Here is a 55801-nt window from a genome sequence, read left to right on the forward strand (position 1 = left end):
ATCCGGCCATGCGGCGGACGCGGATGACAGGGTCGTGGCAAGGCCGAGCGCTGCCGCGGCCAGGATGGCGGTTCTGCGATGCATGTTGTCTCCTGCTGCTTTGTGTTTTATGTGTGTTGTCTCCCCTCCCCCGCAAAGCGGGAAAGCGGAGCCTGTCAGTGGCCGACGCCGTCGCCGTCGCGGCCGGCTTCCATCAAACCCTTCGCTGCCGCCCTGCCCAGTGCTGGTCGCGCAGCCGGCGCTTTGCCAGCTTGCCCGTTTCGTCGCGCGGCAACTGCGCGACGATTTCGATCGTGCGCGGCACCTTGAAGCCGGACAGCCGGCCTCGCATCCAGTCGATCACGGCCACCGGATCGAGCGTTGTGCCGGCCATGGGCTGAATCACGCCGTGGAGCCGCTCGCCATACTCGTCGTCCGGCACGCCAAACACCACGCAATCGGCCACTCCGGGATAGCGCACGAGTTCATGCTCGATCTCGGCCGGATAGATGTTCACGCCACCCGAGATGACCATGTCCGACGCGCGGTCGCAGATGAACAGGTAGCCATCCGCATCGAGGTACCCCATGTCGCCAAGCGTGACGCGACCGTCCACGTCGATCGTCCGTCGTGCGGCATCGTTGTTCAGGTAGGTGAAATCGGGATAGGCGGGCTGGCGGACGTACACGAGCCCGACTTCGCCTGGCGCGCAGGGTCGTCCGGATTCGTCGATGATGCGCACGCTGGCCGCATCAACCGGACGCCCCGCCGTGCCCGGACGCTCGGCCGCATCCTCGGGTGTGGCCACGGTGACCATGCCCGCCTCGCTCGACGCATAGGTTTCGTGGATCACCGGGCCGAACCAGTCGAGCATGGCGCGCTTGACCTCCGGGGCGCACGGCGAGCCCGTGGACGCGACAAAGCGGATCGACGACAGGTCGTAGCGCGCGCGCACCTCGGGCGGCAGCTTGAGCAGGCGCACGTACATGATCGGCACCAGGTAGAGCACGTCGATGCGATGCTTCTCGACCAGCGCCAGCACCTGCTCGGCGTCGAAGCGCGGCGTCAGTACCAGGCGCTCGGCCATCTGCAGCGCGTTCTGGATAAAGACACCGGGCGCGCTGTGATAGAGCGGCGCGGACATCAGCGCACGGCACCCCGGCACGATCCCGATTGCCTTGGCCACCACCGATCGCATGCGCGCGGTCTGGTCCTCGAGTTCACCCAGCGGCACCGCGCTGCGCAGCACGCCCTTGGGACGGCCGGTGGTGCCCGACGTATAGGCCAGATGTCCACGTGGCGCAACGCGTGGGCCGTCGTACGGCGATTGCGTGGCGAGCCAGGGTTCGTAGGCGATGGTGATGGTGGCATCGGCGTCGCTGCCGTTCACGGTCAGCACGGTCATGCCTGCGGGAATCACTTCGCGCATCGACGGGAACAGATCGGCCTCGATGATCAGCACGCGGGCGCTGCTGTCCTCCAGCAGGAAGCGGGCTTCCTCCGGCGTGAAATGCCAGTTGATCGGGCAGTAGTAGACGCCGGCCGTCCGGCACGCGAAGACGACGTCGGCAAACACCGGGTCATTGCGCAGCATCACGGCCACCACCGCGCCCTCCTCAAGCCCCAGCCGCCGCAGGCCACCCGCCAGCCGATTACCGCGGTCGAGCACTTCGGTGCCGGTGCGGTGCAACGATTCGAACCAGAGGTCTGCGGCCATGCGGGGTCTCCTGTCTGCGCATTTTGTTGACCGAACACTGTAGCGGTGCCTACTGGCATCGACAATGCCTCCGACTGGAATCACAATGTTGCGTCAAACTTGACAATGCTCACTCAGGCGCTTTATGGATCTCCATCTCGTCCAGGCTTTCGTCGACATCGTGGAAGCCGGCAATCTGGCCGAAGCCGGCCGGCGGCGCGGTGTCACGCGCTCGCAGATCAGCCGCCAGCTTGGCCAATTGGAAGAACAGGCCGGCGCGATGCTGCTGCGGCGGACCACGCGCCGGCTAGAGATGACCGACGCGGGACAATCGCTCTACGAGCACGGCTTGCGTATCCTGCAGGAAGTGGCGGCCGCGCAGGCCGAGATCGACAGCCTGGGCAAGACGCTGCGCGGTCATGTGCGCGTGAGCGTGCCCACCGGCCTGGGCGATGCGTTCATCGCCCCGCTGCTGCTGCAGTTCGCCGAGAAGCACCCGGGCATCTCGCTGCGCGTGTTCTTTGCCAACCGTGTGACCGACCTGATCGCGGCGGAAATCGACGTGGCGCTCAAGGTAACGTCCGAGCCGCCGCTCGATACGGTGGCGCGCGACGTGTGCCCGATCCATTGGCAACTCTGTGCCTCGCCCGCCTATCTGGCCGGCATTGCGCCAATCCGGGAGCCCGCCGATCTGGCCGCCTGCCGCTTCCTCTGCCCGCCCTACACGTCCAGGCGCTTCCTGCTGACCCTGGGCCGCGATACCTGCGACGGCCCGGAACGCGAGGATGTCGACATCACGCCGTACCTGCAGTCCGAACACTTTCCCTTCCTGATGAATGCCGTGCGCCAGGGGCACGGCATCAGCCTGCTGCCGCTCTACATGACCTGGGAAGATGTGCGGCGCGGCACGCTGGTACCCGTGCTGCCCGACTGGAAGCCCAAGGGACTGGGCAACCGGCTCTACATCTTCACCACTGCGAATCCGCATCTGTCGATGGCCACGCGGGCGCTGATCAGCTTCCTGCGCGAGACGGTGGCGGAGCTGGACGTGTTCAAGGAGCGCTGAAAACTCCACATCGCACGGCATCGTCGATTTGCACTCGCCCTGCAAACTTTCAATTCGCAAGCTATGATCCATGTCATAACTTGCAACCTGAAAGTAAAAGAGCGAGGAGACACATGATACCGACCGATTTTTCCACCATGCCTTGCCCGATCGCGCGGTCGATGGCGATGCTGGGCGAGCGGTGGGCGATTCTGCTGATGCGCGAGGCCTACTACGGCAGTTTGCGTTTCGATGAGTTCGAGAAGAACCTGGGCATCGCCCCGAACATACTTAGCGCCCGGCTCAAGACGATGGTCGAGCACGGGCTGCTCGACAAAGTGCCGGCCCCTGGCGGCGGCGCGCGCCACGTCTACGTGCTCACCGAGATGGGCCGCGACTTCTTTCCCGTATTCGTTACGCTGAAGGACTGGGCGGACCGGTGGCTGGCCGATCCGAAGGGTCCGCTCACCGTGCTCGAGGACAAGCGCGAGGGCAAGGAAATCATCGCCGGCAAGCTGACGCGCGACGATGGCAGCGCGATCACCGTGGACGACCTGCGCGTAAAACCCGGCCCAGGCGCCGGTCGATATCTGCGCGCGCGTTTTGGCGAACCATCCTCGGAGGCGGCCGATCATGCAAAAGTCTGATGCGCTTGCGCTCGATGGTTCGGCGGCCCTTGCCGAGCCGGTGCCCGCCACCGAGATCGCGCGCGGCATTGCCGTGCTGGCCGCGCCGACCAGTCTGGTGGCGTTCCTGCAGGCCGGCGCGCAACTGATCGAAACCTGGCTGGCCGCGCGGCAAGGTACGGCATCGCTGGCCGGATGGGCCGTGGTGCTGCCATTCGCGCTGCTGCTGCAACAGATGTCGACGGGGGCGATGGGCGGGGGCGTGGTATCGGCCATCGCGCGCGCGCTCGGCGGTGGCAAGCGCGAGGAGGCATCGTCGCTGGTGCTCCACGCGCTGATCATCGCGGTGACGGCCGGGCTGATTTTCGCAATCGTGCTGGCAGGCTTTCCGCGCAGTGTGTTCGGTGCGGTGGCCGGCGCGACGGCGGCCGAAGCCGCGGCGAGCTACGCGATCTGGCTGTTCGGCGCCGGTGCGGTGCCCGCGTGGCTGGCCAATACGCTGGCATCGGTGCTACGCGGTGGCGGACGCCACGCGCTGGCAGCACGTGTGCTGGGCGGCATGTGGGTGGTGTTTCCGGTGCTGTCCTGGTGGTTGGCGGAGCGCGTCGGCATGGGCCTGGCAGGCATCGGCGCGGCCCTGGCGGCCGTGTCATGGGGGGCGGCGTTGGTGATGGCCTATGTGGTGTTCCGTGGCGGCGCGGGCTTCGTGCCGTCGCTGCGCATCCGCCCGTCGAAGGCGCTGTTCTACCGGATTCTCTCCATCGGCCTGGTGGCCTGCGCTCTCGCATCGGTCGCCAACCTGACCACGATTCTCGTCACGGCCCAGTTGCGGCATTACGGCACCACGACCGTGGCTGCCTATGGCATCTCCGCGCGGCTCGAATTCCTGATGATCCCGCTCGCGTTCGGCGTGGGCTCCGCGTTGACAGCCCTGGTGGGCCGCGCGGTGGGCGCCGGTGACTGGCATACCGCGCGCCGCACCGCCTGGGTCGGCGCGTTGCTCGCCTTGCTGATTGCCGGGACGGTAGGGGCGGCGGTCGGGCTGGCGCCAAACCAGTTTGCCGGACTGTTCACCCAGGACCCCAACGTCGGCGCGATTGCCGCGCGCGCGCTGTCGTGGGTCGGCCCGGCGTTCGGCGGCTTCGGGCTGGGGATGGCGCTCTACTTCGCGTCGATGGGTGCGGGCCGTATGCGTTGGCCGATCGCCGCGGGCCTGTGTCGTATCGCCCTGGCGGCGGGCGGTGGCTGGCTGCTGGCCAACGTCGCCGGGATGGGGCTTGACGGACACTTCCTCGGCGTGGCGCTCGGCATCACGTCATACGGACTCGTCACGGCCATCGGCGTGCGCAAGGGGGAATGGTCGCCGCGCCACTAACGGCTGGTGGTCAGCCGCTAATGGCGATTGGTTGATGGCGGCCTCCTTACCTGCGGAATCCCCCGCGGAAGTGGCCGCCACCACCACCGAGGCGTCCACCTCCGCCCTGGAATCCGCCGCCACCGAAACGGCCTTGCCATTGCTGCGCCGCTGAACTGTTGAAGCGCTGCTGGCCGGCCTCGCGCGCCTGGCGCTGCTGCTCGAGCTGGCCCTGCACGTTGTTGTTCGGCTGCACCGGTTGCCAGCCGTTGGGCGTGTGCTGCTGCCAGCCGTTGTCGGTGTGCTGGTAGACGTTGCCGTCGTGCCCGGCGTAGACATTGCCGTTGTTCCAGGCCACGGCATTGCCCTTGTCCGGGTTGGCGACGAATCCGCGGCTGCCCGCCGTGTGCTGCCCGGTCTGGGTATTGCCCGCGACGCCCGCTTCCGCAGCGCCGACGCGTCCAGTCTGCGCGTTGTAGCCCGCAGCCTGTCGCCCTGCCGCATAGTTGCCGTTGTACTCATTGCCGACCACGCCGCCACGCGCGGCGCCTTCGCGGCCGGTGGAAGGATTGGCGAACGAGCCCTGACGCCCCGCCGCATAGTTGCCCGAGTACGGATTGAACGCGGCGCCCCGGCTGCCCTGGTAGCGCGCCCCGGTAGCGGCGTTATAGCCGTAGCCGGCCGTGCCGCGCCATTGCGTGCCCGTCCAGGCATTCCAGCCCTCGGCGTGCGTGACCGTGCCCTGCCCCCAACGGCCATAGAAGTTGGCTTGGTTCACGTTCACGTAGTTCCAGTTGTACGGGCCGCCCCACCAGTACGGCCCCCAGTACGGAGCCGCCGCGCCCCAGATCGCGCCAGCCGCGAATCCGAAAGCGAAGCCTTCGGCCACGCCGATGCCAAACCCGGCGCCATAGCCATAGGTCACCGGGTATCCGTAGTAGTAGGTGCCGACATACGGCGGATAGACGTAGCCGGTGCCGTAGACCACGGTGCCGTCCGGGCTGACCACGACGCCCATGTAGCCGGGCGTGTAACCCACCACTACCGTTTCCGGCGTCACCGAATAGATGCGCACATAGGTCACGTAGTACACCGGCGAGCTCGGCGGAATCGTGTAGATCGCGGAAGGCACCTCGGTCGCGACCACCCACGGGCCATCCGGCGCACTGGAGGTGAACCAAATGCCGTTCGACACCGCGTAGTAGCGGCCGCTATCGACCTCGATCACGGGCGTGCCGGTGTTCACCGCGTAGCGCAGCGACGTACCGGTGATCGGCTCGAACTTCGGCGCGCCATCATAGGTCGCGGTCATCGTGGCCTTGGTGCGCGACACCGAGGCCGTCTGCGGAATCGTCGCCGCGATCTCGGCTTCCCGGGCCTGTGGCGTGCCGGGGACGGACACCAGCACGTTCGACTTCGGGTCCTGCGGCGAGATCTTGGCGAAATTGGCGGGCAGCTTGTCGCCGGGGACGAACTCCCACGGCCCGCTCAGTACCGGCGCCCGGAACCAGCGGCCCGAGATCAGCACGTAGTACTGGTTGGTCGATGGGTCCAGCAGCACGGCGTGATCGGCGTTGCCCACCGTCAGCAGCTCGACGCCGCCGACCGGCTTCATCTGCGGCTCGCCGTCGGTGACCACCAGTTCCGCAGGGCCGGTTGCCAGCAATATGGTGGGCGGCCGCGCGGGCTTCTTGCCATCGGCAGGCATCATCGGATCGGGCCTGGTCTGGTCCTTGGCCGCCTGCAGCTTGCTGGCGGCGCCCAGCACGGCCGCGGGCGGGTTGGCCACGCTATCCCAATGACCACCGGCCGATTCCGACCGATACCAGTAACCCGCCGCCTGCAGCCACAATTCGCCGCCCTGCTCGCGCAGCATCAGCGCGCGGCTGTTGATCGCGCGCTCGATCTGCGTGCCTGCCACTGCGCGCCAGACCGGCTCGCCATCGACATGCACAAGCAGCGTGGGCGTGGTCGCGAAGAAAATTTGCGGCACGTCGTTCTTGACCGGCACCCTGGTTGCGCGAGCCAGTTCCTGCGACACCGCGTAGCTGGCCTGCAGTTCATCGAGCGGGACGGTCAGCCCCTTGGGCGGCAGCCGGCCGATCAGCGCCGTGCGCACCTTGTCGGCCGCATCGGGGCGTGTGGGCACGTCAACGCTATCGATCTGGATCTGCGTGAGCTGAACCAGCCCGGATGGCTTGTCGATATCGGCCTGCGCCGAGAACCGGGCCACGCCGTAGGTGGGCGTGCCGTCCTTGTCGCCAACGGCCACCGCGGCCCGACCCGACAGCCGGTTGCCTTCCCATTTCTCGATCTCGGGCTGATAGAGCTCGATGTGCTCCCCCGCGGCGTCGAAGTTGCGCGGCCAGTTCAGCGACGGCAGCTTCTGGGCCGCGCTGGCCGAGGTTCCGGGATTGGCCGCCAGGACGGCAGGCGTGACCGCCGTCAGCAGGGCGGCTGCCATCAGTGCCTGGCTCAGGAACGTGCGCTGCGGGAATGACATGAGATCTCCGGCATGAGTGAGCAGTATGCGACACCGCTCGTATCGTCGGTCGAATCTAAAGTAGTGCGAAGACTGGAACAATCCGCCTCGAAAACATTCAGGATGACCACGGAAATCTGACAGATCACCTTCTCTGGGCCGGCCAGGAATTTCGGGATGGTGGCGTGCATCTTTATGCTCTCCGATTCATGTTACGCCTCTCGAAACCCCTTGAAGCGCCCCGGCTGCGCCCTCACTTTCTAACGATCTCATCTTCGCGCCCCCGCCATGAGTGCCATACGTTCCCGACGTTCGCTACTGATCCCCGTGCTGATCGTGGCGCTACTCCATGTCTATATCGGCGTGCGGCTGCTGCCCGGTCTGCCGGTGCCAATGATCGTCCACAGCCTTGCCGTGCTGTGGCTCATCGCCTCGACCCTGCTGATGCCAGCCGCGTTGATGGCGCGCCGACTATCGACGCCGTGGGCCGACCAGCTTTCGTGGGTCGGCATGATGGCGATGGGGTTCTTCTCTTCGCTGCTGGTGCTGACCATTGCGCGCGACCTCTTCCTGTTGGTGACGCTAGCCATTGGCTGGCGTCCGCCCGGCCTGACGGGCTATAGCGCCCTGGGCGCGATTGCGCTGGCCCTCGCCGTGACGGTGATCGGCTTCTTCCAGGCGCGCGGGCTGGCGAAGGTCAAGGAAGTGGACGTGCCGATCGCCAACCTGCCCGACGCGCTGCACGGCTTCACGATCGCGCAGATCAGCGATATCCACGTGGGCCCCACCATCAAACGCCCGTATATCGATCGCATCGTCGATCGCGTGAACAGCCTGGCGCCCGATGCGATCGCTATCACCGGTGACCTGGTCGATGGCTCGGTGCGCGAGCTTTCCGCGCACACGGCGCCATTCGCGCGGCTATCGGCGCGGCACGGCGCGTACGTGGTCACAGGCAACCACGAGTACTACTCTGGCGCGGAAGCCTGGATCGTGGAGTTGCGCCGCCTGGGGCTGCGCGTGCTGATGAACGAACACGTGGTGGTCGAGCGGGGCGACGCCTCGCTGGTGCTCGGCGGCGTGACCGACTTCACGGCCGGGGGCTTCATCGAGAGCCATCGCAGCGATCCGGTGCAGGCCCTGGACGGCGCGCCCCGGGACGCGGCAGCACGCGTGCTGCTGGCGCACCAGCCACGCACTGCGCCGGCTGCTGCGGCGGCGGGCTTCGATCTGCAACTGTCGGGGCATACCCACGGCGGACAGTTCTGGCCCTGGAACCTGTTCGTGCCGATGCAGCAGCCCTACGTGCATGGGCTGAACCGGCATGACAACCTGTGGGTGTATGTGAGCCGTGGAACCGGCTACTGGGGGCCGCCGAAGCGGTTCGGGGCGCCTTCGGAGATTACGCTCGTGAGGCTGGTGAGGGGGTAAGGCTGGTGAGGGCGTAGGGCTGGATGGTTTTCTCCCCTCTCCCACAAGTGGGAGAGGGGAGCCAATCAAAACTGCTTTACCTATCAGCGCGTGATCGGCTTATACCGAATGCGCTTCGGCTTCGCGGCCTCTTCGCCGAGACGCTTCTTCTTGTCGGCTTCGTATTCCTGATAGTTGCCAGGGAAGAACTCCACGTGCGAGTCGCCTTCGAAGGCGAGGATGTGCGTTGCGATACGGTCCAGGAACCAGCGATCGTGCGAGATCACCATCACGCAGCCGGCAAACTCGAGAAGCGCGTCTTCCAGCGCGCGCAGCGTTTCCACGTCCAGGTCGTTCGACGGTTCATCCAGCAGCAGCACGTTGCCGCCGGCAATCAGCGTCTTGGCCATGTGCAGACGGCCACGTTCACCGCCTGACAGCGTGCCCACCTGCTTCTGCTGATCGCCACCCTTGAAGTTGAAGCGGCCGATGTACGCACGCGACGGCGTTTCGTACCTGCCCACGGTCAGGATGTCCGACCCGCCCGAGATCTCCTCGAACACGGTCTTGTTGCCGTCCAGCGCATCGCGGCTCTGGTCGACGAACGCCATCTTCACCGTCGGCCCGATCTTGATCTCACCGCTGTCCGGCTGTTCCTTGCCAGTCAGCATCTTGAAGAAGGTGGACTTACCGGCGCCGTTCGGGCCGATGATGCCGACGATCGCGCCCGGCGGCACCTTGAAGCTCAGGTTCTCGATCAGCATGCGATCGCCGAACCCCTTGCTGACGTTGTCGAACTCGATGACCTCGTTACCCAGGCGCTCACCCACGGGGATGAAGATCTCCTGGGTTTCGTTGCGCTTCTGGTATTCCTGGCTATTCAGTTCGTCGAAACGGGCCAGACGCGCCTTCGACTTGGCCTGACGACCCTTCGGGTTCTGGCGCACCCACTCCAGTTCCTTGTTCAGCGCCTTCTGACGGGCCGATTCGCTGGCCTCTTCCTGCTTCAGGCGGTTTTCCTTCTGCTCCAGCCACGAGCTGTAGTTGCCCTTCCAGGGAATGCCGTGCCCGCGGTCCAGTTCCAGAATCCACTCGGCGGCGTTGTCCAGGAAGTAGCGGTCGTGGGTGACGGCCACCACGGTGCCCGGGAAGCGCGTCAGGAACTGTTCAAGCCAGTCGACCGATTCGGCGTCGAGGTGGTTGGTCGGCTCGTCGAGCAGCAGCATGTCGGGGCGCGACAGCAGCAGGCGGCACAGCGCCACGCGACGCTTTTCACCACCGGACAGATTGCCAATCTTGGCGTCCCACGGCGGCAGGCGCAGCGCGTCGGCGGCGATTTCGAGCTGCAGCTCGGCGTTATTGCCGTCGCTGGCGGACAGGATCGCCTCGTACTTGGCCTGCTCGGCAGCCAACGCGTCGAAGTCGGCGTCCGGCTCGGCGTAGGCGGCGTAGATCTCGTCGAGCTTCTTGCGGGCTTCGAACACCCCGCCGAGCGCCTCTTCGACCGATTCACGCACGGTCTGCTCGGGATCGAGCTGCGGCTCCTGCGACAAATAGCCGATGTTCAGGTTCGGCATCGGCGTGGCTTCGCCTTCAATCTCCTTGTCGAGACCGGCCATGATCTTCAGCAGCGTGGACTTGCCGGAGCCGTTCAGGCCCAGCACGCCGATCTTGGCGCCGGGGAAGAAGGACAGCGAGATGTCCTTGAGGATGTGACGCTTGGGCGGAACGATCTTGCCCACGCGGTTCATGGTGAAAACGTACTGTGCCATTGGGGTGCGCGTTCGGATGGATGTCGGGGAATGGCGGGAGTGTAGCAAACGGGCGGGCGCTGCCCCGGCCACACCGGATGAAATCGGGCGCGGCAAGTACAATATCTGGTTTCCCAATCGAACCCGATTGCAGTCGATTCCATGAGCAAAGCCGCCCTGACCCTCCGTTTCAAGTGCAAGAAGTGCACAAAACCCGTCACCCTGTACCTGCAGAAGACGTCCGCGTGCTCGCACATCCTCCCGTACCAGGGCTTCTGCAAGTGCGGCGAAATGATGCGCCATGCCATCGGTGACAAGGACGCCGTCGAGTCGTTCGTGAATTCGATGGACAACAGCTGGATGCATCACCACCACCATCACTGAGCATCGTGAATGAAGCGTGGCGCCCGGGCGCGAAAGACCCGATGCGTTTTCTTGGCGGCTATCCGCCCGATGTGCTCGCGCAGGTGCGCGCACTGATCGATGCCGACCGTCTGGGCGAGCACATCGCCCGGCGCTACCCGGACCGCCACACGATCCAGACCGACCGCGCGCTCTACGACTACACCTCCGAGATCAAGCAGGAATACCTGCGCAGCGCGCCACCGCTGCACAAGGTGCGTTATGACGCGCGGCTGGACACCGCCCAGCACGCGCTGGGGCTGCATACCGCGATTTCTCGCGTGCAGGGTGGCAAGCTGAAAGCCAAGAAGGAAATCCGGGTGGCGTCGCTGTTCAAGGAAGCACCACCGGAATTCCTGCGCATGATCGTCGTGCACGAGCTCGCTCATTTGAAAGAGACCGACCACGACAAGGCGTTCTACCGGCTCTGCGAATATATGGAGCCGCGCTACCACCAACTGGAATTCGACACGCGATTATTCCTGGCGTGGCGAGAGATGGAAAAGCGCGGCGGCGCCTGAGAATCTCCCAGAATCAGTCGCAGCTATACCGATACTTGTCGTTCAGCGCCAGCGGCAGCACCAGCGTCCGGATACTCAGCGCGGCAGCGTTGGCGCATAACGCCGGCCGCTTTGTCGCATCCTTCCACTTCGTCGCATATTCCACGTTGAACACCGGCTTGCCTTGCGCCGTGAAGGCCGAGTATCCGCCGCACTCGTTGTACTGGAAGCATTGCTCGTTAATCGCGAAATCAAATGACGATGCCAGATCGGTGAGCTGGCCGACGTCGTTCTTCAATCCGATCGCCAAACCGCGCGCATGTGCCGCGTTAGCCAGAAAGCGGTTGTAGTCGAGCTGGGTGTCCGCCGTGAGCGGCAGGCCGGTGTTATTGGTATATCCATCGACATTGTCGGGATCAACGCCGTCGCACCCCTTCGAGACCGCCAAATCCATACGCGCGGCCATGATGCCGCGCACATTGCTGGATCGCGTATCCAGCCAGCGCTCGCCCGCCCAGCCGCTGAGTACGTTGCCCATATCCGAGGGCTGGAAACTCTGGAAATCGGGGCGCCAGTCCTCGCTGCTTCCCGCGGAGAAATAGCAGACGACTCGCCTGCCCTGCTCCTTGAGCGATGCAATGGTCGACGGTGGCGTGTCGAACAGGTCGAGCACGTAGACCGCGACGTTGTAACTCGTATCGAGTTTTCCCTGGAGTTGAAGCTGCCACGTGTCGGTTACCGATGGCATCCAGCGGACTGGATTGGCGACCATACTGTTGTTCACCTGCTTCGTCGAAAGCGTGGCGGCTTCCGTCACCCGAATCACCGTGCCGCCCGAATTGTCGTCCCCGCCACCACCACAGGCCGCTACTGCGATAACGGCCGTTACCGCAGCAAGGCACACCCTCACCGAGCTTGCCAGTTTTCCATCCATTTCAATTGCCCTTCCAGTTGAACCCCAACAAAACCTTCAATTGGCCGCTATATTCTTCCGCCCGCGCAGTCGGCCAACACACGGGAAGTGTCTTTCGTGGAAAAGGCATATGTGACGCACGGCGCATTATCACGGAGCCGGGTCTGGTGGTAATGACAACTTGCGTCGATGGGTGGAAATGCGACACCGGTGCCACGAACACATCTCACCGATCATCAAGAAGCTTGCCTCCGTAACCGATATCGGATTCGATTGTGAGTTCGCAAAAATGTCACTTTCAGTTTCGCTCGTGGACGGACAACGAATGTCCGTTTCGCAATTTTGAGGTCCCAATCGCTATAGGTCCGATTTTCAAGTCTTATGTGTGCAACATCCGGGCGACCAGAGAAGCCCGAGGCAGCAACTCCGCAATATTCTGTCAGTCAGCGCTTCCTAAGAGTCTCCGCCGGTGCCTGCCTTGCCGTACTGATGCTGTTGGCCTGGCTGGTCTCTCATCAGTGGCAAGCATTCTCGCGCAGCGACCAGGCACTCTCGGATTTCGAGATCTTCCGTGCGGCGCTGCTGGCGATGGAAAAGGTATCAGCAGAACGCGGCCCCATGAATGCCGTGCTTGGCGAGGATGTACCGATGCCGGCGCAGCGCATCGCGGCACTACGCAAGGCCCGCGAGGAAAGCGATGCCAGTCTGCGTGACCTCGACGCAGCGATCGAGGCTAGCCACTGCGAGGAGTGCGCCGCGCTTTACGTGACAGCCACCCACGCGATCACCATGCTGGCGGAGGCGCGCAAACATGCCGACGACGTACTGCTGGTGCCGCGCCAGACCCGATCCCCAGAGCTGCTGGACAACGCCGTTAACCACATGGCGAACGTCATCCCGATCATTGCAGGCATCGCCGATGGCACCATCGGGGACATCGTCAGCGGCGACGCTGCAGTCCTGGACGTCCTGCAGATGGCCCGGCTCGCGGCCGCGCTGCGCGAACACGCCGGGCTGCTCGGTTCGCGCTTTACGGGCGCGCTCGCATCGGACCGGCAACTGACCGAACAGGAGCAGCAACGCATCTTCAACAGCGAGGGCCGCGTGGAGCAGCTTCGCACGCTCCTGGCATCGCACGCCGGCCATCACCCTACCCTCGCGCCGGAAGCGGTAAGACGTGTCGGCATGGTGTATGGCGAAGCCGGACTGGCTTATGTCACCAAGGTCTACCGCCGCGCGAAACGTCCGATGGGCGCCGGCATCACCACCGGTGATTTCGCCGCGCAGTATGTGCCGACGATGCTGCCGATCGTCCAGTTGCGCGACGAGATTCTCGACCACGCCCGCGCGCGCTTGCACCGCAACCGCGACGTCACCCTGACGCTGCTGCTCGGCGCATTCGCCATCGCCTTCGCGCTGCTGGGAACGATGATCTGGCTGCATTCGCTGTTTCGCCGGCAGATCCTGAAACCATTCTTCGCGGCCACACGGTCCATCCTGGCCATTGCGAACGGCAATCTCTCCGTACGCGTGCCATCGCCCAACAACTACCGTGGCGAAATCCGAGCGCTGCTCGAGGCCGTTCACACACTCAAGCGCTACAGCCTGGACAAGCAGCAACTGGAACAAGACCGCCAGCGACTGATCGCCCAGCTGACCACCATGGCGGAAACGGACGCGCTCACGCAGTTGCTGAACCGTCGCGCACTCGAAGCACGGGCTTGCGACCTGTGCGCAAGCCCTGCAGCCGACAAACCCTACGTCGCGCTGGTGATGTTCGATATCGACCATTTCAAGCGGATCAACGACACATATGGGCATATCGCGGGGGACCGGGCGCTTGAGATCGTTGGCGCCGTGTGCCGGGAAGTGCTGGGTACCGGAGACCTGGCCGCGCGCTTTGGCGGGGAAGAATTCGCGGTGGTTTCGCTGGTGAGCACACCCGGCGAAGCGTTGAGGCTCGCCGAGCAGCTAAAGGAAAAGCTGCGCGAGATCCGGGTGACGCTGGAGAGCGCCAGACCGTTCGGCATGACGGTCAGCCTCGGCGTCGCCATCGGACGCCGGGAGGATGTGGGCCAGGACCTCTCGGCGCTGATCAGGCAGGCGGATCTGATGCTTTATCGGGCGAAGCGCGGGGGGAGGAATCGGATTGAGGGGGATTGGGAACTGATGGTTGGTTGAGTGGCGGACGCCAAGCAACTGTTATCACGTCGCCACTGGCCGCCAGATACTCTTTAGATGCTACAGTCGACATCCCCATCCGACATAACATCGCCCCATTACGTCGACCATCGACATAAGGTACTCAAAAAGCAAAAAGGCCACGCTCTCGCGTGGCCTTTTCACATAATTCTTGGTGCCGGCTGCAGGACTCGAACCCGCCACCTGATGATTACAAATCAACTGCTCTACCTGATGAGCTAAGCCGGCATTTTTGGTGCAGTCCGCGATTCTACTTCAAGCGGACCGCTTTGACGATGGCTTATTTGACCACCTTCAGTGAAGGCTTCTTCCCGCCGATGCGTGGCACGGACGGCGGCGTCGGGTCGTCGTCAGGAGAGACGCCCTCTTCCGCCGTTACCGGCGCCGGCGTATCGCTGTCGACCGAGGCGAGCTTCGGCGGCGGGTTGTTCTCCCGCTCCGTCGCAGCCTGGGTTTCGGGGATACTACGTTCCACCGGGAACGCCATGCCTTGGCCGTTCTCACGCGCGTAGATCGCCAGCACGTTATCCACGGGCACTTCGATCTTGCGCGACACGCCACCGAAGCGCGCGCTGAACGTAATCCACTCGTTCCCCATATCGAGACCGCTGGTCGCGTCGAAGCTCACGTTCAGCACGATTTCGTTGTTCTTCACGAATTCGCGCGGCACGCTGGTATTGCCGTCGACGAAGACTGCGATGTACGGCGTGAAGCCGTTATCCGTACACCATTCGTAAATGGCCCGGATCAGATAGGGCTTGGTGGATGTTTCAGACATTACGCTTTGCGGTGGCGACGTCGGATGTGTCTTAGCGACGCATCACCTTTTCAGACGGGGTCAGAGCTTCGATGTAGGCCGGGCGGCTGAAGATACGCTCGGCGTACTTCAGCAGCGGCGCGGCGTTCTTCGACAGCTCAATGCCATAGTGATCCAGACGCCACAGCAGCGGGGCGATGGCGACGTCGAGCATCGAGAACTCTTCGCCGAGCATGTACTTGTTCTTGACGAAAATCGGGGCCAGTTGCGTCAGGCGGTCACGAATCGCGGCGCGGGCGCGCTCGTGATTCTTTTCAGCGGCCTTGCCCTTTTCGTTTTCCAGCACGTAGACGTGCGTGAACAGTTCCTTCTCGAAGTTGAACAGGAACAGACGGGCACGGGCGCGCTGCACCGGGTCGGCCGGCATCAGCTGCGGGTGCGGGAAGCGCTCGTCGATATACTCGTTGATGATGTTCGATTCGTACAGGATCAGGTCACGTTCGACGAGGATCGGTACCTGGCCGTACGGGTTCATCACCGAGATATCTTCCGGCTTGTTGAACAGGTCAACGTCGCGGATCTCGAAGTCCATGCCCTTTTCGAACAGGACAAGGCGGCAACGTTGGGAAAACGGGCAAGTGGTACCCGAATACAACACCATCATGGTTGAATTCCTTGGGTGTGGAGTGCGCCAGATCGATATAACTTCAGCGAACTTGGCAGAGCTAGGTCGGACAGGGCAAACATTCTGTCAGAACGCCCTATCGAAAAGCAAATAAGTTACAAATACAAGGTGTGCCCCCAAGCCGACTTGACCGAACGGCAGCCCGGTGTCGCGTAAAACAAAAGGGCCGACGCGGTGCTGCACTGCTGCAACCTCCGCGCCGGCCCTTCGGCGGGCACCGCCAGGCTGTTACAACCAGCCTGACAAGCCACACAGGCTTACCTCACATCTTTCCAGTAAGCGGCATTCAGGCGCCAGGCAAACACGGTGAACATGCCCAGGAACAGGAGCACCCACACGCCCAGACGCTTGCGATGGCTTTGTTCCGGCTCGGCCATCCAGTTCAGGTAGTTCACCAGATCGGCTGCGGCCTGGTCATATTCCTGCGAGCTCAGCTTGCCCGGGGTGATCTGCTCGAAACCTGTGAACTTGTGCACCTTCTCGCCGTGTTCCTCGGCTTCCGCGAACTTGGCGGCGCGCTGGCCCTGCAGTTCCCACAGCACGTGCGGCATGCCGACGCTCGGGAAGACCAGGTTGTTCCAGCCCGTGGCGCGGGTGTCATCACGGTAGAACGTGCGCAGGTACGTGTAGAGCCAGTCGTTGCCGCGAGCGCGGGCGATGACCGACAGGTCCGGGGGAATCGCGCCGAAGAATGCCTTGGCGTCCTTCGGGTGCATCGCGATTGTCATCGTTTCGCCCACCTTGCCCGCCGAGAACAGCAGGTTCTGCTGGATCTGTTCGTCGGTAAGGTCCAGGCCCTTGAGCCGGTTGTAGCGCATCATCGACGCGCCGTGGCAATTCAGGCAGTAGTTGACGAACAGCTTGGCACCGCGCTGCAGCGATGACACATCGCTCGTGTCCAGCGGCGCCGGCTCCAGCGGGAAGCCCCCTTCTGAAGCCATCGCGGGCATTGCCGCGAAACAAGCGCCGACCAGTGCGAAGATCGAAAGCAACTTTTTCATCTTGTGTCCTTGTCCTCTTGTAGGGTCGCGCAGCGTCTTAGTGCGGATGGAACGTGACGCGCTCCGGCACCGGCTTGAACGTGCCGGCACGGCTCCACAGCGGCATGGTCAGGAAGAAGGCGAAGTACAGCAGCGTACCGAGCTGCGACACCTTCTCACCCACCGGCGACGGCGGTTGCACGCCGAGGTAGCCGAGGATCAGGAACACCACCACGAAGACAACCAGGATCGTCTTGTGGAATGCGGGACGGTAGCGGATGGACTTGACCGGCGAGCAATCGAGCCACGGCATGAAGAACAGCACGATCACCGATCCGCCCATCACCAGCACGCCCCAGAACTTGGCGTCGATGAAATAGAAGCCCACGGCCAGGATCACCAGGATCGCCACCGAACCCATCTTGATGCGTGCATCCTTGGTGCGCAGGAACACCATGCCCAGCACGATGGCGAAGAACGCCCACAGGATCGGCAGGAAGTTCGCCGTGGTTGCGCGCAGCATCGAGTAGAACGGCGTGAAGTACCACACCGGCGCGATGTGCGGCGGTGTCTTCAACGGATCCGCCGGGAAGAAGTTGTTGGCTTCCAGGAAATAGCCGCCCACCTCCGGGAAGAAGAAGATCACGGCCGAGAAGATGATCAGGAAGCCGGCCACGCCCAGCAGGTCATGCACCGAGTAGTACGGGTGGAACGGGATGCCATCGAGCGGAATGCCGTTTTCATCCTTCTTCGCCTTGATTTCCACGCCGTCCGGGTTGTTCGAGCCCACTTCGTGCAGCGCGATGATGTGCGCCACCACCAGGCCCAGCAGCACCAGCGGCACCGCGATCACGTGGAAGGAGAAGAATCGGTTCAGCGTGGCATCGCTCACCACGTAGTCACCGCGGATGAACAGCGACAGGTCCTGGCCGATCACCGGAATCGCCGAGAACAGGTTCACGATCACCTGCGCGCCCCAATAGGACATCTGGCCCCAGGGCAGCAGGTAGCCCATGAACGCTTCGGCCATCAGGCACAGGAAGATCAGGCAGCCGAAGATCCAGACCAGTTCGCGCGGCTTTCGGTACGAACCGTACAGCAGCCCCCGGAACATGTGCAGGTACACCACGACGAAGAACGCCGAAGCGCCGGTGGAGTGCATGTAGCGGATCAGCCAGCCCCATGGCACTTCGCGCATGATGAATTCCACGCTGGCGAATGCCACTGGAATGCCAGCCGCGTTCAGCGTGCCGTCCGGCTTGTAGTTCATCACCAGGAAGATGCCGGTGACGATCTGGATCACCAGCACCAGCAGTGCGAGCGAACCAAAGAAGTACCAGAAGTTGAAGTTCTTCGGCGCGTAGTACTTGGAGAGGTGGTCTTCCCAAAGTTGGGTGGCTGGGAAGCGGGCGTCGATCCAACCCAGCAGCCCGGTAGTCTTGACTTCTTTTTCGGCCGCCATGATCAGGCTTCTCCTTTCTCGTCCTTGCCGATCACGAGCTTGGTGTCGGTCAGGAACTGGTACGGGGGTACGTCAAGGTTCTGCGGGGCCGGTTTGTTCTTGAACACGCGGCCAGCCAGGTCGAAGGTCGAGCCATGGCACGGGCAGAGGAAGCCGGGATCAGCGCCGAGCTGAGGGTTGGCGCCTGCGGGAAATGGGCCGGATGGCGAGCAGCCGAGGTGGGAACAGATTCCAACCACGACCAGCAGGTCCTTGTGGTCGGCACGGGAACGGCTTTCGTTCTTGCAGTACTCCGGCGTCGGCATCGTGAAGGGGACGTCGGAATTAGGGTCTGCGACTTCGGCGTCGGTCTTCTTCAGGGAAGCCATCATCTCCGGCGTGCGCCGCAGAATCCAGACTGGCTTGCCACGCCACTCCACCGTCATCATCTCACCGGGCTTCAGGGCGCCAATGTCCGCCTCGACCGGTGCGCCCGCAGCCTTCGCCTTCTCGGAAGGTGCAAAGGTACTCACGAACGGTACTGCTACTGCTACGCCTCCTACGCCGCCTGCGACAGAAGTCGCGATCAACCAATTGCGGCGACCTTTGTCCACGCTCTTCACGTCTTGCTGGTCACTCATTCCAAACCCCAGGGGATGTCATCAATTGAATCTTGCGTCAACAAAAAATTATACCTGAGGCACATCTGGCGACGATAGGCGAACTACGGATAGCCGACCGCGCTTTTATCGGTCATGGAGACGCAATTTCCGCATCCAGACTTGCACTCGAGGGTGCGATGATGCAGTCTCTGTCAAACTCAGACGTTAATCTGGAACAACAAAACGGAGAATAGCGCTATGGGAATGATGAGCGAGTTCAAGACCTTCGCCATGCGTGGCAATGTCATCGACCTGGCGGTCGGTGTCATCATCGGGGCGGCATTTGGCAAGATCGTCGATTCGGTCGTTAATGACCTGATCATGCCTGTCATCGGCAGAATCGTGGGAAAACTCGACTTTTCCAACATGTTTGTCATGCTGGCGGATCCCCCCCCAGGCACCCCGCAAACGCTGGATGCGCTGAAAAAAGCGGGCGTGCCGGTATTTGCTTACGGAAATTTCCTGACCATCGTGGTGAATTTCGTGATTCTCGCATTCATCATTTTCATGATGGTGCGTGCCTTCAACAAGATGCGCGAAAAGGAGGCAGAGCCTGCCGCGCCGGCCGTCACGCCGGAAGATATTGTTCTGCTCCGCGAAATTCGCGACAGCCTGAAAGCCCCGCGCAGCTGATGATTGCGGCCCGGCTCAGACCGGGTTCGGAATGTCGATGAAAGTGTGACGCAGCCCGAAGCGCTGCGCCAGATGTTCGCCCACTGCACGGATGCCGTAGCGTTCCGTCGCATGATGACCGGCAGCCAGATAGGCCACGCCGCTCTCCCGCGCCAGGTGCGTGGTGGGCTCGGACACCTCCCCACTCATATAAAGATCCACGCCCGCGTCCACCGCGGCCGCGAAGTACCCCTGCGCGCCGCCGGTACACCAGCCCACAGTGCGGATCATCTGGTCGGCGTCGCCGATGACCAGCGGCTCCCGCTCCAGCACGCCACCCACATGGGCCGCAAAGGCGCTGAGCGGCATGGGCTGCGGCAGCGTGCCGGTCCAGCCCAACTGATCATCGCTGAAGCGGCCCGTCGGGGTGATCCCGAGCTGCAGACCCAGTTGGGCGTTGTTGCCAAGCTCAGGATGGCTGTCTAGCGGCAGATGGTACGCCAGCAGATTGATATCGGCGCCCAGCAGGCGCTTCAGGCGGGCGTGTTTCTGGCCAACGATACAGGCGTCCTCATTTTTCCAGAAATAGCCGTGGTGCACGAGGATGGCGTCCGCGCCGGCTTCGATCGCCGCATCGATCAGCGCCAAGCTCGCCGTCACACCGGTGACAATATGGGCAACCTCCGGCCGACCCTGCACCTGGAGTCCATTCGGGCAATAGTCCTTGAAACGGGAAACCTGCAGCAGGTCGTTCAAGTACAATTCAAGCTCTTTTGTTTTCATTTTCTGCTCAAAAATCCAATATGTTGCGCCGCTTCTGGCTGTTCTTCGCTCAGGCTGTCACGGTTGTTCTGGCCGTGTGGTTCGTCGTGGCCACACTCAAACCCGAGTGGCTGCAGCGCGGGCGGGTGGCCGTGCAATCGGGTTCGCCCATTGTGGCGCTAAAAGAGGTCGTCCCCAGTGTGGAAGGTTCGGCCGCTCCGGGGTCCTATAGCGAGGCGGCCCGCCTTGCCATGCCCGCAGTCGTCAATATTTTCACCAGCAAGAACGGATCGAAGCGATCGCCCAATAATCCGCAGGCCGAAGATCCGTGGTTCCGGTTCTTCTTTGGCGACCGCTTGCCGGAGCGCCAAGAGCCGGTGTCGAGCTTGGGCTCGGGCGTGATCGTCAGTGCCGAAGGTTACATTCTAACCAACCACCACGTTGTGGATGGCGCCGACGAAATCGAGGTGGCGCTGACCGACGGACGCAAGGCAAATGCCAAGGTGGTGGGCTCCGATCCCGAAACCGACCTTGCCGTGCTGAAGGTCACGCTCAAGGACTTGCCTGCGATCACGCTGGGGCGGATCGAGAACGTGAAGGTGGGCGATGTGGTGCTGGCTATCGGCAACCCGTTTGGTGTCGGCCAGACCGTGACAATGGGTATTGTCTCGGCGCTCGGCCGCAGCCATCTCGGCATCAACACATTCGAGAACTTCATTCAGACCGATGCAGCGATCAACCCCGGTAACTCTGGTGGTGCACTGGTCGACGCACAGGGCAATCTGCTTGGCATCAACACGGCGATCTATTCGCGCTCCGGCGGCTCGCTCGGTATTGGCTTTGCGATTCCTGTGTCGACCGCCAAGCAAGTCATGGAATCGATCATCTCCACGGGTAGCGTGACACGTGGCTGGATCGGCGTGGAGCCGCAGGATCTGACCCCAGAGATTGCCGAGTCTTTCGGGCTCGAAGCCAAGGAAGGCGCGCTGATTGCAGCGGTGGTCCAGGGTGGGCCAGCTGACAAGGCCGGCGTCAAACCTGGGGATGTGCTGGTCTCGGTCGACAATCAATCGATCTCGGACACCACCGCCCTGCTCAACGCGATTGCACAGTTGAAACCGGGCGCCGAGGTGAAGATGAAGGTGATTCGACGCGGCAAACCGGCGGAACTCACTGTCACGATCGGCAAGCGCCCGCCTCCTCCGCGCAGGCCGATGCCGCTGGATGAGGAAGAGTAGGCAAGCTCGCTGCTCGCTAGTAAGTCATCCGGCATAGATATCAATACAAAAACCCCCGTCAGCAGTGACGGGGGTTTTTGTTTGTGCTGGCTGGGAGAGATATTCGTTTGGGTACATCGGCCCCCCCCGGAAGCACACGGCGCTCTTCGGCACACATGGATTCCGAAGGTATTGCTGCGGTGGATGAGAAGCCTAGCGCCCTACGATCACAGACTCGCTGCCTTCGCCAACCCCGTCCGGGCCGGCAGCATAAGGGCGACTCACCTTCCGTGTCCGCGTGCCCGGCATCGCTTTGGTCATCGGTCAGCAAGCCGGTGGCCATCCAGTATCGGACCGGATGAAGCCTCCGATTCGGGCCCGAAACCTATCGCTGGCATGCCCACACAATCAAAGCCCCGGACAAAACAAAACGCCGGCATCCGAAAGGATGCCGGCGTTCTGAAGCCAATCTGAAGCGGGCTTACACCCGCGTCAAATTAGAACTTGTGGCGCAGGCCAACCATGGCGCCGAACTGGTTGTACGAACCCAGAGTCGTGCCGAAGCCGGAGCCACCGAGGCTGCCCGGGCTAGCCGACGACGTGCCCAGAGTCGAGCCGTCCTTGTTCTTCGTGTAGGCCACGTTGAAGTAGGCGTCCGTACGCTTCGAGAAAGCGTAGTCCGTCGACACAACGAAGCTCCACGGATCAGCACCGGTGTTGCGGAAGTCTTGGTAGTACGCGGCGCCGGTCAGCGACAGAGCCGGGGTCAGCTGGTAACCCATGCCCAGCCAGTACAGGTTCGAGACGTTCGCAATCTTCGCAGCGCCGTCAACGGTGTTCACACCACCCGGCAGAACTGCGCCGCCTTGAGCGTGAGCGTAACGGTAGCCAGCGAACACCTTGGCCGGGCCGAAGGCGTACGTACCAGCGATCGACGTGCGGCGGATCTTGGCGCCGTCAGCAGCAGCGATACCAACGTTGGTTTCGTCATAGATGGCGCCAACGGAGAACGGGCCACCGTTGTACATCACGCTTGCGCTCATCTCGCGGCCCAGGTGGTAGTTACCCGGAACTTCGCCGCTGATACCTTGGTAGACGCTAGCCGTGCCAGCCGTGTTCGAGCCGGTGCTGTACAGCAGCGAGCCGGTCAGGCCACCGAACGTACCGATGTACTTGATCGAGTTGTCAGCACGTTGCTGGAATTCCGGAGCTTGAGCCGTGATCGAGTAGTTCGGCGAGATGGCCATCGGGTCGAAGGCCAGACCGAAGTCATAGAACGGCGTCTGGTGGCGACCCAGGGTCAGCGTGCCGAACTGGCTTTGCATACCGACGAAGGCTTGACGACCGAACAGACGGTTGTTTTGGCCCGACGTACCGGTGTCAACGTTGAAACCGCTTTCCAGCACGAAAACGCCCTTCAGGCCACCGCCCAGGTCTTCAACGCCACGCAGGCCCCAACGGCTGCCCGACATGCCGCCCGAGTTCAGGCGCACGACGTCGTGGCTACCGGACACGCCCGGCTGGTGGTTAGCGTACTCGACGCCAGCGTCAACCACACCGTACAGGGTCACGCTCGACTGGGCATAGGCGCCACCAGCGGCCAGAGCGGCGACGGCAGCAGCAAACAGTTTCATCTTCATATCGACACTTTCCTTGTCAACTGATTGGGAAATCTTGGTTGCCCAAGTGTTTGGGCGACGCATTCACCTTCACGTCTGCGTCGTATTATGTGTCACCCCCCTTGCTCGCCAGAAGTCTTTTTCGCCGTAAACGCGGTTTACCGACGCTTCTTGTTGTGATGAAGCAACAGCAATTGGGAGGACTTTCACCAAATTGGTGCAATGCGCAGCATTCAGTCTCAGGGGTTGCCAGCCGTTAACTGATGTCCTGGGACTCAATCTGCCTGGGTTTCACCCTCGGCAGGTGCACCAAGCGGCTGTTTCGAGACGAATCGCGCCATCAGCAGCCCGAGTTCGTACAACGCGATCAGGGGTACGGCCAGCAGGAGCTGTGACATGACATCCGGCGGCGTGACGACTGCGGCGATAATAAATGCGCCGACGATCACATAAGGCCGGATTTGCTTGAGCTTCTCGAGCTCGACCACGCCGAATTTCACCAGCACGATCACCACTACCGGCACTTCGAACGTAATGCCGAAGGCCAGGAATGTCGTCATGGCGAAACTCAAGTATTTGTCGATGTCCGTCGACATGTCCGCGCCAAGCGGCGCGTTGTAGTGCGCCATGAAGTGGAACACGGTCGGGAACACCAGGAAGTATGCGAATGCGACGCCGCACAGGAACAGCACATAGGTACTGGACACCAGCGGCACGACCAGCTTCTTTTCATGCTGATAAAGTCCCGGCGCCACGAACTGCCAGATCTGGTACAGCACCCATGGCAAGGCGATGAGGAATGCGACCAGCATGGTCACCTTCATCGGAACGAAGAACGAGCCGGTGACATCGGTGACGATCATGCGTCCGCCCTTGGGCAGCGAATGCAGTAGCGGGGCCGCGAACAGATTGAAGATCTGTGGCGCCCAGTAGACCATGGCCAGGAAAACAATAATCACCCCCGCCACCGCCTTGACCAATCGCTCGCGCAATTCGATCAGGTGGGAGATGAAGGTTTCCTGCTGGGATTCGTCGTTGGGGTCTGCGGAGCCCGCCATGCTTATTCGAAGAAGGAACGGTTGCGGCCACTGGCGGGCCGGTGGCGCTTCACGCGTGCGGCGCCGGACTGCACCCACATGCGCGTGTTTTGCTGACGCTTGAACCAGATCGGACGCGCGCCCTGCTTGACGCGCCAACTCTTGCGGCCATTGTGCGACTTGTGCGCGCTGTCCCAGCTGGGCACATAGCCCGAACCCGTGTCGCTGGACGATGACGACGAGGCCGAGCCATCAAACGCTTCGTTAAGCGCCTGGGTGTGCTCGCTGACTTCCTTGTGGATGGTCTGCTCGACGTCGCGCGCGGCGTTCTCGAATTCCGTGCGCATCTTGCGCAGTTCCTCGAGTTCCACCTCGCGACTGACTTCGGCCTTGACGTCATTGATATAGCGCTGGGCGCGACCGACCAGCGCGCCGACGGTCCGCGCGACCTTCGGCAAACGCTCGGGGCCGATCACGATCAGCGCGACGGCGCCGATCAGTGCCAGCTTGGAAATGCCGAGATCGATCATGCAGACATCAGAACAGGGACACGGGAATGGCGGGCCGTCGCAACGTACGTGGCGGCGGCCGCCGCAAGGGTGACTGGCAAGGAGAAAATTCCGTCAGACAATTATTGCTGACGCGACTTTTCCTTGGCTTCGACGTCGATGGTGGTGGAATCGCGCAGTTCCTTGGCCGGAGTCGGAGTGGCCGGCTCGTCGGTATTGCCTTCCTTCATGCCGTCCTTGAAGCCCTTTACCGCACCACCCAGATCCTGGCCAATATTGCGCAGCTTCTTGGTACCGAAAACGAGCATGACGATCACCAGCACGATCAGCCAATGCCAAATGCTAAACGAACCCATTTCTTGCTCCTGATAAAGCCGCGGGCGTCGGAAGATATGCCGCCCGGCCCCGTAGTTCCGTCCCTCAAAGGCCGCGCCGGGCGACGGTTGCCGGCGCGACACCGGACCGCGACATCCGTCCCGGTCCACTCATACCTTGGTTGCCCCGAACAGTCAGGGCGCCGGCGCCTTCCACTGGCTGCGCGGTCCGCCCATCACGTGGATGTGGAGGTGGAACACTTCCTGTCCTCCGTCGGTGCCGGTGTTGATCACCGTCCGGAATCCATTGTTGCAGCCGGCCTGGCGTGCCAGTTCGGGCACCTTAAGCATCATTCTAGCAAGCACATCCGATTCGCCGGGACCGCAATCGGCCAACGAATCGACATGCGATTTAGGAATCAGCAGAAAGTGTACCGGCGCTTTGGGGTGGATATCGTGAAACGCCAGCAAGTCTTCGTCCTCATACACCTTGTTCGAAGGAATCTGGCCGGCCACGATCTTGCAGAAAATGCAATTGTCCTGGGTTTTCATGGAGATCTTGTTGCAGCTTGTCCGAATAATGCCTAGTCACTTCCGGACTTGCCGCCATCGTCTTGGGACGCCTCAGAACTGCTCGTCCGGATACATCGGCTTGCGATCATTCAGATACAGCCAGCCTTTGACGATACGATACAGCATCCACAATGACAGAACACTCCACAGGCCGATCGCCACCGGAAACAGCAATACCGTGACGAACATGCAGCCGCCCACCACGAACCACACAATAGACCACCAGAACGTGCGGATCTGCCAGGCGAAGTGCGAAGCGTAGAGCGTGCCCCGAGTGTCGTCGCGCTTCACGTAATTGACGATGATCGCGATCAACGCCGTGATGCCACCGGTGAACCAGTGGACTGCATAGAGCGCATAAAGAATGTGCGTGAGCTTGCGCAGGCCATCGAGCCTGTCAGCATCCGCGGTCGTCGTGACTTGCGAGGTATAGTCCGTCGCCATCATGCCCTCCAGGATCAAGCCGCGCCCGAACCGGTTCGGGCCGCGTGACTCGTATCCTACTCCTTGCGGCTGGCCTTCTCGACCAGTCCGGACAATCCTTCGCGGCGCGCCAGTTCATTGACGACGTCTTCCGGGGTCCGACCGATGCGAGCCAGCAGCACCATGGTGTGGAACCACAGGTCGGCCACCTCGTAGACCACCTTGCTAACGGCCTCGTCGGCCAAGTCTGCAGCCCGTGCATCCTTGGCGGCCATGACCGTTTCGGTGGCTTCCTCGCCGATCTTCTTGAGAATCGCGTCGTCACCCTTCTTGAACAGCTTGGCGACATAGGATTTCTCCGGGTCACCACCGTTTTCGGGCTTGCGCGATTCCAGCGTGGCCGCCACGCGGGCCAGGATATCGGCCTGAGACAGGTTATCGCTCATGGCTTGGCCGCGTAGATCGAGGACGGGTCCTTGAGCACCGGCTCGACGGTCTGCCAGTCCCCGGACTCGACATCGCCCTCGAACTTCTGGAAGAAGCATGAGTGACGGCCGGTGTGGCAGGCGATGCTGTCGATCTGCGTCACCTTGAGCAACACCACGTCTTCGTCACAATCCAGACGAATCTCATGCACTTTCTGGACGTGGCCTGATTCTTCGCCCTTGTGCCACAGGCGCTTGCGCGAGCGCGACCAGAACACGGCCTCGCCCAGTTCCACCGTGCGTTGCAGCGCGTCGCGATTCATGAACGCGAACATCAGGACGTCGTTGGAACCGACTTCCTGGACGATCACCGGCACCAGACCGTTGTCGTCCCACTTCACCTTGTTCAACCACTTCTTCGCCATGATCACATCCGGACGGGAATGCCCTCGCGGGCCATGAAAGCCTTTGCCTCACCAACGGTGTGCTCGCCATAGTGGAAGATGCTGGCGGCCAGTACGGCGTCGGCGTGTCCCAGGCGGATGCCATCGGCCAGATCCTGCAGGCCACCGACCCCGCCAGATGCAATAACGGGCACGGGCACCGCGTCGCTGACAGCACGCGTGAGTTCGAGGTCGAACCCGCTCTTCGTGCCATCGCGATCCATGCTGGTCAGCAGAATCTCGCCCGCGCCGCGCCGTGCCATCTCGCGGGCCCACTCCACCGCATCGAGTCCGGTGGCCTTGCGGCCGCCGTGAGTGAACACTTCCCAGCGCGGCGGTTCGCCGGGCGCGGAGCTGCGCTTGGCGTCGATGGCCACAACGATGCACTGCGAGCCGTACTTGCCCGTTGCGTCGGACACGAGCTGCGGATTGGCGATGGCCGACGAGTTCACGCTGATCTTGTCTGCGCCTGCATTCAGCAGTCGCCGCACATCTTCCACAGTGCGCACGCCACCCCCGACGGTCAGCGGTATGAACACCTGCGACGCCACCGCCTCGATGATGTGCAGGATCAGGTCGCGGCCGTCGCTGGTTGCCGTGATGTCGAGAAATGTGATTTCATCAGCACCCTGCTCGTCGTAGCGCCGCGCGATCTCGACGGGATCGCCCGCGTCGCGCAGCTCGACGAAATTGACACCCTTGACCACCCGCCCATTGGTCACGTCCAGGCAGGGGATGATACGTTTGGCTAACATGAGTTTCCTTGCCCGCCGTCGCCCGCATCGGCGACGGCTGGTTGTGGCGCGCGAGCTTGGATTACTCCGCGCCCAGCTTGTCCGCGTGGGCCTGGGCCGCCGCGAAATTCAGGTCGCCCGAGTAGATCGCGCGGCCGCAGATCACGCCTTCCACGCCTTCGCCTTCCACGGCGCAAAGCTGGTCGATGTCGGCCATGTTCGACAGGCCACCGCTGGCGATCACCGGGATCGACATCGACCGGGCCAGCTTGACCGTGGCGTCGATATTGATGCCCTGCAGCATGCCGTCGCGACCGATGTCGGTGTAGATGATCGACTCGACACCGTAGTCTTCGTACTTGCGTGCCAGGTCCGCCACCTCGTGACCGGTCAGCTTGCTCCAGCCATCGGTGGCCACCTTGCCGTCCTTGGCATCGAGGCCGACGATGATGTGGCCGCCGAATGCGGCGCAAGCGTCCTTGAGGAAGCCGGGGTTCTTCACCGCTGCCGTGCCGATGATCACGTACGACAGGCCGTCATCGAGCCAGCGCTCGATGGTATTCAGATCGCGGATGCCGCCGCCAAGCTGGACGGGGATCTCGTCGCCAACCTCGGCAATGATGGCCTTGATGGCGGCTTCGTTGCGTGGCTTGCCAACGAATGCGCCATTCAAGTCGACCAGATGCAGGCGACGCGCGCCCTGGTTGACCCAGTGACGTGCCATGGCGGCGGGATCTTCGGAAAAGACGGTGGCCTGGTCCATGTCGCCTTGTTTGAGGCGTACACACTGACCGTCCTTCAGGTCGATGGCCGGAATGAGCAACATATGCGTGACGAGCGTGGTGGTTGTGTAAAGGGAAAAAGGTAGCGATTCCGACGCCGGGCGTCGGCGCTCAGGTCATGTCAGTTTGGCAAAAGATGCGCAGTCTGGTTGGTGGCTCTGAACGAAAAGGTGATCGCTGTACGGTATTACTGGCGCTTCAGGTAACAGGTGCTTCTGACGCTTTACGGATTCCAGTGCACGAAATTCCGGTATAGCTGCAAACCCATCGCGGCGCTCTTCTCCGGGTGAAACTGCGTGGCGAAAATATTATCGCGTGCCACCGCACTGGTAAACACGACGCCATATTCAGTCTCGCCGGCGATGTGGGCCGGATCCTGCGCGTGCACATAGTAGCTGTGCACGAAGTAAAACCAGCTGTTGTCCGGAATGCCATTCCACAGCGGATGCGGCTTCGACTGGCGTACCCGGTTCCATCCCATCTGCGGCACCTTGTAGCGCGAGCCGTCGGGCTGCGTCATGCCTTCCAGTTCAAAACGGATCACCTCGCCGGGCATCAGCCCCAGCGCCGGCGTGCTGCGTTCGCCCGCACGAGCTTCGCTGCTACGTTCGAACAGCATCTGTTCGCCAACGCACACGCCCAGCATCGGCTTGGTCGCGGCGGCTTCCAGTACCGCCTCCTGCAGGCCGGAATTGCCAAGCGCGCCCATGCAGTCAGGCATCGCGCCCTGCCCCGGCAGGACCACGCGGTCTGCCGCGCGGATCGCTTCCGGGCGATCCACAACCTGGACATCCGCCTCCGGCGCCGCCGTGCGCAGGGCCTGCGCTACCGAGCGCAGGTTGCCCATGCCGTAATCCACAATTGCTATGGTAGTCATGATTTCAAAACAGGCAACAATGTCTTCAGCCCGTCCACAATGAATTCAACGGCCAGCGCCGAGAGTATTAGACCCATCAGGCGCGTGCCAATATTGATCCCGGTCTGTCCGATCACCCGCGCGATGGGGTCAGCCGCGCGGAACGTCACATACACCACAGCGCCAAGCAACACGCCAATGCCAACCAGGATCAGCAACTGGTACCAGTGCTGCGTCTTGCCCGCATAGACGATCACGGTACTGATCGACCCCGGCCCGGTCAGCAGCGGCAGCGCCAGCGGCACCACCGCGATACTGGCCTTGGCTTCGGCCTCATTCTCTTCCTCCGGCGTGGCCTTGGTACGACTGGTCTGCGCGTTCAGCATGTTCATGGCCATCATGACCATTAGCAAGCCGCCACCCACTTCCAGCGAGGCCACCGAGATATTGAAGAACTCGATGATCTGCTGGCCGAGCAACGCCGAGACCCCCACCACGATCGCCACCGATACCGATGCCGTCTTGATGGTCCGCAGCTTTTCCGCCTCGGTCTGCTGGCTGGTCAGGCTGATGAAGAACGGGATCGCCCCGATCGGATTGATCAGCGCCAGCAGCGAGATGAAGGACTTGAGCGTATCCATCGGGTGCGGGTGTCGGTGGTGGTCAGCGGGCGCCGCAACCAGCCGGCACGCCTACAGGGTGGCGCGTGAGATCAACCTGGCTTAGAGCGTGCCCTTGGTCGACGGAATCGTGTTGGCCGCGCGCGGATCCAGCTCCACCGCCATGCGCAGCGCACGCCCGAAGGCCTTGAACACCGTTTCGCATTGATGATGGGCGTTGATGCCGCGAATATTGTCGATATGGAGCGTCACGCCGGCGTGATTGACGAAACCGCGGAAGAACTCGATCGTCAGGTCAACGTCGAAGCTACCCACACGGGCGCGCGTGAACGGCACGTGGAACTCCAGGCCCGGACGGCCCGAGAAGTCGATCACCACCCGCGACAGGCACTCGTCGAGCGGCACGTAGCTGTGCCCATAGCGCGTGATGCCCTTCTTGTCGCCGATGGCACGCGCCACGGCCTGGCCCAGCGTGATGCCGACGTCTTCCACCGTATGGTGATCGTCGATATGGGTATCGCCCGTGGCTTCGACCTCGAGGTCGAACATGCCATGGCGGGCAATCTGATCCAGCATGTGGTCGAGGAACGGCACGCCGGACGCCAGTTTCTGGCGGCCAGTGCCATCGAGATTCAGCGAAACGCGGATCTGCGTTTCCGAAGTATTGCGGGTGACCTCTGCGACACGCATGGTGGGGTTAATCCTGCAACGAGGCCTTGAATGCCTCAAGAAACTGCGCGTTTTCTTCCGGAGTGCTGACCGTCACGCGCAGACAGTTGGCCAGCAACGTGTGCATTTTACTCACGTTCTTGATCAATACCTTCCGGGCCAGCAGGCGATCGAAGATCTGTGCAGCATTCGGCACGCGCACCAGCACGAAGTTGGCCGCGCTCGGGAACACCGTCACGCCCGGCATTCCGGCCATGGCCTCGACCAGTTTCGACCGTTCCGCACGCAACTTGGCGGCCTGGTCATCCAGTACGGCCACGTGTTCGAGGGCGAACAGCGCGGTGGCTTCGGTCAGCACGTTGACGTTGTACGGCGGGCGCACCTTGTCGAGCTGCGACAACCATTCGGGCGCGCCGGCTACATAGCCCAGACGGATACCGGCCAGACCAAGCTTCGACACGGTACGCATGACCAGCAGGTTGCCGAATTCCGTCAGGCGCGGCATCCAGCTTTCCTGCGCGAACGGCTGGTACGCCTCGTCGACCACCACCAGGCTCTGGCACACCTCGCCTTGGGCGGCACGCACGATCGCCGCCATATCGTCGGCGTCGAACAGGTTGCCCGTTGGGTTGTTCGGGTAGGCCAGATAGATGATGGCGGGCTTGTGCTCGGCCATCGCCGCCAGCATTGCCGCGCGGTCCAGCGTGAAGTCCGGGCGCAGCGGCACACCAACGAACTCGAGCCCGGCGAACTGCGCCGACATTGCGTACATGACGAAGCCCGGCACCGGCGCCATCACCTTGGCACCCGGCCTGGCCGCGGCCAGCGACAACATGCTGATGATTTCGTCGGAGCCATTGCCCAGCAGCACATCCATGCCGGCCGGCACGTTCATCACCGTCTTGAGCTTGGCGCGCAGCGCCTCGCTGCTCGGCACCGGATAGCGATTCAGCGCGACCTCGCCGAGCCGCGCGGCCAGTTGCGCGCGCAGCTCGGGCGGCAGCCGGTACGGATTCTCCATCGCGTCGAGCTTCACCAGTCCGTGCGAATCGGCCACGTGGTAGGCGCCCATGGCGCGCACGTCGTCACGGATGATGCGTTCGATCAGGGATGGGTCTACGGCTGACATGATGGTCCTCGTTGGTCCTGCTTTGATGAATCCAGCTTAACGTTTGAAGCGGTACTCGGCACTGCGCGCGTGGGCCTGCAGGCCTTCGCCATAGGCAAGCTCGGCAGCGATCTGGCCCAGCATCTGCGCACCGTTCTCGCTCACCTCGATCAGGCTCGAACGCTTCTGGAAGTCATAGACACCCAGCGGCGACGAAAAACGGGCGGTGCGCGAAGTGGGGAGCACGTGGTTCGGGCCGGCACAGTAGTCGCCGAGCGACTCGCTCGTGTAACGGCCCAGGAAGATGGCGCCGGCATGGCGAATCTTCTCGCTCCACTGGCGCGGATTCTCGGCGGAGATCTCGAGGTGCTCCGGCGCGATCGCGTTGGCAATCTCGCAGGCTTCCTCCATGTCGCGCACCTTGACCAGTGCGCCACGGCCCGACAGCGACGCGGCGATGACCTCGCGGCGGGGCATCGTCGGCAACTGGCGCTGGATACTTTCCAGCACGCGGTTCAGGTACTCGGCATCCGGGCACAGCAGGATCGATTGCGCGAGTTCGTCGTGCTCGGCCTGCGAGAACAGGTCCATCGCCACCCAGTCGGGGTCGGTGGTGCCATCGCAGATCACGAGGATTTCCGACGGGCCGGCGATCATGTCGATACCGACCGTGCCGAACACGCGGCGCTTGGCAGCGGCCACGTAGGCATTGCCCGGGCCGACGATCTTGTCGACCTGCGGCAGCGTGGCGGTGCCGTACGCGAGCGCGCCCACGGCCTGCGCGCCACCAATCGTGTACACGCGATCGACGCCGGCGATCTGCGCGGCGGCCAGCACCAGTTCGTTACGCACGCCGCCCGGCGTCGGGACGACCATGATGACTTCCTTGACGCCAGCCACGCGCGCCGGAATTGCATTCATCAGCACCGACGACGGGTAGGCGGCCTTGCCACCCGGCACGTAGAGGCCCACGCGGTCGAGCGGGGTCACCTTCTGGCCCAGCATCGTGCCATCGGCCTCGGTGTATTCCCAGCTATGGCTGCCGCATTCGATTTTCTGCTTCTCGTGGTACGCACGCACGCGGGCAGCGGCGGCTTCCAGCGCGGCGCGGCGCTTCGGCTCGAGGTCCTCCAGCGCGGCTTCCAGTTCGGATTGCGACAATGCCAGTGCCGACATCGACGAGGCCTCCATGCGATCGAAGCGGCGCGTGTACTCGAGCACGGCCTCGTCGCCACGGCGGCGCACATCGGCCAGGATATCGGCAGCAGCGCGGTCGATCGCCTCGTCTTCGGATGCTTCGAACGCCAGCACCTGACGCAGCGCGCCGGCGAAACCGGGCTCGCGCGAATCAAGCCGGCGGATCGACAGGTTTTCCATTTCGGTATCGTTCATGACTTCTTTCCTCGCGGGTCTCCGGTCACCGCCCGCCTCAGGCGAGCGCGGCCGAGGCCCGTTCAAATGCATCGAGAATCGGCGCCAGCCGTTCGCGCTTGAGTTTGAGCGCTGCCTGGTTGACCACCAGACGCGACGAGATCTGGACGATCTCCTCCACCTCGACGAGGTTATTGGCGCGCAAGGTGCTGCCGGTGCTGACCAGATCGACGATCGCGTCGGACAGCCCCACCAGCGGCCCCAGTTCCATCGAACCGTAGAGCTTGATCAGATCAACGTGCACACCCTTCTTCGCGAAGTGCTCGCGCGCGGTCTGCACGTACTTGGTGGCCACGGCCAGGCGCGCGCCCTGGCGCACCGCATTGACGTAGTCGAAGCCGGCCGGCACCGCCACAGACATGCGGCAGCGCGCGATGTTCAGGTCGATCGGCGCGTAGAGGCCGGCCATGCCGTGCTCCATCAACACGTCCTTGCCGGCCACGCCGAAATCGGCCGCGCCGTACTGCACGTAGGTCGGCACGTCCGAAGCACGCACGATGATCACGCGCACAGCCGGATCGGACGTGGGCAGGATCAGTTTGCGCGAAGTCTCGGGATCCTCTGTCACCTGAATGCCGGCGGCAGCCAGCAGTGGCAGCGTTTCCTTGAAGATGCGGCCCTTTGACAGTGCCAGCGTAAGCTGGTCGGGCGAAGCATTGAAAGCGGGGCTCATCGTAGATTCTTCAGCAGTGTTCGGGGGCGGCTTGCCGTTTCGGCATCGTTCGTGGCGGGCGTCGTGCCTCAGCTGATGCGGAGGATCTTCGCGCCGACCGCGGACAGCTTGTTTTCCATGCGGTCGTACCCACGATCCAGGTGGTAGATGCGGTCGATCACCGTCTCGCCATCCGCCACCAGACCCGCGATCACGAGACTGGCCGACGCGCGCAGGTCGGTGGCCATCACGCTGGCGCCGGACAGTCGCGGCACACCGGTCACCACGGCCGTATTGCCTTCGGCGGTGATGTTGGCGCCCAGGCGGTTCAGTTCCTGCACGTGCATGAAGCGGTTCTCGAAGATCGTCTCGGTGATACGCGCGGTACCCTCGGCGACGGCATTGAGCGCCATGAATTGCGCCTGCATGTCGGTCGGGAACGCCGGGTATTCGGAGGTGCGGAAGCTCACGGCCTGCGCGCGCTGCGGCATGGCCAGGCGAATCCAGTCATCACCGGTTTCCACGGTAGCGCCGGCTTCGCGCAGCTTGATCAGCACAGCGTCGAGAATCAGCGGCGGGATGCCGCGCAGCACGATGTCGCCAAGCGTGGCCGCTGCGGCGCACAGGAACGTGCCCGCCTCGATGCGGTCGGCCACTACCTTGTGCTCGGCGCCGTGCAGGCGATCCACGCCCTGCACCACCAGGCGGTCAGTACCGATGCCTTCGATCTTGGCGCCCATCTTCACCAGCAGTTCGGCCAGGTCGGTGACCTCGGGCTCGCGCGCGGCGTTTTCAAGCACGGTCTCGCCTTCGGCCAGCGTGGCTGCCATCAGCAGATTCTCGGTGCCGGTCACGGTGATCATGTCCGTGACCACGCGAGCGCCCTTCAGACGATTGGCGCGGGCATGAATGAAGCCGTGCTCGATGGTGATCTCGGCGCCCATCGCTTGCAGGCCCTTGATGTGCTGGTCCACCGGACGCGCGCCAATGCCGCAACCACCGGGCAGCGATACACGTGCCTCGCCAAAGCGCGCCACCAGCGGCCCGAGCACGAGAATCGACGCGCGCATCGTCTTCACGAGGTCGTACGACGCTTCGGGCGAGTTGATGTCGGCGCCCTGCAACGTGGCGACGCCGTCGACCATCTCGGCCTTCATGCCCATCTGGCGCAGCAGCTTGAGCATGGTGCGCGTGTCCTGCAGGTCGGGAACGTTGCCGATGGTCACCGTATCGGCGGTCAGCAGGCCGGCGCACAGGATCGGCAGCGCAGCGTTCTTGGCGCCCGAGATGCGGATTTCGCCCTTGAGCGGCCCATTGCCCTGGATCTGGAATTTGTCCATGTTCTGTCAGTAGTCCCAGCCGGGCACACGCCCAGCCGGCAAAGTTGTTCTGTGGTGCGGAACGCCGCTTACTTGCCGCCAGCCTGCCATTCGGCGGGGGTCAGCGTCTTCATCGACAGCGCGTGGATCTCCGCGCGCATCCGCTCTCCCAGCGCCGCGTACACGCGCTGGTGCCGCTGGATCAGGCGTTTGCCATCGAACTCCGCGCTCACGATCGTCGCGAAGAAGTGCTGGCCGTCGCCGTCCACTTCCAGATGTTCGCAGGGCAATCCTTGGGCAATGTAATCCCTGACTTGTTCCGGTGTTGGCAGCATGTCTATCTCTGGTTGAATCCGTTAGGGCGGCACATCAGTACCGTAGCTTGTATCCGTTGCGCAGCAGCCGCAGCGCCAGCGCCGCCAGCACCACGAAGGCCACGACCACGACGGCCAGGCTCTGCAGCGGCGGCACGTCCGACACGCCAAAGAAGCCGTAGCGGAAGCCGTCGATCATGTAGAAGAACGGGTTCGCGTGGGACACAGCCTGCCAGAACGCCGGCAGCGAATGTATGGAATAGAAGACGCCGGACAGGAACGTCGCGGGCATGATCAGGAAGTTCTGAAACGCGGCCAGCTGGTCGAATTTTTCGGCCCAGATGCCGGCGATCAGGCCCAGCGTGCCGAGAATGCCCGCGCCCATCAGGCCGAACACCAGGATCCAGCCGATATGGGCGAAATGCAGGTTGGCGAACCAGGCGGTCACCAGCAGCACGCCCAGGCCGACGCAGAGCCCACGGATGATCGACGCCACCACGTAGGCGCCAAACATTTCCCAGTGCGACAGCGGCGGCAGCAGGATGAACACCAGGTTGCCCGTGATCTTTGACTGGATCAGCGACGACGAGCTGTTCGCGAACGCATTCTGCAGCACGCTCATCATTACCAGGCCCGGCACCAGGAACGCGGTATAGCTGATCTGGTCGTAGACGCGCACGCGGTCTTCCAGCACGTGACCAAAGATCAACAGGTACAGCACAGCGGTCAGGACCGGCGCGGCCACGGTCTGGAAGGACACCTTCCAGAAACGCAGCACCTCCTTGTAGAGCAACGTGCGGAAGCCGATCAGGCCACCCACGGCCATCGACTCCAGGCGCTGCTGGTCGGCAACGTCGATTTCAGCCGGGTTCTTCATGCCGCAGCCTCCATCGCGGTATTGGGCAGGGCGCCCGGCATCTGGCCTTCGCGGCGCATGATCTGGACGAACACGTCCTCGAGGTCGGCCTTGCTGATTTCCATGTCTTCGATTTCGCAACCGGCTTCCCGCAGCGCAGCAAGAATCGGCTCCACGGCTTCGTATCCGGACAGGCGCAGGCGATGCGCGCGCTCCCCCGGGTTGGACGGCGTGCGCAGCGCTTCCAGCGCCGGCGGCAGCGTGCCCCGTGACAGCGTGAGCACCAGTTGCAGCCCGGCGAACTGGGTCAGCAGGTTGCTGGTGCGGTCCAGCGCCACCACTTCCCCGAACTTGAGCATGGCGATGCGATCGCACAGCGCCTCGGCTTCTTCCAGGTAGTGGGTGGTCAGGATGATCGTGTGGCCCTCGCGGTTCAGGCGCGAGATGAACTTCCAGAGCGTCTGGCGCAGTTCCACGTCCACGCCGGCGGTCGGCTCGTCCAGCACGATCACGGGCGGCCGGTGCACCAGCGCCTGCGCCACCAGCACGCGGCGCTTCATGCCGCCCGAGAGCTGGCGCATGTTGCTGTCCGCCTTGTTCGTGAGATCGAGATTGGCCATGATCTCGTCGATCCAGTCGTCGTTGCGCGTCAGCCCGAAGTAGCCCGATTGCAGGCGCAGGGTCTCGCGCACCGTGAAGAACGGGTCGAAGACCAGTTCCTGCGGCACCACGCCCAGCATGCGGCGCGCCATGCGGTAGTCGTCCACGACGTCGTGGCCAAGCACGCTGACGCGTCCCGAATTGGCGCGGTTCAGGCCCGCGAGGATCGAGATCAGCGTGGTCTTGCCCGCGCCGTTGGGCCCGAGCAGGCCGAAAAACTCGCCGCGCTCGACGCTGAAACTGACCCCCTTGAGCGCCTGCAGATTGCGGTAGCGCTTGCGGACATCGGTAATTTCGATGGCTTTCATGGCCGAATGTCTTGTGACTGGGCCGCTTTGCGGCCGGCCTATCTTGAGTTGGGGAACGCCCTTGAGGTTAGCCGCGCAGCACCTGGGGGAATCGTGTCAGGACACTTGGGGACGACTTGGGGACGAACAACCCGGAATTATAGGGGATGCAGGGGAAACCCCGCTTTGCTCGACGCGACGCCGACCCTCGGCCGGACGCCGTGGCATCGCATGGCTACGCGCGAAAGCTGCTGGCGCGCGGCAACGGATGCCGGTTCAATGTCGGTGGTGATGGTCCGCGTGATCGGCGGCCGAAGCGAGGCCCAGCAGGCCATCGACGCCATAGAGACTGGCCAGCGACCGCAGCTGGGCGGGCACGCCACTCAATGCCAGGGTCTGCCCGCGCCGCGACGCGACACGTTGCCAGGCCAGCAGCACGGCAACGGCAGCCGAATCGACCTGCTGCAGCGCGCTGCAATCGACCGTCACTTCGCCCTGCGTCACACGCGACAGCCCGTCACGCAGCACAGTGGCGGCGTTGCGGTTGGTCAGCGAATTGCCAAGGGCGGGCATGAAAGGTCGTGGAATCAGGGAGATGGAAATGAAACGCTCCCGCTCAGCGGTTGCAGGCGGGAGCGAACGGCCATTGTAGACCAGATCGTTGCGACGTGGTGCGCCGCAACGAAATCCGGATCAGCCCTTGGCGCTGGCCAACTGGCGGTTGCGGTCCTGCAGCGTCTTGATGATGCCGTCGACACCCTGCTGGTTGGCGATCGTGTTGAAGCTGCCCTTGTAGGCCTCGGTCAGCCAGGCGCCCAGCACGTTGATGTCGTAGACCTTCCAGCCTTGCGCGGTCTTCTCGAGACGGTAGTCGAGCTGGATCGGCTCGCCCTTGTTGATCACCTGGGTGCGGATCGTGGCATCGGTGTCCTCAGGCGTGCCGCGGTACGGACGGAACTGGACCTGCTGGTCGCGAATCTGCGCGATGGCGCCCGCGTACGTGCGGATCAGCAGCGTCTTGAACTCGTCGGTGATGACCTTCTGCTGCTCGGGCGACGCCTTCGACCAGTTACGGCCCATCGCGATCTGCGTGGTCTTGGTGAAATTGGCGTTCGGCAGGATCTTCTGCTCCACCAGCGCCGAGATCTTGCCAATGTTGCCGGCCTGCATGTCCTTGTCCGCGCGCACGCTGGTCATCACGTCGTTGACCACGGACTTGACCAGGCCGTCAGGGGTAGACGTGTCCGCCGCCTGCTGGGGGTGCGCGGCACCGGCGAAGGCGAAAACGGTGAGGAAGGGAAGCAGCAGTCGCTTGATCATCGTGAATATCCTTTCGATTCTGGTCCGGCCTGGACGCTGCCGGGTACCGGAACCATTGAAACACAGGCGTTGGGCAAGCGCGGGGCGCGAAATGTTCCAAACACCACATTCAAACACTTTGTTGCAGGGCTCACAGCGTGCTCACAGGCGACACAGGCGTTGTCAGCACTGGCCTGATGGGGCAATCAACCCGCCTTCGGACTTGCTGGGGTCGTGGGCGTGGCGGGCTCCGGTGCGGATGGCTGCGCGGGCGCGCTGTTGTCGTCCTGCTTTCCGTCCGGCGCGCCACCATCCTTGTCCGGCACCTCACCGTCGTGGATCAGGTAGTTGCGCCGCTGCAGGTATGAATCGCGCAGGAACGAATAGCGGTCCAGCGCCGCCGCCTCGATCAGGCTCGACGCGCCAAGCAATTGCGCGCGCGTGTCGATCACGCGGACGGTTTGCAGGCCCAAGCCGGCATACCAGGGCGAGATATAGGTGGTCGGATCCGAGAAGCGGTCCACGATCATGCCTGCGGTATCCCGCACGCTGCTCGGCCCGAACAGCGGCAGCACCAGGTACGGCCCCGCAGGCACACCCCACACGCCCATGGTCTGGCCGAAGTCTTCCTTGTACTTCGGCAGGCCGGCCGGCGTGGCGATGTCGATCAGCCCCCCGATGCCGAGCACACTGTTGATCGCCACGCGCATCGTGTCCTCGGCCGCGCGCGACGGCTTGCCTTGCAGCAGATTATTCGCCGCGGAGTAGACGTCACTGACATTCGAGAAGAAATTGCCGACCGCAATTTGCACCGGGGTCGGCGTGTAGTCCGAATAGACCGTGGCCACCGGCTTCAGTGCATAGGTGTCGAGCTTCTCGTTGAACGTGCTGACGCCGCGGTTGAACGGCTCGAGCGGATCCGCGGGATTCGCGTTCGGGCCCGTTGCGCAACCCGCCAGGGCAAGCGCCGCCAGCGATGCAACGGCCAGGCGCTGCAAGACCATCATTTGCCGCTCCCGCCAGTACCGGGCGCTGCAGGCAGCGCTCCGGCACCCGAGCCTGACGAGGTCGATCCGCCACCAGCGCCGGCATCGGCCGCCTTGTTGTAGAGGAACTGGCCGATCAGGTTTTCAAGCACCACCGCCGACTGGGTCATCGTGATCTTGCCGCCCTGCGCCAGCATCGCCGTGTCGCCACCGGCCTCGAGGCCGATGTACTGCTCGCCGAGCAGGCCCGACGTCAGGATCTTGGCCGACGTGTCCTTCGGGAACTGGTAGCGCTTGTCGAGGTTCAGCTCGACCGTGGCCATGTAGTTCTTGTCGTCGAGGCGGATGGATGCGACGCGGCCAACCACCACGCCCGCGCTCTTGATCGGCGCGCGCGGCTTCAGTCCGCCGATGTTGTCGAACTGCGCGGTAACCGTGTAGGTCTCCTGGAACGAGAAGCTGCTCATGTTGCCGGCCTTGAGCGCCAGGAACAGCAGCGCGGCAAAGCCCAGTACCACGAACACCCCTACCCAGTAGTCGAGCGTAGTCTTCTTCATGCGATTCTCTTTCTCATGCGATCGGTGCGGCTGGCCTAGCTGAACATCAGCGCGGTCAGCAGGAAATCCAGTCCCAGCACGGCCAGCGAGGCCAGTACCACGGTACGTGTGGTGGCGCGCGATACGCCCTCCGGGGTCGGCTTGGCTTCGAAACCTTGATACAGCGCGATGAACGTCACGGTGATACCGAAAATAAAGCTCTTGATCACGCCGTTGAGCACATCCGCGCGCACATCGACGCCGTTCTGCATCTGCGACCAGAATGCGCCGGCGTCCACACCAATCAGTTGCACGCCGACCAGGTAGCCACCCAGGACACCCAGGGCGCTGAAGATCGTGGCCAGCACAGGCATGGCGATCACGCCGGCCCAGAAACGCGGTGCGATCACGCGCTGCAACGGGTTCACGGCCATCATCTCCATGGCGCTGAGTTGCTCACCGGCCTTCATCAGACCGATTTCGGCCGTCAGCGACGTGCCAGCGCGGCCGGCGAACAGCAGCGCTGCCACCACCGGCCCCAGCTCGCGCACCAGCGACAGGGCTACCAGAAGGCCCAGCGCCTGCTCCGAACCGAAGCGGTTCAGCGTGTAGTAGCCCTGCAGACCCAGCACGAATCCGACGAACAAACCCGACACCGCGATGATCACGAGCGAAAGGTTGCCGACGAAGAACACCTGGTCGGTCACCAGCCGGAAGCGGCGCAACAGCGCGGGCGAGAGCGCCAGCATCGTCAGGAACATGCGCGTGGCATGACCCAGGCCGCCGACGAACTGGCGTACCGTCGAGCCAATCGAGGTAAAGAAGCCGTTCACTTCGCGCCTCCTACGCCGAAATCATCGGCCAGTGCCGGACCGGCATAGTGGAACGGCACCGGACCGTCCACCTCGGCGTGAACGAACTGGCGCACGAATGGATCATCCGAGCCGCGCATCGCGTCGGGCGTGCCTTCCGCCGCGATACGGCCGTTGGCGATGAAATAGACGTAATCGGCGATCAGGAATGTCTCGTTCACGTCATGCGAGACGATGATCGTGGTCGCGCCGAGCGCGTCGTTGAGATTCCGGATCAGGCTTGCGGTCAGGCCGAGCGAGATCGGGTCGAGGCCGGCGAACGGCTCGTCGTACATCAGTAGCGCGGGGTCCAGCGCTATGGCGCGGGCTAGCGCCACGCGTCGCGCCATGCCGCCCGAAATCTGCGCGGGCATGAGGTCGCGTGCGCCGCGCAGCCCTACTGCGTTGAGCTTCATCAGCACCAGATCCCGGATCATCGACTCCGGCAGATCGGTGTGTTCGCGCAGCGGAAATGCAACGTTGTCGAATACCGACAAGTCAGTGAACAGCGCGCCAAACTGGAACAACATTCCCATCTGTCGCCGGACCGCATACAGGCCCTTCTGGTCCATGGCGTCGATGTCGGCACCGTTGAAAGTGACGCTGCCGCGCTGCGGGCGCACCATGCCGCCGATAAGGCGCATGACCGTGGTCTTGCCACAGCCGGAGCCACCCATGACGGCCACCACCTTCCCGCGCGGAAAGCGCATGGAAAGGCCGGAGAGGATTGGCTTGTCGCCAGCCGCGTATGCAAAATCGACATCCGCGAGTTCGACGACATTCGGGCCAGCAAATACTTGGCCAGAAGGGTTCGGCACAGTAGCGGTCACATTGTCACCGTTTTTGGACAGTCCGCCATTATAAGGGCTAGTACCTACCCAGCGCCGGTTCCAAATGGTGACCGCACTGTTCCGGAAACGATAACAATCGTTAAGAGAAGTATCTTCGCTCGGCAGAAGACATTTCAGGGATCGCCGTGTTGCCCTGTCTGACGCAGGATGGCCTGCCACTGGGTCGATTCGGAGCGGATGGCCGTGGCGAATGCCTCAGGCGAGTCCTGCATCGGCGTGAGGCCCGCGGCAAGCATCCGGGCGCGCACTTCGCGCTCTTCGGTGACGTTGTCGAGTTCATTCGCCAGCCTGGCCACGATCGCCCGCGGCGTCTTCGCCGGCACCATCACGCCATACCACGCGGCGGCGGCATAGCCTTCGATGCCCGACTCCTGCAGCGTTGGCACCTGCGGCGCAAGCGGCGAACGCGCCACACCGGTCACGGCGATCATGCGCAGCGCGCCCGAGCGAATGTGTTGCTGGATCGATACGTACGAGCAAAAGCAGGCGCTGATGCGACCGGCCAGCATTTCCTGCACCACGGCACTCTCGCCCTTGGCCGTTACCAGCGGGACCGCATTCGGGAGCCCCCGCACGGCGTACTCGGCATAGAGGTGAGATGGACTGCCGGGCTGGCCGTAGCCATAGCTGTAGGAGCCCGGATTCGAGCGTACCGCGGTGGCCCACTGCTGGGGCGTCTGCATGGGCAGGCGGCCGTCAATGACCAGGAACAGCGGCATTGTCGCCACACGGCCCACCGGCACGAAGTCTCGAATGACATCGTATGGCACAGGCTCCAGACCGGGCTGGATCAGTATGTTGGCCTGATGGAACAGCAACGTGTGGCCATCGGAGCTTGCCTTCGCCACCACATCGCCAGCCATGGTGCCCGAGGCTCCGGGACGATTGTCGACCTCGATCGGCACGCCGAGCCGAGCCGACAGCCGCTCGGCCAGCAGCCGCGCGACGGCGTCAGACACACCGCCCGCAGGAAACGGAACGATCATCCTGATAGGACGTGCCGGAAATGACACCGGACGACTCATCTCCGAACGACCGGCGCTGGGAATGCTTGCCAGCTGCGCGATGGCGGGCGGTTGCGCGAGAGCCGTCGCCGTGCTCGCGGCACAGGCAACCAGGCCCCACGATATGGCGCTCCGCGGCCCGCACCGCAGAACTGCCAGGATGGCAGCAAGTTTTGGCAACTTCGCTATACCTCGCCAAAGTCGCCTCGATTTGCGCACTTCGGACATCAATTTCCTCCGGTCCGCCACACAAGGCGACGGCTCCAAATCGGCTGAAAGGGATTCGAGGCAGTTTCTTCGTTATCGTTTCGGGCCATTGTAGAGACATGCTCCCGGCCAGCACAGACCACGTAAACGCTGTCCGGGAGGACCCCAATGTGAGCCCATTTATAATCGCTGGATGCCTGAAATCGTCCTGCGGCCATTAGCGGTCGCCGACATGCCCGCCGTGCTCGCCGTCCAGGCGCAGTGCTACGGCGACATGTTGCTCGAATCCTCCGATGCCCTCGCCAGCCGGCTGGCGCTATCCCCCGACACCTGCTGGGCAGCCGCCCTGCCAGATGGCGCGCTGGCGGCGTACCTGTTCACGCACCCCTGGCCCGAAGACGCGCTGCCGCCCCTCGATGGCGTGCTGGCGCGAGACTGGATGCCGGGGGCTGCGCTCACCTGGTTCGTGCATGACATGGCGGTGGCGCCGGTCGGCCGGGGAATGGGCCTGGCGCAACGGCTATACGCGGCGGCCCGCGATGCCGCGCTGGCGGACGGCTTGCTGTCGTCTCGCCTGATCGCCGTGCAGTCGGCGGCCGTGTGGTGGCGCAGGCTTGGGTACGCGACGATCGCCGCTGGCGAGTATGCGGAGAAGCTGGCTGACTACGGTGATGACGCCGTGTTGATGGAGCGTCGGCTTTAGAACGCCCCGCCACGACTCTCAACCCAGCCATAAACAAACCCCCCGCAAGTTCGCACTTGCGGGGGGTTTTGCTTTTGAACCCAACGCTACGGATCAGCGCGGCAGGGTCGAATGGCCCATCAGGAACGCGTCCACCGAGCGGGCAGCCTGGCGGCCTTCGCGGATGGCCCACACCACGAGCGACTGACCACGGCGCACGTCGCCAGCGGCGAACACCTTCGGCACGTTGGTGTAGTAAGCGCGATCGCCTTCGGTCGATGCCTTGGCGTTCTTGCGTGCATCCGTGTCGACACCGAACGCTTCGAGCATCGAGCCGACCGGGTTCGTGAAGCCCATGGCCAACAGCACCAGGTCGGCCTGCAGCACGAACTCGCTGCCCGGCACTTCCTGCATCTTGCCGTCCTTCCATTCGACGCGGCAGGCCTTCAGGGCCTTGACCTTGCCGTTCTCGCCAACCAGTTCCTTGGTGGCCACCGACCAGTCACGCGAGCAGCCTTCGTCGTGCGACGACGACGTGCGCAGCTTGATCGGCCAGTACGGCCACACCAGCGGCTTGTTCTCTTCTTCCGGCGGCTGCGGCAGCAGTTCGAACTGCGTCACCGAGGTTGCGCCGTGGCGGTTCGACGTGCCCACGCAGTCCGAACCCGTATCGCCACCGCCGATCACGATGACGTGCTTGCCTTCGGCACGAATCTCGTTGACGCCATCGCCCGCCACTTCCTTGTTCTGCGGGATCAGGAACTCCAGCGCGTAGTGCACGCCGGCCAGATCGCGGCCCGGCACGGGCAGGTCGCGCGGCACTTCGGCGCCACCGGCCAGTACCACGGCGTCGAACTGCTCCATCAGCGCCTGGGCCGAGATCGTCTCGCGAGCGTAGTTCTTGATGCCGGCCGGCAGCGCGCCGTCGGTCACCATCACGCCAGCGCGGAAGGTCACGCCTTCGGCCTGCATCTGCTCGATGCGGCGGTCGATCAGGGTCTTCTCCATCTTGAAGTCGGGAATGCCGTAGCGGAGCAGGCCGCCGATGCGGTCATTCTTCTCGAACACGGTCACAGCGTGGCCGGCGCGCGCCAGTTGCTGGGCGGCTGCCATGCCGGCGGGTCCCGAACCCACGACAGCGACGGTCTTGCCGGTCTTGTGCGCAGGCACCTGCGGCTGGACCCAGCCCTCTTCCCAGGCCTTGTCGATGATCGCGTGCTCGATCGACTTGATGCCAACCGGCAGCTCGTTGATGCCGAGCGTGCAGGCGGCTTCGCACGGCGCCGGGCAGATGCGGCCCGTGAACTCGGGGAAGTTGTTGGTCTGGTGCAGGACTTCGATCGCCGACTTCCAGTCCTGGCGATACACGAGGTCGTTGAAGTCCGGAATGATGTTGTTGACCGGGCAGCCGTTGTTGCAGAACGGGATACCGCAGTCCATGCAGCGCGCACCCTGAATCTTCGCCTCGCTGTCCGACAGCGCGAACACGAATTCCTTGTAGTGCTTCACGCGCTTGACTACGGGTTCGTAGCCTTCATTCTGGCGCGCAAATTCGAGAAAACCAGTCGCCTTACCCATGTTGCATCCTTGGTCTTGCTTGGCGCGAGGCGGCCGGGCCGGCCTCGCGTGGGGTCAGTATCTTGTCGGCGCCGCGAACCTGGCCGCGGCGCCATCTCGTGGGGCTACCGATCAGGCGGCCACTGCCTCGCGATCGTTGTCGCGCGCGGCCTGTTCCTTCGCGTACATCTCGCCCAGCGCGCGCTTGTACTCGGTCGGGAAGACCTTGACGAACTTGCGGCGTGCCGTGGTCCAGTCCGCCAGCAGCGCCTTGGCGCGCTCCGAACCGGTGTAGCGGAAGTGCTGCTCGATCAGGTTACGCAGGATGACTTCGTCGGCCGTCCGCTCGCCACCGAACTTGTGCCACTGCGCCTTGGGCTGGCCCTTCTCCTGGTCGGCCGAAGCCAGCACTGCCTCGAGCGCCACCATCGACGTGTTGCAGCGCTTGTCGAACAGGCCATCCTCGTCGTAGACGTAGGCCACGCCACCGGACATGCCGGCTGCGAAGTTACGTCCCGTACCACCCAGCACCACGACGGTACCGCCGGTCATGTATTCGCAACCGTGGTCGCCCGTGCCTTCCACGACAGCCGTGGCACCCGAGTTACGCACCGCGAAGCGCTCGCCGCCCACGCCGTTGAAGAAGGCTTCACCAGCGATGGCGCCGTACAGCACCGTGTTGCCGACGATGATGTTGCGGGTCGGATCGCCACGGAACTCGTGCGGAGCGCGCACGATCACGCGGCCGCCCGACAGGCCCTTGCCCACGTAGTCATTAGCGTCACCCACCAGATCCATCGTGATGCCATGTGCCAGGAACGCGGCAAACGACTGGCCGGCGGTGCCCTGGAACTGGATGTGGATCGTGTCGTCGGCCAGGCCTTCGTGGCCGTGCTGCTTGGCGATCACGCCGGACAGCATCGCGCCAACGGTACGGTTCACGTTCTTCACCGGCTGGATGAACGACACGCGTTCGCCCTTGTCGATGGCCGGACGCGCCTTGGCGATCAGCACGTGGTCGAGCGCCTTGCCGGCTTCCGCCGACAGGCCGTGATCCTGCACGTCGGTGTGGTAGCGCGGCACGTCGGCCGGGAACGGCGGCTGGTAGAAGATGCGGCCGAAGTCCAGGCCACGCGCCTTCCAGTGTTCGATACCGGCGCGCATGTCGAGCAGGTCGGCGCGGCCGATCAGTTCGTCGAACGTGCGGATACCCAGTTGCGCCATGATCTCGCGCGCTTCTTCCGCAACGAAGAAGAAGAAGTTCACAACGTGCTCGGGCTTGCCCTGGAATTTCTTGCGCAGCGCCGGATCTTGCGTGGCCACGCCCACCGGGCAGGTGTTCAGATGGCACTTGCGCATCATGATGCAGCCTTCGGCAACCAGCGGCGCGGTAGCAAAACCGAACTCGTCAGCGCCCAGCAGCGCGCCGATCACGACGTCGCGGCCGGTCTTCATCTGACCGTCGGCTTGCACGCGGATACGGTTGCGCAGGCCGTTCAGCATCAGCGTCTGCTGCGTCTCGGCCAGACCCAGTTCCCACGGCGTGCCGGCGTGCTTGATCGACGACAGCGGCGATGCGCCGGTGCCGCCGTCATGGCCGGCGATCACCACGTGATCGGCCTTGGCCTTGGCCACGCCAGCCGCCACGGTACCCACGCCCACTTCGGACACGAGCTTGACCGAGATGTCCGACACCGGGTTCACATTCTTCAGGTCGTGGATCAGCTGTGCCAGATCCTCGATCGAGTAGATGTCGTGGTGCGGCGGCGGCGAGATCAGACCCACACCCGGCACCGAGTAACGCAGCTTGCCGATGTAGTCCGAGACTTTGTGGCCGGGCAGCTGGCCGCCTTCGCCCGGCTTGGCGCCCTGGGCCATCTTGATCTGGATCTGATCGGCCGATGCCAGGTATTCGGCAGTCACGCCGAAACGGCCCGAGGCCACCTGCTTGATCTTCGAGCGCAGCGAATCGCCCGCCTTCAATTCCAGGTCGCGCTCGATCACGCCATCGCCCAGCAGGCCCTTGAGCGTGTCGCCCTGCTTGATGGGGATGCCGCGCAGTTCGTTGCGATAGCGCTTCTCGTCCTCGCCGCCTTCGCCGGTGTTCGACTTGCCGCCGATGCGGTTCATCGCCACGGCCAGCGTCGTGTGGGCTTCAGTCGAGATCGAACCCAGCGACATGGCACCGCTGGCGAAACGCTTGACGATGTCCTTGGCCGACTCCACTTCTTCCAGCGGAATGGCGCGGGCCGGATCGACCTTGAACTCGAACAGGCCACGCAGCGTCATGTGACGGCGGCTCTGGTCGTTGATGATGTTCGCGTATTCCTTGTACGTCTGGTACTGGCCCTTGCCATCGTCGGCGCGCACCGAGTGCTGCAGCTTGGCGATCGAGTCCGGGGTCCACATGTGTTCTTCACCGCGGATACGGAATGCGTATTCGCCGCCGGCTTCGAGCATGTTTTCCAGCACGGGGTTGCTGCCAAACGCGTCGCGATGCAGGCGCAGCGCTTCCTCGGCCACCTCGAAGATGCCGATGCCTTCGACGTTCGACGGCGTACCGTGGAAGTACTTCTGCACCAGTTCGCGCGACAGGCCGATGGCTTCGAAGATCTGGGCGCCCGTGTACGACATGTACGTGGAGATGCCCATCTTCGACATCACCTTGTGCAGGCCCTTGCCGATCGCCTTGACGAAGTTCTTGACAGCCTTTTCCGGCGACAGGTCACCCGACAGGCCCGAGGCCATGTCGGCCAGCGTTTCCATCGCCAGGTACGGGTGCACGGCTTCAGCGCCATAGCCGGCCAGCAGCGCGAAATGGTGCACTTCGCGGGCCGAACCGGTTTCCACGACCAGGCCGGCCGACGTGCGCAGGCCCTTCTCGACCAGGTGGTGGTGAATGGCCGACGTGGCCAGCAGCGCGGGAATGGCCACCTGGCCATCGTCCACGCGACGGTCCGTCACGATCAGGATGTTGTAGCCCGAACGCACCGCATCCACGGCTTCCGCGCACAGCGACGCCAGGCGGGCCTCGATGCCTTCCTTGCCCCACGCCACCGGGTAGCAGATGTTCAGTTCGTACGAACGGAACTTGCCGCCGGTGTAGTGCTCGATGTTGCGGATCTTGGCGATGTCCTTGAAGTCCAGCACGGGCTGGGACACTTCGAGGCGCATCGGCGGGTTGATGTTGTTCAGCTCCAGCAGATTCGGCTTCGGACCGATGAACGACACCAGCGACATCACCATGTTCTCGCGGATCGGGTCGATCGGCGGGTTGGTCACCTGCGCGAAAAGCTGCTTGAAGTAGTTGTAGAGCGTCTTGTTCTTCGACGACAGCACAGCCAGCGGCGAGTCATTGCCCATCGAGCCCGTGGCTTCCTCACCGGCCAGGGCCATCGGGGCCATCAGGAACTTGACGTCTTCCTGCGTGTAGCCGAATGCCTGCTGGCGGTCGAGCAGACGCGCCACCGGCTTCTTCTCGGCGGCTACGTCCTCGGCCTTGGCCTCGAGCTCGTCGAGCTTGATGCGCACGGCGTCGATCCAGCTCTTGTACGGCTTGGCGTTGGCCAGGTTGTCCTTGAGTTCCTTGTCGTCGATGATGCGACCCTGCTCCATGTCGATCAGGAACATCTTGCCCGGCTGCAGACGCCACTTCTGGACGATGCGCGACTCGGGGAACGGCAGCACGCCGGCTTCCGACGCCAGCACGACGAAATCGTCTTCGGTCACGTAGAAGCGGGCCGGACGCAGACCGTTACGGTCCAGCGTCGCGCCGATCTGGCGGCCGTCGGTGAAGCAGATCGCGGCCGGGCCGTCCCACGGCTCCATCATCGCGGCGTGGTACTCGTAGAAGGCACGACGGTTGTCGTCCATCAGCGTGTGTTGTTCCCAAGCTTCCGGGATCATCATCATCATCGCGTGGACGAGCGGGTAACCGGCCATTGTCAGCAGTTCGAGGCAGTTGTCGAACGATGCCGTATCCGATTGGCCCGGGTAGATCAGCGGCCAGAGCTTGGGCAGGTCATCGCCGAGCACCGGCGACGAGATCGCGCCGGTACGCGCGTTCACCCAGTTCACGTTGCCCTTCACCGTGTTGATTTCGCCGTTGTGGGCAACCATGCGGTACGGGTGGGCCAGCTCCCAGGCCGGGAACGTATTGGTCGAGAAGCGCTGGTGGACCAGAGCCAGGGCCGACACGGCGCGGGCGTCCAGCAGGTCCAGGTAGTACTCGCCCACCTGGTTGGCCAGCAGCAGGCCCTTGTACACGACGGTACGGGCCGACATCGACGGCACGAAGTATTCCTTGCCGTGCTTGAGCTTGAGCGCCTGGATGGCGTGGCTGGCGGTCTTGCGGATGACGTAGAGCTTACGTTCCAGCGCGTCCGTGGTCATGATGTCGCGGCCACGACCGATGAAGATCTGGCGGATCACCGGCTCGGTCTTGCGCACGGTCGGGGACATCGGCATGTTCGCGTCCACCGGCACATCACGCCAACCCAGCACGACCTGGCCTTCCAGGCGCACGGTGCGTTCGAGTTCCTGTTCGCAGGCCAGACGCGATGCGTGTTCCTTAGGCAGAAAGATCATGCCCACGCCATATTCGCCGGCGGGCGGCAGGGTCACGCCCTGCTTGGCCATTTCCTCGCGGTAGAACTGATCCGGGATCTGGATCAGGATACCGGCGCCATCGCCCATCAGCGCGTCGGCGCCCACGGCACCCCGGTGGTCCAGGTTCTCGAGGATCTTCAGACCCTGCGAGATGATTTCGTGGGATTTCTTGCCCTTGATGTGAGCCACCATGCCGACGCCGCAGGCATCGTGCTCGTTGGACGGGTCATACAGGCCCTGAGCCTGCGGGCGGGCGGCGAGTTCGGAGGATTGTTGCGAGTGGTCCACGGGCTGAATTCCGGTGAAGGCTGCGCAGCCAGCAAGGCAGACCGAACGGGATGGCTGTGTACGTGCTTCTTCGAGCGACGATGTCAGACAGCGGGACCGCAGCGGCGTACACGAGCGTGACGCGCCGCACAATGACTGTGGGTGGAGCAACTATAAAAGAATCGTCCGAGCCCTTGCAAAAAAATTAAATGGGGTCAGAGCACATTAAATTTCTCACCATCTCGGCGCACAATTTAATTGGGGACATATTATTTATGGGGCACAAATGCATCATGTTGGTGCGCTGTCGAAATCCTCTGTATCGCCCGGGCGTTCGCTCTCGGACTCGGTGGATTTCCGGGGGCGTCCTTTCGGCAGCGGATGAATGCGTCGCGTGGCATGACGCTCGAGCTGCGCCAGGAAAGCATCGTCGCCTAACGGCCAGCCACTGTGCGCATGTTTCTGCAACGTCGCCAGCGTTTTGCCAGACAGCCCTTCCAGCGCCAGCGCACGGTAATTGGACTGCCGCTCGAATGGCGTATTGCCAAGCTCCCAGTAAATAGAGTGATCACTCACAAGCGGGCTCGCCTCGATGCCGATGTGATGACGATAGCTGCTCCAGCGATCCGCCTCTAGTGTTGCTGTATCGCCCGCGCGCATGGCGTTGGACTCTACGTAGAGCATGGCCGGCAGCAGCCAGGCGCCTGGCTCGATCACGGCCGAACGGAAGCGCCCTTCCCAAAGGGTGCCGGTACGGCTGGCCGCTCGGTTGAAATGGCGCGCGTAGCGACGGCCGACGGCTTGCATCGTCAGGCTCAGCGAGTCAGCACCCTTGGGCGTGGCAACCAGGTGGATATGGTTCGGACGCAGAACGTAGGCGTGGACCGCGACGTCATGCTCGCGCGCGGCCATGCGCAGGCAGTCGAGGTAATGCAGATAGTCGTCCGGGCCCAGAAACACGGGCTGACGATTGTTGCCGCGTTGCAACACGAGGGCCGGCAGGCCGGCGGGAGAGAAGCGGGGAAGACGAGCCATCGAACATCCTGCTGAAACGATGGCGCAATGATACGCGGATCTGTCCCCGTTTATTGGTGGGCGCTAATTGCCCACCCGCTGCCTGCCTAGTTGCTCTCGCTGACGGCGAAAACCCGCCGGTGCTCGCGGATGGCGTACCGGTCAGTCATGCCCGCGATGTAATGCGCGATCAGGCGAGGCTGGTCCGCCCCGTGGCCTGCCTGATATTGCGGCGGCAACAGGCGGGAATCCTGCATAAAGGCCGTGAACAGGTCCGAGATGATCCGCTGGGCCTTGGCCGACATCCGCATCACCAGATAGTGGCGGTACAGGTGCCGGAACAGGAAGCGCTTGAGGGCTGCGGCTTCCTCGTGCACCTTGGGACTGAAGGACACCAGCGGGCCAGCCGCGCGCACCGCGTCGATAGATTTCGGATTGGCGGTGGCAATGTTGCGGCTCGTGGTCTCGATCAGGTCGACGATCAGCGTATTGATCATGCGCCGAACGGTCTCGTTGATTGCCCGGCGCCCATTGATCTCCGGGAACGCCTCGGCCACTTCGGCACGGTGGCGACCCCACATGGGCACCTCGTCGAGCTGCTCCAGGGTCAGCAACCCCGATCGCAGGCCATCGTCGATATCGTGATTGTTGTAGGCGATCTCATCCGCCAGGTTGGCCAGTTGGGCCTCGAGCGACGGCTGCGTGCCCTGCAGGAAGCGGCGTCCCAGCTCGCCGAGCCCCGCCGCGTTGACACGCGAGCAGTGCTTGAGAATCCCTTCGCGCGTCTCGAAGGTCAGGTTCAGGCCATTGAAGCCGCCGTAGCGCTCTTCCAGTTCGTCCACCACCAGCAGGCTTTGCAGGTTGTGCTCGAATCCGCCGTGGTTCTTCATACAGCCATTCAGCGCGTCCTGCCCGGCATGGCCGAACGGTGTGTGGCCGAGATCGTGGGCCAGCGAGATCGCCTCGACCAGATCCTCGTTGAGGCGCAGGTTGCGCGCGATCGACCGCGCGATCTGCGCGACTTCCAGGCTATGGGTCAGCCGCGTCCGAAACAGATCGCCCTCGTGATTCACGAAAACCTGGGTCTTGTACTCGAGCCGCCGGAACGCGGTACTGTGGATCACACGGTCGCGGTCGCGCTGAAACTCGCTGCGGGAGGACGAGGCCGGCTCCGCGTGCACCCGTCCGCGGGTCTGCGCGGAGTGGGCGGCGTACGGAGCAAGGTGGGCTTCAAGGTCGGTCGACAGGGCGGTCATGCGGCAATCCGTTATCCGTTACAGGGTCAGGGCTGCGAGGCATAACCGTTCGCTCAGGCGACCGGGGCCTCGGTGGGAGGTTTCAATATCGCGTGACGCAGCGTCTCGCGCAGGTCCGCGTCCGGCACGGTGGTGATGAAGGCAGAACCCAGCTTGCGCAGCAGGATGAACTTGATGCTGCCCGCTTCGGCCTTCTTGTCCACCTTCATCAACTCGATATAGCGATCGATACCCAGATCCGGCGCCACCACCGGCAGCATCGCCGCCTGCGTCAGCGTGCGAATGCGGGCGCGCGTCTCGACGTCGATAAAACCGAGCCGATGCGAGAGGTCCGCGGCCATCACCATGCCACAGCCCACGGCCTCGCCATGCAGCCATTCGCCATAGCCCATGCCAGCTTCGATCGCGTGACCAAACGTATGGCCGAAATTGAGAATCGCGCGCAAGCCGCCTTCGCGTTCGTCCTGGGCCACCACGGACGCCTTGATCTCGCAGGAGCGTCGCACCGCTTCGGCCATCAGGCCGGTGTCGCAGGCGTTCAGCCCGGCGATATGGTCCTCGATCCAAGCGAAGTAGTCGGCGTCGGCGATTGCCCCGTGCTTGATGACCTCGGCCATGCCCGCCGCCAGTTCGCGCGGGGGCAACGTGCGCAGCGTGTCAATGTCGGCGATCACCGCGTTGGGCTGGTGGAACGCGCCGATCATGTTCTTGCCGAGCGGATGATTGATGCCGGTCTTGCCGCCCACCGACGAATCGACTTGCGCCAGCAACGTGGTCGGCATCTGCACGAACGGCACGCCACGCATGTAGCATGCGGCGGCAAACCCGGTCATGTCTCCCACCACCCCGCCGCCCAGCGCGATCAGCGTGGTCTTGCGGTCGGCCCCTGCCTGGAGCAGCGCATCGAAAATCAGGTTCAGCGTTTCCCAGTGCTTGAAGCGCTCGCCGTCCGGCAGCACCACGGTGCGCACGGTCTTGCCAAGGCCGGCAAGCACAGCTTCGACGCGCGCCGCGTACAGCGGGCCCACGGTCTCGTTGGTGACAATGACGGCATGCTGGCCGCGTACATGCGGGGCCAGCAGGTCGGCGCGGTCCAGCAGGCCGCTGCCAATGTGGATCGGGTAACTACGCGTCCCGAGATCGACTTCAAGCGTGATCATGAATGGGTGTCCTGCGCCGGCGGCCCACCATCCTCGGCAGATTCGGGCACGATTTCCGCGGGCGGAAACACAAAGCCGGCCATTTCAAGTTGCATAAGAACCATATTAGCAAGCTGCGCCACGGTCGGCTTGCCGGTTTCGATAATGAAGTCCGCCACCTCGCGATAGAGCGGATCGCGCTCGGCATAGAGTGCCTCGAGGCGACCCTTCGGATCCTCCGTCTGCAGGAGCGGTCGGTTACGGTCATGCCGCGTGCGCAGCCACAGATCGTGCGGGCTGGCGCGCAGATAGACCACAGTGCCATTGGCCTTCAACGCCGCGCGGTTGACCTCGCGGAGCACCGCGCCGCCGCCTGTGGCCAGAACGATGCCACTGCGCCCGGTCAGCTCGGCAATCACCTGGGCCTCGCGATCGCGGAACCCCGCTTCGCCCTCATGCTCGAAAATTATCGGAATTCGTACGCCGCAGCGCGCCTCAAGTTCATGATCGGAATCGAAGAACGGATAGTTGAGACGACGGGCCACGGTGCGGCCGACGGTGGTCTTGCCGGCGCCCATCAGGCCAACAAAGAAGATATTCGGGCGATTGGCTGTCACTGGACTGAGGTCTTGCACGATAAGGCGGCGGGCACCCGCGTCAGGCCGGGAACCCGCAAGGGGCGTGATGCATACGCCATTGTGCATCATCCCGCCGCGCTGGTCCTGGCCGACCCTCAGAGCCGCCAACGTTGCCGCCAAATAGAAAAAGGCCGCGTCGTTTTGCGACGCGGCCTGCCAGTCTACTGCATCCGGGCCCCCTGCTGCACCCGGCCGGCGTTATTTGAGCGACACGTTATCGTTCAGGACACGCGGCGTCAGGAACACCAGCAGTTCGGTCCGGTTGTTGACCTTGGCGTTGTTCTTGAAGAAGTTGCCAAGCACCGGGAGGTCGCCCAGCCAAGGTACCTTGTTCACGGTATTGGACTCTTCCTGGCTATAGATACCGCCGATTACGACCGTGCCGCCGTTCTCCACCAGCACCTGCGTCTGCACGTGCTTGGTGTCGATGGCGAAGCCGTTGTCCGTTCGGATACCGACGCTGTCCTTGTTCACGTCGACGTCCAGCAGCACATTGCCTTCCGGCGTGATCTGCGGCGTGACTTCAAGCTTCAGGTTGGCCTTGCGGAACTGCACCGAGGTCGCGCCGCTTGAGGTGGCCGACTGGTACGGCAGTTCGGTACCCTGCTCGATCAGTGCCTTGATGTTGTTGGCCGTCACGACGCGCGGGCTCGAGATGATCTTGCCCTTGCCGTCGGCTTCCAGTGCGGACAGTTCCAGATCCAGGAATCGGCCCGCGGCGGCGTTGAAGATACTGAATGCCGCCGTAGCCGGGTTCACGCTGTTGATGGCTGCCGCCGGCAGGCTCAGTGCCGGGGTACCGTCGTTCGTGGCATTCGGCAGCGAGTTACCGTAGTTGCTGCTCAGCGAGCTGCCGGACTTCGGCAACGCAAAGCCGAGCTTCACACCGAGGTTCCGGCTGAAGGTATCGCTAGCCTCAACGATGCGTGCCTCGATGATCACCTGCCGAACCGGGATATCGATCTTCTGCAGGAAGATCTGCACTTCCTCCAGCTTGCTCGATACATCGGACACGAACAGCTGGTTCGTGCGGGGATCCGCCGTCAGCGAACCGCGTTTGGACAGCATCCGCGTCGCGCCCATCATGCCTGCTGCGCCACCAACCGGCACCGGCATCGCACCTGCCGCCCCGGCAGTGCCTGTAACCATGCCGAGCAGCATCTTGCGAACGTCGTCGGCACGCTGGTAGTTGAGCTGGAACACCTGGCTGCGGATCGGCTCGAGTTCGTTGATCTGCTGCATCGCCTCGAGTTCAAGCTTCTCCTTGGTCGCCAGTTCCGCCTTGGGCGCCACCCACAGCACATTGCCGTTGCGGCGCGAGGCCAGGCCCTTCGAATCCATCACAATCTGCAGCGCCTGGTCCCACGGCACATCCTTCAGGCGCAGCGTCAGGTTGCCCTGGACCGTGTCGCTCGTGATGATGTTCAGGTTCGTGAAGTCGGCGAACACCTGCAGCAGCGAGCGGATGTCGATGTTCTGGAAGTTCAGGGATAGCCGCTCGCCGCGGAAGCCTTGGCCCGCGATCAGCTTGTTCGGGTCATCCTTGACCTGCCGCACCTCCACCACGAACTGGTTGTCCGTCTGGTACGAGCTGTACTCCCAGTTGCCACGCGGCTCGATCGTCAGTTTCGCGCTGCCATTGGCATCGCTCGCGCGCATGCTCTGGATTGGCGTGCCGAAATCGGTCACATCGAAGCGGCGGCGCAGATCCGCCGGCACCGACGTGCCCATGAAGTCGACCACGAGGTTCTGGCCCTGCTGCGCGATGTTGATGCCTGAATCACGCGACGAGAGATCCA

At 63.3% G+C, this 55801-nt stretch carries 56 protein-coding genes and 1 tRNA gene (2 of these 57 cut by a window edge); 10 read left to right on the plus strand and 47 right to left on the minus strand.

The window, feature by feature from the left end; translation table 11 throughout:
- Together RMET_RS16115 and RMET_RS16120 are read right to left on the minus strand one after the other, a co-directional pair.
- Positions 1–84: the beginning of a Bug family tripartite tricarboxylate transporter substrate binding protein gene (locus RMET_RS16115; protein WP_011517696.1), read on the minus strand. Its footprint begins 888 nt before the window's first position; only the first 84 of its 972 coding nucleotides appear in the window; it begins with the start codon at positions 82–84; the stop codon falls past the left edge of the window.
- A 109-nt stretch (positions 85–193) separates the two neighbouring features.
- On the minus strand, positions 194–1696 hold the full coding sequence (locus RMET_RS16120; RefSeq protein WP_011517697.1) for an acyl-CoA synthetase: 1503 nt from the start codon (positions 1694–1696) through the stop codon (positions 194–196).
- A gap of 124 nt (positions 1697–1820) precedes the next feature.
- Here RMET_RS16120 and RMET_RS16125 point away from each other — a divergent pair, with 124 nt between their 5' ends.
- The 3 genes from RMET_RS16125 (at position 1821) to RMET_RS16135 (ending at position 4721) form a co-directional block, all read left to right on the plus strand.
- On the plus strand, positions 1821–2741 hold the full coding sequence (locus tag RMET_RS16125) for a LysR family transcriptional regulator (RefSeq protein WP_011517698.1): 921 nt from the start codon (positions 1821–1823) through the stop codon (positions 2739–2741).
- 113 nt (positions 2742–2854) lie between these two features.
- Entirely contained in the window at positions 2855–3367 is a 513-nt protein-coding gene (locus RMET_RS16130; protein ID WP_011517699.1) for a winged helix-turn-helix transcriptional regulator, read from the plus strand.
- Entirely contained in the window at positions 3354–4721 is a 1368-nt protein-coding gene (locus tag RMET_RS16135) for an MATE family efflux transporter (protein WP_011517700.1), read from the plus strand. Before RMET_RS16130 ends, RMET_RS16135 begins: the two co-directional genes overlap by 14 nt.
- A 46-nt stretch (positions 4722–4767) precedes the next feature.
- Here RMET_RS16135 and RMET_RS16140 read toward each other — a convergent pair whose 3' ends face one another.
- Both RMET_RS16140 and RMET_RS33975 read right to left on the minus strand, forming a co-directional pair.
- Positions 4768–7203, minus strand: coding sequence for a carbohydrate-binding protein (locus RMET_RS16140; protein WP_011517701.1), 2436 nt, complete (start codon positions 7201–7203; stop codon positions 4768–4770).
- Positions 7176–7373: a hypothetical protein gene (locus RMET_RS33975; RefSeq protein ID WP_011517702.1), complete on the minus strand. Its 198-nt coding sequence runs from the start codon at positions 7371–7373 to the stop codon at positions 7176–7178. Before RMET_RS33975 ends, RMET_RS16140 begins: the two co-directional genes overlap by 28 nt.
- A gap of 97 nt (positions 7374–7470) precedes the next feature.
- On the opposite strand from RMET_RS33975, the gene RMET_RS16145 reads away from it, so the two are divergent.
- Positions 7471–8613: a metallophosphoesterase gene (locus RMET_RS16145; RefSeq protein WP_011517703.1), complete on the plus strand. Its 1143-nt coding sequence runs from the start codon at positions 7471–7473 to the stop codon at positions 8611–8613.
- A gap of 83 nt (positions 8614–8696) precedes the next feature.
- On the opposite strand, the gene ettA is transcribed toward RMET_RS16145, so the two are convergent.
- Positions 8697–10364, minus strand: a complete 1668-nt coding sequence (ettA, locus tag RMET_RS16150; protein ID WP_008643099.1) for an energy-dependent translational throttle protein EttA — start codon at positions 10362–10364, stop codon at positions 8697–8699.
- Positions 10365–10505: 141 nt separating this feature from the next.
- On the opposite strand from ettA, the gene RMET_RS16155 reads away from it, so the two are divergent.
- Positions 10506–10727, plus strand: a complete 222-nt coding sequence (locus tag RMET_RS16155) for a hypothetical protein (RefSeq protein ID WP_011517705.1) — start codon at positions 10506–10508, stop codon at positions 10725–10727.
- 41 nt (positions 10728–10768) lie between these two features.
- Positions 10769–11266 (plus strand): M48 family metallopeptidase, encoded by a 498-nt coding sequence (locus tag RMET_RS16160; protein WP_011517706.1) that lies wholly within the window; start codon positions 10769–10771, stop codon positions 11264–11266.
- 13 nt (positions 11267–11279) lie between these two features.
- Here RMET_RS16160 and RMET_RS16165 read toward each other — a convergent pair whose 3' ends face one another.
- Positions 11280–12179, minus strand: a complete 900-nt coding sequence (locus RMET_RS16165) for an endo alpha-1,4 polygalactosaminidase (protein WP_011517707.1) — start codon at positions 12177–12179, stop codon at positions 11280–11282.
- 468 nt (positions 12180–12647) lie between these two features.
- On the opposite strand from RMET_RS16165, the gene RMET_RS16170 reads away from it, so the two are divergent.
- On the plus strand, positions 12648–14339 hold the full coding sequence (locus RMET_RS16170; RefSeq protein WP_035821295.1) for a GGDEF domain-containing protein: 1692 nt from the start codon (positions 12648–12650) through the stop codon (positions 14337–14339).
- A gap of 173 nt (positions 14340–14512) precedes the next feature.
- Here the strand turns inward: RMET_RS16170 and RMET_RS16175 are convergent.
- From RMET_RS16175 to petA, 6 genes are all read right to left on the minus strand, one after another.
- A tRNA-Thr gene (locus RMET_RS16175) sits at positions 14513–14588 on the minus strand.
- Between the two features lie 52 nt (positions 14589–14640).
- Positions 14641–15138 carry a ClpXP protease specificity-enhancing factor gene (locus tag RMET_RS16180; protein WP_011517709.1) on the minus strand — a complete coding sequence of 166 codons (498 nt, stop codon included), beginning with the start codon at positions 15136–15138 and terminating at the stop codon, positions 14641–14643.
- Positions 15139–15169: 31 nt separating this feature from the next.
- Positions 15170–15781, minus strand: a complete 612-nt coding sequence (locus RMET_RS16185; protein WP_008643086.1) for a glutathione S-transferase N-terminal domain-containing protein — start codon at positions 15779–15781, stop codon at positions 15170–15172.
- Positions 15782–16059: 278 nt separating this feature from the next.
- Positions 16060–16803 (minus strand): cytochrome c1, encoded by a 744-nt coding sequence (locus tag RMET_RS16190; RefSeq protein ID WP_011517710.1) that lies wholly within the window; start codon positions 16801–16803, stop codon positions 16060–16062.
- Positions 16804–16840: 37 nt separating this feature from the next.
- A complete protein-coding gene (locus RMET_RS16195; RefSeq protein ID WP_011517711.1) occupies positions 16841–18244 on the minus strand; it encodes a cytochrome b in 1404 nt (467 codons plus the stop codon).
- A 2-nt stretch (positions 18245–18246) separates the two neighbouring features.
- Positions 18247–18864 carry a ubiquinol-cytochrome c reductase iron-sulfur subunit gene (gene petA, locus RMET_RS16200; protein ID WP_011517712.1) on the minus strand — a complete coding sequence of 206 codons (618 nt, stop codon included), beginning with the start codon at positions 18862–18864 and terminating at the stop codon, positions 18247–18249.
- A 219-nt stretch (positions 18865–19083) separates the two neighbouring features.
- Here petA and mscL point away from each other — a divergent pair, with 219 nt between their 5' ends.
- The gene (mscL, locus tag RMET_RS16205; protein WP_011517713.1) at positions 19084–19518 is read left to right on the plus strand and encodes a large conductance mechanosensitive channel protein MscL; all 435 of its coding nucleotides are present in this window, start codon (positions 19084–19086) and stop codon (positions 19516–19518) included.
- 15 nt (positions 19519–19533) lie between these two features.
- On the opposite strand, the gene RMET_RS16210 is transcribed toward mscL, so the two are convergent.
- Complete coding sequence (locus tag RMET_RS16210) at positions 19534–20280, minus strand: Nif3-like dinuclear metal center hexameric protein (RefSeq protein ID WP_011517714.1); 747 nt, start codon at positions 20278–20280, stop codon at positions 19534–19536.
- A gap of 20 nt (positions 20281–20300) precedes the next feature.
- Here RMET_RS16210 and RMET_RS16215 point away from each other — a divergent pair, with 20 nt between their 5' ends.
- Entirely contained in the window at positions 20301–21497 is a 1197-nt protein-coding gene (locus tag RMET_RS16215) for a Do family serine endopeptidase (protein WP_011517715.1), read from the plus strand.
- Between the two features lie 476 nt (positions 21498–21973).
- Here the strand turns inward: RMET_RS16215 and RMET_RS16220 are convergent, their stop codons facing one another.
- The 27 genes from RMET_RS16220 to RMET_RS16350 form a co-directional block, all read right to left on the minus strand.
- Positions 21974–23116, minus strand: a complete 1143-nt coding sequence (locus RMET_RS16220; RefSeq protein ID WP_029309858.1) for a porin — start codon at positions 23114–23116, stop codon at positions 21974–21976.
- A gap of 254 nt (positions 23117–23370) precedes the next feature.
- Positions 23371–24153 carry a twin-arginine translocase subunit TatC gene (gene tatC, locus RMET_RS16225; protein WP_008643069.1) on the minus strand — a complete coding sequence of 261 codons (783 nt, stop codon included), beginning with the start codon at positions 24151–24153 and terminating at the stop codon, positions 23371–23373.
- A 2-nt stretch (positions 24154–24155) separates the two neighbouring features.
- Complete coding sequence (tatB, locus tag RMET_RS16230) at positions 24156–24662, minus strand: Sec-independent protein translocase protein TatB (RefSeq protein WP_011517717.1); 507 nt, start codon at positions 24660–24662, stop codon at positions 24156–24158.
- A 101-nt stretch (positions 24663–24763) separates the two neighbouring features.
- Positions 24764–24997 (minus strand): Sec-independent protein translocase subunit TatA, encoded by a 234-nt coding sequence (tatA, locus tag RMET_RS16235; RefSeq protein ID WP_011517718.1) that lies wholly within the window; start codon positions 24995–24997, stop codon positions 24764–24766.
- A gap of 153 nt (positions 24998–25150) precedes the next feature.
- The gene (locus RMET_RS16240) at positions 25151–25507 is read right to left on the minus strand and encodes a histidine triad nucleotide-binding protein (protein WP_008643063.1); all 357 of its coding nucleotides are present in this window, start codon (positions 25505–25507) and stop codon (positions 25151–25153) included.
- A 72-nt stretch (positions 25508–25579) separates the two neighbouring features.
- Entirely contained in the window at positions 25580–25975 is a 396-nt protein-coding gene (locus RMET_RS16245) for a DUF4870 family protein (protein WP_008643061.1), read from the minus strand.
- 53 nt (positions 25976–26028) lie between these two features.
- Complete coding sequence (locus RMET_RS16250) at positions 26029–26397, minus strand: phosphoribosyl-ATP diphosphatase (protein WP_008643059.1); 369 nt, start codon at positions 26395–26397, stop codon at positions 26029–26031.
- Positions 26394–26801 (minus strand): phosphoribosyl-AMP cyclohydrolase, encoded by a 408-nt coding sequence (gene hisI / locus RMET_RS16255; RefSeq protein ID WP_008643058.1) that lies wholly within the window; start codon positions 26799–26801, stop codon positions 26394–26396. Before hisI ends, RMET_RS16250 begins: the two co-directional genes overlap by 4 nt.
- 2 nt (positions 26802–26803) lie before the next feature.
- Positions 26804–27574 (minus strand): imidazole glycerol phosphate synthase subunit HisF, encoded by a 771-nt coding sequence (gene hisF / locus RMET_RS16260; RefSeq protein WP_008643056.1) that lies wholly within the window; start codon positions 27572–27574, stop codon positions 26804–26806.
- A 61-nt stretch (positions 27575–27635) separates the two neighbouring features.
- A complete protein-coding gene (gene hisA / locus RMET_RS16265; RefSeq protein WP_008643054.1) occupies positions 27636–28379 on the minus strand; it encodes a 1-(5-phosphoribosyl)-5-[(5-phosphoribosylamino)methylideneamino]imidazole-4-carboxamide isomerase in 744 nt (247 codons plus the stop codon).
- Between the two features lie 179 nt (positions 28380–28558).
- Positions 28559–29212: an imidazole glycerol phosphate synthase subunit HisH gene (gene hisH / locus RMET_RS16270; protein WP_011517720.1), complete on the minus strand. Its 654-nt coding sequence runs from the start codon at positions 29210–29212 to the stop codon at positions 28559–28561.
- Positions 29209–29832: a YchE family NAAT transporter gene (locus tag RMET_RS16275; protein WP_008643049.1), complete on the minus strand. Its 624-nt coding sequence runs from the start codon at positions 29830–29832 to the stop codon at positions 29209–29211. Before RMET_RS16275 ends, hisH begins: the two co-directional genes overlap by 4 nt.
- An 81-nt stretch (positions 29833–29913) precedes the next feature.
- Positions 29914–30501: an imidazoleglycerol-phosphate dehydratase HisB gene (gene hisB / locus RMET_RS16280; RefSeq protein WP_011517721.1), complete on the minus strand. Its 588-nt coding sequence runs from the start codon at positions 30499–30501 to the stop codon at positions 29914–29916.
- Between the two features lie 7 nt (positions 30502–30508).
- Positions 30509–31609: a histidinol-phosphate transaminase gene (gene hisC / locus RMET_RS16285; protein ID WP_011517722.1), complete on the minus strand. Its 1101-nt coding sequence runs from the start codon at positions 31607–31609 to the stop codon at positions 30509–30511.
- 36 nt (positions 31610–31645) lie between these two features.
- Complete coding sequence (gene hisD / locus RMET_RS16290) at positions 31646–32980, minus strand: histidinol dehydrogenase (protein ID WP_011517723.1); 1335 nt, start codon at positions 32978–32980, stop codon at positions 31646–31648.
- Between the two features lie 37 nt (positions 32981–33017).
- Positions 33018–33692, minus strand: a complete 675-nt coding sequence (hisG, locus tag RMET_RS16295; RefSeq protein ID WP_008643045.1) for an ATP phosphoribosyltransferase — start codon at positions 33690–33692, stop codon at positions 33018–33020.
- 68 nt (positions 33693–33760) lie between these two features.
- Entirely contained in the window at positions 33761–35011 is a 1251-nt protein-coding gene (murA, locus tag RMET_RS16300; protein ID WP_011517724.1) for a UDP-N-acetylglucosamine 1-carboxyvinyltransferase, read from the minus strand.
- Positions 35012–35079: 68 nt separating this feature from the next.
- A complete protein-coding gene (locus RMET_RS16305; RefSeq protein WP_011517725.1) occupies positions 35080–35325 on the minus strand; it encodes a BolA family protein in 246 nt (81 codons plus the stop codon).
- Between the two features lie 34 nt (positions 35326–35359).
- Positions 35360–36181 (minus strand): ABC transporter permease, encoded by an 822-nt coding sequence (locus RMET_RS16310; protein ID WP_011517726.1) that lies wholly within the window; start codon positions 36179–36181, stop codon positions 35360–35362.
- Positions 36178–37128 (minus strand): ABC transporter ATP-binding protein, encoded by a 951-nt coding sequence (locus tag RMET_RS16315; protein WP_008643041.1) that lies wholly within the window; start codon positions 37126–37128, stop codon positions 36178–36180. Before RMET_RS16315 ends, RMET_RS16310 begins: the two co-directional genes overlap by 4 nt.
- Positions 37129–37383: 255 nt before the next feature.
- Positions 37384–37680 carry an STAS domain-containing protein gene (locus tag RMET_RS16320; protein WP_008643040.1) on the minus strand — a complete coding sequence of 99 codons (297 nt, stop codon included), beginning with the start codon at positions 37678–37680 and terminating at the stop codon, positions 37384–37386.
- 120 nt (positions 37681–37800) lie between these two features.
- Positions 37801–38427, minus strand: coding sequence for an MlaC/ttg2D family ABC transporter substrate-binding protein (locus tag RMET_RS16325; protein ID WP_011517727.1), 627 nt, complete (start codon positions 38425–38427; stop codon positions 37801–37803).
- A gap of 185 nt (positions 38428–38612) precedes the next feature.
- Entirely contained in the window at positions 38613–39413 is an 801-nt protein-coding gene (locus RMET_RS16330) for an MlaA family lipoprotein (RefSeq protein WP_011517728.1), read from the minus strand.
- Complete coding sequence (gene mlaD, locus RMET_RS16335) at positions 39410–39949, minus strand: outer membrane lipid asymmetry maintenance protein MlaD (protein WP_011517729.1); 540 nt, start codon at positions 39947–39949, stop codon at positions 39410–39412. The genes RMET_RS16330 and mlaD overlap by 4 nt, the downstream gene beginning before the upstream one ends.
- Before the next feature lie 35 nt (positions 39950–39984).
- On the minus strand, positions 39985–40761 hold the full coding sequence (gene mlaE / locus RMET_RS16340) for a lipid asymmetry maintenance ABC transporter permease subunit MlaE (RefSeq protein WP_011517730.1): 777 nt from the start codon (positions 40759–40761) through the stop codon (positions 39985–39987).
- On the minus strand, positions 40758–41609 hold the full coding sequence (locus RMET_RS16345) for an ABC transporter ATP-binding protein (protein ID WP_011517731.1): 852 nt from the start codon (positions 41607–41609) through the stop codon (positions 40758–40760). The genes mlaE and RMET_RS16345 overlap by 4 nt, the downstream gene beginning before the upstream one ends.
- Before the next feature lie 134 nt (positions 41610–41743).
- The gene (locus tag RMET_RS16350) at positions 41744–42862 is read right to left on the minus strand and encodes a tripartite tricarboxylate transporter substrate binding protein (RefSeq protein ID WP_011517732.1); all 1119 of its coding nucleotides are present in this window, start codon (positions 42860–42862) and stop codon (positions 41744–41746) included.
- 172 nt (positions 42863–43034) lie between these two features.
- Here RMET_RS16350 and RMET_RS16355 point away from each other — a divergent pair, with 172 nt between their 5' ends.
- Positions 43035–43544 carry a GNAT family N-acetyltransferase gene (locus RMET_RS16355; RefSeq protein ID WP_011517733.1) on the plus strand — a complete coding sequence of 170 codons (510 nt, stop codon included), beginning with the start codon at positions 43035–43037 and terminating at the stop codon, positions 43542–43544.
- Positions 43545–43637: 93 nt separating this feature from the next.
- Here RMET_RS16355 and RMET_RS16360 read toward each other — a convergent pair whose 3' ends face one another.
- The 7 genes from RMET_RS16360 to pilQ form a co-directional block, all read right to left on the minus strand.
- On the minus strand, positions 43638–45101 hold the full coding sequence (locus RMET_RS16360) for a glutamate synthase subunit beta (RefSeq protein WP_011517734.1): 1464 nt from the start codon (positions 45099–45101) through the stop codon (positions 43638–43640).
- A 111-nt stretch (positions 45102–45212) separates the two neighbouring features.
- Entirely contained in the window at positions 45213–49880 is a 4668-nt protein-coding gene (locus RMET_RS16365) for a glutamate synthase-related protein (RefSeq protein ID WP_224446166.1), read from the minus strand.
- Positions 49881–50246: 366 nt separating this feature from the next.
- Positions 50247–50990: a transposase gene (locus tag RMET_RS16370; protein ID WP_011517736.1), complete on the minus strand. Its 744-nt coding sequence runs from the start codon at positions 50988–50990 to the stop codon at positions 50247–50249.
- An 86-nt stretch (positions 50991–51076) separates the two neighbouring features.
- A complete protein-coding gene (locus RMET_RS16375; protein ID WP_011517737.1) occupies positions 51077–52225 on the minus strand; it encodes a deoxyguanosinetriphosphate triphosphohydrolase in 1149 nt (382 codons plus the stop codon).
- A gap of 53 nt (positions 52226–52278) precedes the next feature.
- The gene (aroB, locus tag RMET_RS16380; protein WP_011517738.1) at positions 52279–53385 is read right to left on the minus strand and encodes a 3-dehydroquinate synthase; all 1107 of its coding nucleotides are present in this window, start codon (positions 53383–53385) and stop codon (positions 52279–52281) included.
- A complete protein-coding gene (locus RMET_RS16385) occupies positions 53382–53981 on the minus strand; it encodes a shikimate kinase (protein ID WP_035821309.1) in 600 nt (199 codons plus the stop codon). Before RMET_RS16385 ends, aroB begins: the two co-directional genes overlap by 4 nt.
- Positions 53982–54200: 219 nt before the next feature.
- Positions 54201–55801: the 3' portion of a type IV pilus secretin PilQ gene (gene pilQ, locus RMET_RS16390; RefSeq protein ID WP_011517740.1), read on the minus strand. 532 nt of this gene lie beyond the right edge of the window; only the last 1601 of its 2133 coding nucleotides appear in the window; its start codon lies beyond the right edge, outside the window — the gene reads right to left on this strand; it ends in the stop codon at positions 54201–54203.

Origin of the sequence: Cupriavidus metallidurans CH34 (assembly GCF_000196015.1) — a bacterium.
In the GTDB taxonomy this organism is placed as follows: Bacteria; Pseudomonadota; Gammaproteobacteria; order Burkholderiales; family Burkholderiaceae; genus Cupriavidus; species Cupriavidus metallidurans.

What these genes read in the sequence shown, in the direction of transcription:
- RMET_RS16185 (WP_008643086.1), bottom strand. Translation starts at nt 15,781, where the DNA reads ATGATGGTGTTGTATTCGGGTACCACTTGCCCGTTTTCCCAACGTTGC.
- hisF (WP_008643056.1), bottom strand. Translation starts at nt 27,574, where the DNA reads ATGTTAGCCAAACGTATCATCCCCTGCCTGGACGTGACCAATGGGCGG.
- RMET_RS16305 (WP_011517725.1), bottom strand. Translation starts at nt 35,325, where the DNA reads ATGCTGCCAACACCGGAACAAGTCAGGGATTACATTGCCCAAGGATTG.
- RMET_RS16365 (WP_224446166.1), bottom strand. Translation starts at nt 49,880, where the DNA reads ATGGTGGCTCACATCAAGGGCAAGAAATCCCACGAAATCATCTCGCAG.
- RMET_RS16320 (WP_008643040.1), bottom strand. Translation starts at nt 37,680, where the DNA reads ATGCCCGCCCTTGGCAATTCGCTGACCAACCGCAACGCCGCCACTGTG.
- RMET_RS33975 (WP_011517702.1), bottom strand. Translation starts at nt 7,373, where the DNA reads ATGCACGCCACCATCCCGAAATTCCTGGCCGGCCCAGAGAAGGTGATC.
- RMET_RS16140 (WP_011517701.1), bottom strand. Translation starts at nt 7,203, where the DNA reads ATGTCATTCCCGCAGCGCACGTTCCTGAGCCAGGCACTGATGGCAGCC.
- RMET_RS16375 (WP_011517737.1), bottom strand. Translation starts at nt 52,225, where the DNA reads ATGACCGCCCTGTCGACCGACCTTGAAGCCCACCTTGCTCCGTACGCC.
- RMET_RS16190 (WP_011517710.1), bottom strand. Translation starts at nt 16,803, where the DNA reads ATGAAAAAGTTGCTTTCGATCTTCGCACTGGTCGGCGCTTGTTTCGCG.
- aroB (WP_011517738.1), bottom strand. Translation starts at nt 53,385, where the DNA reads ATGATCACGCTTGAAGTCGATCTCGGGACGCGTAGTTACCCGATCCAC.
- hisA (WP_008643054.1), bottom strand. Translation starts at nt 28,379, where the DNA reads ATGTTGCTCATTCCGGCCATCGACCTGAAGGACGGTCAGTGTGTACGC.
- tatA (WP_011517718.1), bottom strand. Translation starts at nt 24,997, where the DNA reads ATGGGTTCGTTTAGCATTTGGCATTGGCTGATCGTGCTGGTGATCGTC.
- RMET_RS16310 (WP_011517726.1), bottom strand. Translation starts at nt 36,181, where the DNA reads ATGAAGAACCCGGCTGAAATCGACGTTGCCGACCAGCAGCGCCTGGAG.
- RMET_RS16155 (WP_011517705.1), top strand. Translation starts at nt 10,506, where the DNA reads ATGAGCAAAGCCGCCCTGACCCTCCGTTTCAAGTGCAAGAAGTGCACA.
- RMET_RS16350 (WP_011517732.1), bottom strand. Translation starts at nt 42,862, where the DNA reads ATGTCCGAAGTGCGCAAATCGAGGCGACTTTGGCGAGGTATAGCGAAG.
- murA (WP_011517724.1), bottom strand. Translation starts at nt 35,011, where the DNA reads ATGGACAAATTCCAGATCCAGGGCAATGGGCCGCTCAAGGGCGAAATC.
- RMET_RS16145 (WP_011517703.1), top strand. Translation starts at nt 7,471, where the DNA reads ATGAGTGCCATACGTTCCCGACGTTCGCTACTGATCCCCGTGCTGATC.
- hisH (WP_011517720.1), bottom strand. Translation starts at nt 29,212, where the DNA reads ATGACTACCATAGCAATTGTGGATTACGGCATGGGCAACCTGCGCTCG.
- RMET_RS16370 (WP_011517736.1), bottom strand. Translation starts at nt 50,990, where the DNA reads ATGGCTCGTCTTCCCCGCTTCTCTCCCGCCGGCCTGCCGGCCCTCGTG.
- RMET_RS16170 (WP_035821295.1), top strand. Translation starts at nt 12,648, where the DNA reads ATGCTGTTGGCCTGGCTGGTCTCTCATCAGTGGCAAGCATTCTCGCGC.
- hisB (WP_011517721.1), bottom strand. Translation starts at nt 30,501, where the DNA reads ATGCGTGTCGCAGAGGTCACCCGCAATACTTCGGAAACGCAGATCCGC.
- hisG (WP_008643045.1), bottom strand. Translation starts at nt 33,692, where the DNA reads ATGAGCCCCGCTTTCAATGCTTCGCCCGACCAGCTTACGCTGGCACTG.
- mscL (WP_011517713.1), top strand. Translation starts at nt 19,084, where the DNA reads ATGGGAATGATGAGCGAGTTCAAGACCTTCGCCATGCGTGGCAATGTC.
- RMET_RS16275 (WP_008643049.1), bottom strand. Translation starts at nt 29,832, where the DNA reads ATGGATACGCTCAAGTCCTTCATCTCGCTGCTGGCGCTGATCAATCCG.
- RMET_RS16360 (WP_011517734.1), bottom strand. Translation starts at nt 45,101, where the DNA reads ATGGGTAAGGCGACTGGTTTTCTCGAATTTGCGCGCCAGAATGAAGGC.
- RMET_RS16250 (WP_008643059.1), bottom strand. Translation starts at nt 26,397, where the DNA reads ATGAGCGATAACCTGTCTCAGGCCGATATCCTGGCCCGCGTGGCGGCC.
- hisD (WP_011517723.1), bottom strand. Translation starts at nt 32,980, where the DNA reads ATGAACGATACCGAAATGGAAAACCTGTCGATCCGCCGGCTTGATTCG.
- RMET_RS16330 (WP_011517728.1), bottom strand. Translation starts at nt 39,413, where the DNA reads ATGATGGTCTTGCAGCGCCTGGCCGTTGCATCGCTGGCGGCGCTTGCC.
- RMET_RS16120 (WP_011517697.1), bottom strand. Translation starts at nt 1,696, where the DNA reads ATGGCCGCAGACCTCTGGTTCGAATCGTTGCACCGCACCGGCACCGAA.
- RMET_RS16220 (WP_029309858.1), bottom strand. Translation starts at nt 23,116, where the DNA reads ATGAAGATGAAACTGTTTGCTGCTGCCGTCGCCGCTCTGGCCGCTGGT.
- hisC (WP_011517722.1), bottom strand. Translation starts at nt 31,609, where the DNA reads ATGTCAGCCGTAGACCCATCCCTGATCGAACGCATCATCCGTGACGAC.
- ettA (WP_008643099.1), bottom strand. Translation starts at nt 10,364, where the DNA reads ATGGCACAGTACGTTTTCACCATGAACCGCGTGGGCAAGATCGTTCCG.
- mlaD (WP_011517729.1), bottom strand. Translation starts at nt 39,949, where the DNA reads ATGAAGAAGACTACGCTCGACTACTGGGTAGGGGTGTTCGTGGTACTG.
- RMET_RS16215 (WP_011517715.1), top strand. Translation starts at nt 20,301, where the DNA reads ATGTTGCGCCGCTTCTGGCTGTTCTTCGCTCAGGCTGTCACGGTTGTT.
- RMET_RS16160 (WP_011517706.1), top strand. Translation starts at nt 10,769, where the DNA reads ATGCGTTTTCTTGGCGGCTATCCGCCCGATGTGCTCGCGCAGGTGCGC.
- RMET_RS16245 (WP_008643061.1), bottom strand. Translation starts at nt 25,975, where the DNA reads ATGATGGCGACGGACTATACCTCGCAAGTCACGACGACCGCGGATGCT.
- RMET_RS16135 (WP_011517700.1), top strand. Translation starts at nt 3,354, where the DNA reads ATGCAAAAGTCTGATGCGCTTGCGCTCGATGGTTCGGCGGCCCTTGCC.
- RMET_RS16315 (WP_008643041.1), bottom strand. Translation starts at nt 37,128, where the DNA reads ATGAAAGCCATCGAAATTACCGATGTCCGCAAGCGCTACCGCAATCTG.
- RMET_RS16210 (WP_011517714.1), bottom strand. Translation starts at nt 20,280, where the DNA reads ATGAAAACAAAAGAGCTTGAATTGTACTTGAACGACCTGCTGCAGGTT.
- RMET_RS16195 (WP_011517711.1), bottom strand. Translation starts at nt 18,244, where the DNA reads ATGGCGGCCGAAAAAGAAGTCAAGACTACCGGGCTGCTGGGTTGGATC.
- petA (WP_011517712.1), bottom strand. Translation starts at nt 18,864, where the DNA reads ATGAGTGACCAGCAAGACGTGAAGAGCGTGGACAAAGGTCGCCGCAAT.
- RMET_RS16130 (WP_011517699.1), top strand. Translation starts at nt 2,855, where the DNA reads ATGATACCGACCGATTTTTCCACCATGCCTTGCCCGATCGCGCGGTCG.
- RMET_RS16180 (WP_011517709.1), bottom strand. Translation starts at nt 15,138, where the DNA reads ATGTCTGAAACATCCACCAAGCCCTATCTGATCCGGGCCATTTACGAA.
- tatB (WP_011517717.1), bottom strand. Translation starts at nt 24,662, where the DNA reads ATGATCGATCTCGGCATTTCCAAGCTGGCACTGATCGGCGCCGTCGCG.
- RMET_RS16240 (WP_008643063.1), bottom strand. Translation starts at nt 25,507, where the DNA reads ATGAAAACCCAGGACAATTGCATTTTCTGCAAGATCGTGGCCGGCCAG.
- RMET_RS16355 (WP_011517733.1), top strand. Translation starts at nt 43,035, where the DNA reads ATGCCTGAAATCGTCCTGCGGCCATTAGCGGTCGCCGACATGCCCGCC.
- RMET_RS16125 (WP_011517698.1), top strand. Translation starts at nt 1,821, where the DNA reads ATGGATCTCCATCTCGTCCAGGCTTTCGTCGACATCGTGGAAGCCGGC.
- RMET_RS16165 (WP_011517707.1), bottom strand. Translation starts at nt 12,179, where the DNA reads ATGGATGGAAAACTGGCAAGCTCGGTGAGGGTGTGCCTTGCTGCGGTA.
- RMET_RS16325 (WP_011517727.1), bottom strand. Translation starts at nt 38,427, where the DNA reads ATGATCAAGCGACTGCTGCTTCCCTTCCTCACCGTTTTCGCCTTCGCC.
- hisI (WP_008643058.1), bottom strand. Translation starts at nt 26,801, where the DNA reads ATGGCGAAGAAGTGGTTGAACAAGGTGAAGTGGGACGACAACGGTCTG.
- tatC (WP_008643069.1), bottom strand. Translation starts at nt 24,153, where the DNA reads ATGGCGGGCTCCGCAGACCCCAACGACGAATCCCAGCAGGAAACCTTC.